Source organism: Methanooceanicella nereidis (assembly GCF_021023085.1).
Taxonomy (GTDB): Archaea; Halobacteriota; Methanocellia; order Methanocellales; family Methanocellaceae; genus Methanooceanicella; species Methanooceanicella nereidis.
The window spans coordinates 173,015-229,788 of the sequence record NZ_PGCK01000004.1 but is presented as its reverse complement, the minus strand read 5'-3'; the positions used below and the strand labels follow the sequence as shown (position 1 = coordinate 229,788).

General features: G+C 49.1%; 57 protein-coding genes (2 of these 57 running past the window's edge). 31 read left to right on the top strand and 26 right to left on the bottom strand.

Going from position 1 to position 56,774, the window contains the following annotated elements; all coding sequences use genetic code 11:
• The 5 genes in view from CUJ83_RS06785 to cca are tightly spaced (at most 44 nt apart) and all read left to right on the top strand, a layout consistent with a single transcriptional unit that may run on beyond the window.
• On the top strand, positions 1–361 hold the end of the coding sequence (locus CUJ83_RS06785) for a DUF362 domain-containing protein (RefSeq protein WP_230741532.1). The gene continues 611 nt to the left of window position 1, outside the view; 361 of the gene's 972 nt are visible here — the last part of the coding sequence; the start codon falls outside the window, past its left edge; its stop codon occupies positions 359–361.
• On the top strand, positions 361–1,710 hold the full coding sequence (locus CUJ83_RS06780; protein ID WP_230741531.1) for a 4Fe-4S binding protein: 1,350 nt from the start codon (positions 361–363) through the stop codon (positions 1,708–1,710). Before CUJ83_RS06785 ends, CUJ83_RS06780 begins: the two co-directional genes overlap by 1 nt.
• A gap of 2 nt (positions 1,711–1,712) precedes the next feature.
• On the top strand, positions 1,713–3,440 hold the full coding sequence (gene polX, locus CUJ83_RS06775; protein ID WP_230741530.1) for a DNA polymerase/3'-5' exonuclease PolX: 1,728 nt from the start codon (positions 1,713–1,715) through the stop codon (positions 3,438–3,440).
• A gap of 44 nt (positions 3,441–3,484) precedes the next feature.
• Entirely contained in the window at positions 3,485–4,024 is a 540-nt protein-coding gene (thpR, locus tag CUJ83_RS06770) for an RNA 2',3'-cyclic phosphodiesterase (protein WP_230741529.1), read from the top strand.
• Positions 4,021–5,349, top strand: a complete 1,329-nt coding sequence (cca, locus tag CUJ83_RS06765; protein ID WP_230741528.1) for a CCA tRNA nucleotidyltransferase — start codon at positions 4,021–4,023, stop codon at positions 5,347–5,349. Before thpR ends, cca begins: the two co-directional genes overlap by 4 nt.
• Here the strand turns inward: cca and CUJ83_RS06760 are convergent.
• A complete protein-coding gene (locus tag CUJ83_RS06760; protein ID WP_230741527.1) occupies positions 5,326–6,360 on the bottom strand; it encodes a histone deacetylase family protein in 1,035 nt (344 codons plus the stop codon). The two genes, cca and CUJ83_RS06760, sit on opposite strands and share 24 nt — an antisense overlap.
• Positions 6,361–6,690: 330 nt before the next feature.
• Between CUJ83_RS06760 and mreA the strand changes: the two genes are divergently transcribed.
• The 3 genes from mreA to CUJ83_RS06745 all read left to right on the top strand — a co-directional run bounded on the left by mreA (position 6,691) and on the right by CUJ83_RS06745 (position 9,393).
• Positions 6,691–7,074 carry an MreA family transcriptional regulator gene (gene mreA, locus CUJ83_RS06755; RefSeq protein ID WP_230741526.1) on the top strand — a complete coding sequence of 128 codons (384 nt, stop codon included), beginning with the start codon at positions 6,691–6,693 and terminating at the stop codon, positions 7,072–7,074.
• 350 nt (positions 7,075–7,424) lie between these two features.
• Positions 7,425–8,093, top strand: a complete 669-nt coding sequence (locus CUJ83_RS06750) for a hypothetical protein (protein WP_230741525.1) — start codon at positions 7,425–7,427, stop codon at positions 8,091–8,093.
• A gap of 64 nt (positions 8,094–8,157) precedes the next feature.
• Positions 8,158–9,393 (top strand): proteasome-activating nucleotidase, encoded by a 1,236-nt coding sequence (locus tag CUJ83_RS06745; RefSeq protein WP_230741524.1) that lies wholly within the window; start codon positions 8,158–8,160, stop codon positions 9,391–9,393.
• Positions 9,394–9,565: 172 nt separating this feature from the next.
• On the opposite strand, the gene CUJ83_RS06740 is transcribed toward CUJ83_RS06745, so the two are convergent.
• The 5 genes from CUJ83_RS06740 to CUJ83_RS06720 all read right to left on the bottom strand — a co-directional run bounded on the left by CUJ83_RS06740 (position 9,566) and on the right by CUJ83_RS06720 (position 14,380).
• The gene (locus CUJ83_RS06740; RefSeq protein ID WP_230741523.1) at positions 9,566–10,684 is read right to left on the bottom strand and encodes an ABC transporter permease; all 1,119 of its coding nucleotides are present in this window, start codon (positions 10,682–10,684) and stop codon (positions 9,566–9,568) included.
• Entirely contained in the window at positions 10,671–11,450 is a 780-nt protein-coding gene (locus tag CUJ83_RS06735) for an ABC transporter ATP-binding protein (RefSeq protein ID WP_230741522.1), read from the bottom strand. Before CUJ83_RS06735 ends, CUJ83_RS06740 begins: the two co-directional genes overlap by 14 nt.
• A gap of 10 nt (positions 11,451–11,460) precedes the next feature.
• On the bottom strand, positions 11,461–11,904 hold the full coding sequence (locus tag CUJ83_RS06730) for a YdhR family protein (protein ID WP_230741521.1): 444 nt from the start codon (positions 11,902–11,904) through the stop codon (positions 11,461–11,463).
• Between the two features lie 179 nt (positions 11,905–12,083).
• Positions 12,084–12,830 carry an MIP/aquaporin family protein gene (locus CUJ83_RS06725; protein WP_230741520.1) on the bottom strand — a complete coding sequence of 249 codons (747 nt, stop codon included), beginning with the start codon at positions 12,828–12,830 and terminating at the stop codon, positions 12,084–12,086.
• Between the two features lie 26 nt (positions 12,831–12,856).
• On the bottom strand, positions 12,857–14,380 hold the full coding sequence (locus tag CUJ83_RS06720; protein WP_230741519.1) for a DUF2193 domain-containing protein: 1,524 nt from the start codon (positions 14,378–14,380) through the stop codon (positions 12,857–12,859).
• Positions 14,381–14,629: 249 nt separating this feature from the next.
• On the opposite strand from CUJ83_RS06720, the gene CUJ83_RS06715 reads away from it, so the two are divergent.
• Positions 14,630–15,241 (top strand): TetR/AcrR family transcriptional regulator, encoded by a 612-nt coding sequence (locus CUJ83_RS06715; protein WP_230741518.1) that lies wholly within the window; start codon positions 14,630–14,632, stop codon positions 15,239–15,241.
• Between the two features lie 309 nt (positions 15,242–15,550).
• Here the strand turns inward: CUJ83_RS06715 and CUJ83_RS06710 are convergent, their stop codons facing one another.
• From CUJ83_RS06710 to CUJ83_RS06675, 8 genes are all read right to left on the bottom strand, one after another.
• Positions 15,551–16,354 carry a TrmB family transcriptional regulator gene (locus CUJ83_RS06710; protein WP_230741517.1) on the bottom strand — a complete coding sequence of 268 codons (804 nt, stop codon included), beginning with the start codon at positions 16,352–16,354 and terminating at the stop codon, positions 15,551–15,553.
• A 70-nt stretch (positions 16,355–16,424) separates the two neighbouring features.
• Positions 16,425–17,651 (bottom strand): ABC transporter permease, encoded by a 1,227-nt coding sequence (locus CUJ83_RS06705; RefSeq protein ID WP_230741516.1) that lies wholly within the window; start codon positions 17,649–17,651, stop codon positions 16,425–16,427.
• Entirely contained in the window at positions 17,648–18,631 is a 984-nt protein-coding gene (locus CUJ83_RS06700; protein ID WP_230741515.1) for a COG1361 family protein, read from the bottom strand. The genes CUJ83_RS06705 and CUJ83_RS06700 overlap by 4 nt, the downstream gene beginning before the upstream one ends.
• A 44-nt stretch (positions 18,632–18,675) precedes the next feature.
• The gene (locus tag CUJ83_RS06695; protein WP_230741514.1) at positions 18,676–19,359 is read right to left on the bottom strand and encodes an ABC transporter ATP-binding protein; all 684 of its coding nucleotides are present in this window, start codon (positions 19,357–19,359) and stop codon (positions 18,676–18,678) included.
• Between the two features lie 16 nt (positions 19,360–19,375).
• Positions 19,376–20,068, bottom strand: a complete 693-nt coding sequence (locus tag CUJ83_RS06690) for an RDD family protein (protein WP_230741513.1) — start codon at positions 20,066–20,068, stop codon at positions 19,376–19,378.
• Positions 20,055–20,414 carry a PadR family transcriptional regulator gene (locus tag CUJ83_RS06685; protein WP_230741512.1) on the bottom strand — a complete coding sequence of 120 codons (360 nt, stop codon included), beginning with the start codon at positions 20,412–20,414 and terminating at the stop codon, positions 20,055–20,057. Before CUJ83_RS06685 ends, CUJ83_RS06690 begins: the two co-directional genes overlap by 14 nt.
• 284 nt (positions 20,415–20,698) lie before the next feature.
• A complete protein-coding gene (locus CUJ83_RS06680; RefSeq protein WP_230741511.1) occupies positions 20,699–21,988 on the bottom strand; it encodes a preprotein translocase subunit SecD in 1,290 nt (429 codons plus the stop codon).
• Positions 21,981–22,943, bottom strand: coding sequence for a protein translocase subunit SecF (locus CUJ83_RS06675; RefSeq protein ID WP_230741510.1), 963 nt, complete (start codon positions 22,941–22,943; stop codon positions 21,981–21,983). Before CUJ83_RS06675 ends, CUJ83_RS06680 begins: the two co-directional genes overlap by 8 nt.
• A gap of 202 nt (positions 22,944–23,145) precedes the next feature.
• On the opposite strand from CUJ83_RS06675, the gene CUJ83_RS06670 reads away from it, so the two are divergent.
• The 6 genes from CUJ83_RS06670 (at position 23,146) to CUJ83_RS06645 (ending at position 28,249) form a co-directional block, all read left to right on the top strand.
• Positions 23,146–23,397: a DUF7123 family protein gene (locus CUJ83_RS06670; RefSeq protein ID WP_230741509.1), complete on the top strand. Its 252-nt coding sequence runs from the start codon at positions 23,146–23,148 to the stop codon at positions 23,395–23,397.
• Between the two features lie 239 nt (positions 23,398–23,636).
• A complete protein-coding gene (locus CUJ83_RS06665; protein ID WP_230741508.1) occupies positions 23,637–24,788 on the top strand; it encodes a DUF362 domain-containing protein in 1,152 nt (383 codons plus the stop codon).
• Between the two features lie 6 nt (positions 24,789–24,794).
• Positions 24,795–25,529, top strand: a complete 735-nt coding sequence (locus CUJ83_RS06660; RefSeq protein WP_230741507.1) for a diacylglycerol/polyprenol kinase family protein — start codon at positions 24,795–24,797, stop codon at positions 25,527–25,529.
• 13 nt (positions 25,530–25,542) lie between these two features.
• The gene (locus CUJ83_RS06655; RefSeq protein ID WP_230741506.1) at positions 25,543–26,112 is read left to right on the top strand and encodes a nucleoside/nucleotide kinase family protein; all 570 of its coding nucleotides are present in this window, start codon (positions 25,543–25,545) and stop codon (positions 26,110–26,112) included.
• 39 nt (positions 26,113–26,151) lie between these two features.
• Positions 26,152–26,964 carry a shikimate dehydrogenase gene (gene aroE, locus CUJ83_RS06650; RefSeq protein ID WP_230741505.1) on the top strand — a complete coding sequence of 271 codons (813 nt, stop codon included), beginning with the start codon at positions 26,152–26,154 and terminating at the stop codon, positions 26,962–26,964.
• On the top strand, positions 26,954–28,249 hold the full coding sequence (locus tag CUJ83_RS06645; RefSeq protein ID WP_230741504.1) for a prephenate dehydrogenase/arogenate dehydrogenase family protein: 1,296 nt from the start codon (positions 26,954–26,956) through the stop codon (positions 28,247–28,249). The genes aroE and CUJ83_RS06645 overlap by 11 nt, the downstream gene beginning before the upstream one ends.
• Before the next feature lie 345 nt (positions 28,250–28,594).
• Here the strand turns inward: CUJ83_RS06645 and CUJ83_RS06640 are convergent, their stop codons facing one another.
• Together CUJ83_RS06640 and CUJ83_RS06635 are read right to left on the bottom strand one after the other, a co-directional pair.
• Positions 28,595–28,879, bottom strand: a complete 285-nt coding sequence (locus tag CUJ83_RS06640; protein WP_369423890.1) for a chorismate mutase — start codon at positions 28,877–28,879, stop codon at positions 28,595–28,597.
• Between the two features lie 19 nt (positions 28,880–28,898).
• Positions 28,899–29,741 (bottom strand): shikimate kinase, encoded by an 843-nt coding sequence (locus CUJ83_RS06635; RefSeq protein ID WP_230741502.1) that lies wholly within the window; start codon positions 29,739–29,741, stop codon positions 28,899–28,901.
• Positions 29,742–29,918: 177 nt separating this feature from the next.
• On the opposite strand from CUJ83_RS06635, the gene CUJ83_RS06630 reads away from it, so the two are divergent.
• The 3 genes from CUJ83_RS06630 to CUJ83_RS06620 all read left to right on the top strand — a co-directional run bounded on the left by CUJ83_RS06630 (position 29,919) and on the right by CUJ83_RS06620 (position 32,706).
• A complete protein-coding gene (locus tag CUJ83_RS06630) occupies positions 29,919–30,932 on the top strand; it encodes a galactose-1-phosphate uridylyltransferase (protein ID WP_230741501.1) in 1,014 nt (337 codons plus the stop codon).
• 171 nt (positions 30,933–31,103) lie between these two features.
• Entirely contained in the window at positions 31,104–32,357 is a 1,254-nt protein-coding gene (locus CUJ83_RS06625; protein WP_230741500.1) for a glycosyltransferase family 4 protein, read from the top strand.
• A gap of 10 nt (positions 32,358–32,367) precedes the next feature.
• Positions 32,368–32,706: a hypothetical protein gene (locus tag CUJ83_RS06620; RefSeq protein WP_230741499.1), complete on the top strand. Its 339-nt coding sequence runs from the start codon at positions 32,368–32,370 to the stop codon at positions 32,704–32,706.
• Between the two features lie 267 nt (positions 32,707–32,973).
• Here the strand turns inward: CUJ83_RS06620 and CUJ83_RS06615 are convergent, their stop codons facing one another.
• Complete coding sequence (locus CUJ83_RS06615; protein WP_230741498.1) at positions 32,974–33,525, bottom strand: DJ-1/PfpI family protein; 552 nt, start codon at positions 33,523–33,525, stop codon at positions 32,974–32,976.
• Positions 33,526–33,629: 104 nt separating this feature from the next.
• On the opposite strand from CUJ83_RS06615, the gene CUJ83_RS06610 reads away from it, so the two are divergent.
• Positions 33,630–34,427 (top strand): sugar phosphate isomerase/epimerase family protein, encoded by a 798-nt coding sequence (locus CUJ83_RS06610; RefSeq protein ID WP_230741497.1) that lies wholly within the window; start codon positions 33,630–33,632, stop codon positions 34,425–34,427.
• A 117-nt stretch (positions 34,428–34,544) separates the two neighbouring features.
• Here the strand turns inward: CUJ83_RS06610 and CUJ83_RS06605 are convergent, their stop codons facing one another.
• A complete protein-coding gene (locus CUJ83_RS06605; protein WP_230741496.1) occupies positions 34,545–35,294 on the bottom strand; it encodes an MBL fold metallo-hydrolase in 750 nt (249 codons plus the stop codon).
• Between the two features lie 29 nt (positions 35,295–35,323).
• Positions 35,324–36,070, bottom strand: coding sequence for an RAD55 family ATPase (locus CUJ83_RS06600; RefSeq protein ID WP_230741495.1), 747 nt, complete (start codon positions 36,068–36,070; stop codon positions 35,324–35,326).
• Between the two features lie 247 nt (positions 36,071–36,317).
• Here CUJ83_RS06600 and CUJ83_RS06595 point away from each other — a divergent pair, with 247 nt between their 5' ends.
• Positions 36,318–36,878, top strand: coding sequence for a hypothetical protein (locus CUJ83_RS06595; protein WP_230741494.1), 561 nt, complete (start codon positions 36,318–36,320; stop codon positions 36,876–36,878).
• 2 nt (positions 36,879–36,880) lie between these two features.
• Positions 36,881–37,447 carry a DUF429 domain-containing protein gene (locus CUJ83_RS06590; RefSeq protein WP_230741567.1) on the top strand — a complete coding sequence of 189 codons (567 nt, stop codon included), beginning with the start codon at positions 36,881–36,883 and terminating at the stop codon, positions 37,445–37,447.
• A 171-nt stretch (positions 37,448–37,618) separates the two neighbouring features.
• Here the strand turns inward: CUJ83_RS06590 and CUJ83_RS06585 are convergent, their stop codons facing one another.
• The 3 genes from CUJ83_RS06585 to CUJ83_RS06575 all read right to left on the bottom strand — a co-directional run bounded on the left by CUJ83_RS06585 (position 37,619) and on the right by CUJ83_RS06575 (position 40,845).
• Complete coding sequence (locus CUJ83_RS06585; protein WP_230741493.1) at positions 37,619–38,062, bottom strand: tetratricopeptide repeat protein; 444 nt, start codon at positions 38,060–38,062, stop codon at positions 37,619–37,621.
• Positions 38,063–38,128: 66 nt separating this feature from the next.
• Positions 38,129–40,192, bottom strand: coding sequence for a ferrous iron transporter B (gene feoB, locus CUJ83_RS06580; protein ID WP_230741492.1), 2,064 nt, complete (start codon positions 40,190–40,192; stop codon positions 38,129–38,131).
• Positions 40,189–40,845 carry a metal-dependent transcriptional regulator gene (locus tag CUJ83_RS06575; protein ID WP_230741491.1) on the bottom strand — a complete coding sequence of 219 codons (657 nt, stop codon included), beginning with the start codon at positions 40,843–40,845 and terminating at the stop codon, positions 40,189–40,191. The genes feoB and CUJ83_RS06575 overlap by 4 nt, the downstream gene beginning before the upstream one ends.
• Positions 40,846–40,999: 154 nt before the next feature.
• On the opposite strand from CUJ83_RS06575, the gene CUJ83_RS06570 reads away from it, so the two are divergent.
• From CUJ83_RS06570 to CUJ83_RS06555, 4 genes are all read left to right on the top strand, one after another.
• Positions 41,000–41,722, top strand: a complete 723-nt coding sequence (locus CUJ83_RS06570; RefSeq protein ID WP_230741490.1) for a glycosyltransferase — start codon at positions 41,000–41,002, stop codon at positions 41,720–41,722.
• A gap of 220 nt (positions 41,723–41,942) precedes the next feature.
• Positions 41,943–42,434, top strand: coding sequence for a DUF4403 family protein (locus CUJ83_RS06565; protein ID WP_230741489.1), 492 nt, complete (start codon positions 41,943–41,945; stop codon positions 42,432–42,434).
• An 86-nt stretch (positions 42,435–42,520) separates the two neighbouring features.
• Positions 42,521–43,591 (top strand): 60S ribosomal export protein NMD3, encoded by a 1,071-nt coding sequence (locus tag CUJ83_RS06560; protein ID WP_230741488.1) that lies wholly within the window; start codon positions 42,521–42,523, stop codon positions 43,589–43,591.
• A complete protein-coding gene (locus CUJ83_RS06555) occupies positions 43,578–44,447 on the top strand; it encodes a class I SAM-dependent methyltransferase (RefSeq protein ID WP_230741487.1) in 870 nt (289 codons plus the stop codon). Before CUJ83_RS06560 ends, CUJ83_RS06555 begins: the two co-directional genes overlap by 14 nt.
• Here the strand turns inward: CUJ83_RS06555 and CUJ83_RS06550 are convergent.
• The 3 genes from CUJ83_RS06550 to CUJ83_RS06540 all read right to left on the bottom strand — a co-directional run bounded on the left by CUJ83_RS06550 (position 44,442) and on the right by CUJ83_RS06540 (position 47,738).
• Positions 44,442–45,545 carry a Vgb family protein gene (locus CUJ83_RS06550; RefSeq protein ID WP_230741486.1) on the bottom strand — a complete coding sequence of 368 codons (1,104 nt, stop codon included), beginning with the start codon at positions 45,543–45,545 and terminating at the stop codon, positions 44,442–44,444. The two genes, CUJ83_RS06555 and CUJ83_RS06550, sit on opposite strands and share 6 nt — an antisense overlap.
• Before the next feature lie 209 nt (positions 45,546–45,754).
• Complete coding sequence (locus CUJ83_RS06545) at positions 45,755–46,792, bottom strand: 6-phosphofructokinase (RefSeq protein ID WP_230741485.1); 1,038 nt, start codon at positions 46,790–46,792, stop codon at positions 45,755–45,757.
• A gap of 22 nt (positions 46,793–46,814) precedes the next feature.
• The gene (locus CUJ83_RS06540) at positions 46,815–47,738 is read right to left on the bottom strand and encodes a class II fructose-bisphosphate aldolase (protein ID WP_230741484.1); all 924 of its coding nucleotides are present in this window, start codon (positions 47,736–47,738) and stop codon (positions 46,815–46,817) included.
• Positions 47,739–48,243: 505 nt separating this feature from the next.
• Between CUJ83_RS06540 and carA the strand changes: the two genes are divergently transcribed.
• The 3 genes from carA (at position 48,244) to CUJ83_RS06525 (ending at position 52,991) form a co-directional block, all read left to right on the top strand.
• Complete coding sequence (gene carA / locus CUJ83_RS06535) at positions 48,244–49,317, top strand: glutamine-hydrolyzing carbamoyl-phosphate synthase small subunit (protein ID WP_230741483.1); 1,074 nt, start codon at positions 48,244–48,246, stop codon at positions 49,315–49,317.
• On the top strand, positions 49,310–52,558 hold the full coding sequence (gene carB, locus CUJ83_RS06530) for a carbamoyl-phosphate synthase large subunit (protein WP_230741482.1): 3,249 nt from the start codon (positions 49,310–49,312) through the stop codon (positions 52,556–52,558). Before carA ends, carB begins: the two co-directional genes overlap by 8 nt.
• Positions 52,559–52,817: 259 nt before the next feature.
• Positions 52,818–52,991, top strand: a complete 174-nt coding sequence (locus CUJ83_RS06525) for a hypothetical protein (RefSeq protein ID WP_230741481.1) — start codon at positions 52,818–52,820, stop codon at positions 52,989–52,991.
• 45 nt (positions 52,992–53,036) lie between these two features.
• On the opposite strand, the gene CUJ83_RS06520 is transcribed toward CUJ83_RS06525, so the two are convergent.
• Complete coding sequence (locus CUJ83_RS06520) at positions 53,037–53,915, bottom strand: DUF4097 family beta strand repeat-containing protein (protein WP_230741480.1); 879 nt, start codon at positions 53,913–53,915, stop codon at positions 53,037–53,039.
• Between the two features lie 1,152 nt (positions 53,916–55,067).
• On the opposite strand from CUJ83_RS06520, the gene CUJ83_RS06515 reads away from it, so the two are divergent.
• From CUJ83_RS06515 to CUJ83_RS06505, 3 genes are all read left to right on the top strand, one after another.
• Positions 55,068–56,252 (top strand): argininosuccinate synthase, encoded by a 1,185-nt coding sequence (locus CUJ83_RS06515; RefSeq protein ID WP_230741566.1) that lies wholly within the window; start codon positions 55,068–55,070, stop codon positions 56,250–56,252.
• Positions 56,253–56,362: 110 nt separating this feature from the next.
• Positions 56,363–56,533, top strand: a complete 171-nt coding sequence (locus CUJ83_RS06510; protein ID WP_230741479.1) for an HVO_2753 family zinc finger protein — start codon at positions 56,363–56,365, stop codon at positions 56,531–56,533.
• A gap of 4 nt (positions 56,534–56,537) precedes the next feature.
• Positions 56,538–56,774, top strand: partial view of an elongation factor 1-beta gene (locus tag CUJ83_RS06505; protein ID WP_230741478.1) — the 5' portion only. The gene runs 33 nt beyond the window's last position; only the first 237 of its 270 coding nucleotides appear in the window; the start codon lies at positions 56,538–56,540; its stop codon lies beyond the right edge, outside the window.

Sequence of the window (56,774 nt, the reverse complement as noted above, 5' to 3'; positions counted from 1 at the left end):
AAGCCACAACATGTCCACGATGACCGCGAGCATGAAAAATCTTATGGGAGTCATTTATGACCGTGGCGTGTTCCACTACGGCCTTGACGTTAACATTGCCGAGCTTGCCGGCTTCATACGCCCTGACCTTAACATAGCTGACGCCTACCGAGTAATGAAGACAGGCGGCCCTAGAGGCACAAGTTCAAGTATCATATCGTATCCTAATACTCTTATAGTGGGTAAAGACCCTGTTGCCGTCGACTCGTATTCCGCATCCCTTCTTGACCTGAAAGGCGGGGACATAGGCCATATCAAGGCCGCATACGATATGGGCCTGGGCGAGTATGACCTTAGCAAAGTGGACATCATAAGGGTGTGATGATCTTAAGACTATCAAGAATACCTTACCTGAGGACAGCCGTACAATTAGCGTTTTTCATAGCGGCGGTATATCTGTTCCTTAACCTTGACTATCCGGTCTCGATGCCCGTCGACAATATCTTCCTGTCATCAGACCCGCTCGTTGCGCTGACGTCTATCATCTTTTATCGCGGGGCGTGGATACCGGCCCTTCTGCCTGTGATAGCGCTCCTGGCCGGGAGCATGGTCCTTGGCAGAGTATTTTGCGGATGGATATGCCCGGTGGGCTTCCTGGTGGATGTGTCCGGCGCGTTCTCGGGCATATTTTCAAAGATCATCAAGAGGAGGCAGACCAGGGCCCGTTTCGGGTACCTCCAGTACGGGATACTGGCCGCTGTACTAATATCAGCTTTATTCACGCTTGAAGCGCTTTCGATACTTGATCCTTTCGTGATCCTCCAGAGATCCCTTCACATGATATGGTCATCAGCCGGGATACCGATCATAATATTGCTTTTACTGGCCGCTTCTATCGTCATAGCCCCCCGATTCTGGTGCAGGGCTATATGCCCCACAGGAGCGATAATAGGGGCGGCATCTTTGATCTCCCCGTTCGGGCTAAAGATCAACGAGGATTGTATAAAGTGCAAAAAATGCCACCGGGAATGCCCGACGGGAGCGATCTCCGGTGAGATGAAATGGGATGCGACGGCGTGCACAAAGTGCCTTGTGTGCGAGCGTGTCTGCCCGAAAGACGCGATAAGCTTCTCAGCGTCAGTCCCGTCGATCTCGAGCTTCTCGACGTCAAGGCGCTCCCTGCTGGCAGCCGGGGCCGCCCTCGGGCTGTTCGCCGTATCTAAAGGCGCTGTCGCCGCATCATCATCCGGGAAACCGATAATAAGGCCGCCGGGCTCGCTGGTCGAGTATAGCTTTAACGCAGCCTGCACAAGATGTGAGAGCTGCGCCAGAGTATGTCTCGGGAATGTCATAAGGCCGGCCGGGCTCGATGCGGGCATTGACAGGTATTATACCCCTGTGCTTGATTTCAGCACAGGCAAATGCGAAAGGTGCGGTGCCTGCGGTACTGTTTGCCCGACTGGCGCGATTATAAGTGTCCCGGAGGAAAAAATAAAGATAGGGACTGCTTCGGTCGATACGGAAAAATGCATCGCATGGAAGGATAATTTGAAGTGTCTGATATGCTCGGAGGTCTGCCCGGTGGACGCGATAAAAGGTGTTAAGAACCTGCGCCCGAGGGTGATACCCGAAGTATGTGTCGGGTGCGGGGCCTGTGAGCTTAATTGTCCCGTAGATGGCGTAAAAGCGATCACCGTCTCGAATGCCGGAGAGAGAAGACGTGAGGCTTGAGTATGGACAACGAACAGGTAGCATCTATGCTCCTGGATATTTCGAGGCTGCAGGAGCTCGAAGGCGAGGACAGCTACAAGATAAGGGCGTATAGAAAAGCCTCGCAGAGTATTGCCAGCCTGGACCGGGATATTAACGATCTTTACCGCGAGGGAAGGTTGCAGGAGATCCCGGGGGTGGGCAGGAGCATAGAGGGGCTTATAAATGAGCTTTTATCGACGGGGAGATGCCAGTTCTATGAAGACTTAAAAAAAGAAATCCCCCCGGAGCTTTATGATGTTATGAGCGTGCCGGGTATCGGCAGAAAAGCGGCGGTCAAGATACATAAGGTTCTGGGGGCCACGACTATCAGCGAGTTCAGAAAGGCTGCCCGGGAGCGCAGGATAAGAAATATCCGGGGGATGGGCGAAAAGATCGAAAAGAGGATCCTAGAATCTATAGATAGTTATCAGAAAATGCGCGAAGAGCTGCGTATCCCCATTTTCAGGGGACTGGCGGTCGCGTCCGAAATAGGAGGATACCTTAAGGATTGTGACGCTATAGAACGGCTGGAACTGGCGGGAAGCTTAAGGCGCAGGGCAACGATGGTCAGGGACGTCAACTTTTTAGCCGCTTCATCCGATCCAAAGGTCGTTATCGACCACTTTTGTAATATGCCTATCACCAGCATCGTCAAGGAGCGCGGCGCAAATTCCGCACGGATAATTACGATATACAGGGTAGAGGCTACGATAAATGTCGTCGACGGAGAGGACTGGGGCCTTCATATGGTCTTCGCCACCGGCTCAAAAGGCCATCTTCAGGCACTGACGGAACATGCGACAAAAAAGGGCATCGAACTGGACAATACCGGGTATATAAATGCAGTCACAGCACAAAGGATGCAGTTCCTGCAAGAAAAAGCGCTCTACGGCTCCTTAGAGCTGGAATACATCTCCCCGGAGCTGCGCGAAGGAAAAGGTGAGATAGAGGCGGCCCTGAATTATGGCCTTCCCGACCTGATCGAGCTATCCGACATTAAGGGTGACCTTCATGTGCATTCGGCATGGAGCGACGGCGCCAACAGCATTCAGGACATAGCGATGGCCGCCCGGGCGAGAGGCTATGAGTATGTCGCCATATGTGACCACTCGGTATCATTGACAGTAGCGAACGGCCTGAGCGCCGGGAGGCTCAGGGAACAGATGGCCGAGATAGACCGGCTTAACGATACTATGGAGGATTTCACGATACTAAAGGGCTGCGAGGTGGACATAAAGGCGGACGGGAGCCTTGACCTGCCTGACTCGGTACTTGAGGAGCTTGACATCGTCATAGGCTCCATACATGTTAGCCTTCGCCAGGAGCCGGAGGTCATCACTCAAAGAGTGCTGAAAGCGTTCGAGAACGAGTATCTGACAGTGCTCGCACATCCGACCTCCCGGATACTTGGCCGCAGAGGCCCGACCATGATAGACATCGATAGGGTGATAGAAGCAGCCATCGATCACGGGAAGGTTCTCGAGGTCAATTCATACCCTGACAGGCTCGATCTTAGCGATGAGAACGTTAAGAAAGCCATGGACGCAGGAGCCATGGTCTGCATCGATACGGACTCCCATTCGCTGACCGAGCTTGATTTCTTGGAATACGGTGTGGGGAATGCAAGAAGGGGATGGGCGCCAAAGTCAAGGGTATTGAACGCGATGCCGTGCAACAGGCTGCTCGAATTCCTCGAAATGCGAATATAATCCGATAAGTTTTTTTCGTATTGGCGCGACACAGGATATTAACTATGATCCGGACTTTTATTGCGGTCAACCTTGACGATAAGATCAGGGAAAAGATCGGAGAGCTAAAAGAAGAGCTCAGCATCAAGGGAATTAAGCCGGTAGAACCGGAGCTTGTGCACATCACGTTGAAATTCCTGGGGAACGTGGAAGAGTACAGAGTCGACGATATCGAGAAAGCTTTGAAAAAGGTAAGCGTCGCTCCTTTTCAGGCAAAGTTCAGCTCGCTCGGAAGCTTTCCCGGAACAAAGAACCCGCGCGTCATCTGGATAGGCGCTGAAGGCGATTTTGTGGAGCTTAACCGCCAGGTGGAGGATGCTATGGCCGAAATAGGGTTTGAGCGCGAGGGGCGCTTTGAGCCCCATGTCACCATAGCAAGGGTAAAGATGCCTTCGCTGGAAATAAAACAAAGGCTCCCGAAATTTTTCGAAAAGCATAAGGACTTTTACGCGGGAGACATGATGGTTGACAGCATATATCTTATGAAAAGCACTCTCAGCCCAAAAGGACCCCGGTATGATGTGGTAAAGGAGATACGCCTTTGAGCACTGAAGAGATACTCGGGGAGGCGCTTTCCGGCATCAAGCCCGACGAAGAGGATGCGGAGACACTCAGGGCGGTAGCAAGGGATATAATAAAAATACTGGATACCAACGCGAAAAATATGGGGCTTGACGTATATGCAGTACATGTCGGCTCCACAGCAAGGAACACATGGCTGAAAGGCACTAAGGACATCGACATATTCCTGATGTTCCCGCCGGAGACGCCCAGGGAAAAGCTCGAAGAGTACGGGCTGAAGCTTGCGAGGACGGTCTCGGACCATTGTGTGGAAAAGTATGCCGAGCATCCGTACATCAAGACGGTATTCGAAGGAGTAGATATTGACCTGGTCCCGTGTTACAGGGTCAGCGACTCTTCACGTATCCAGTCAGCCGTAGACAGGAGCCCTTTCCATAACCGTTACGTACAGTCGCATATCGGTGAGCTATGTGACGACGCACGCCTCTTAAAACAATTCACAAGGGGAGCGGGAGTATATGGCTCTGAACTGAAGACCCAGGGGTTTTCGGGGTATCTGTGTGAGCTTCTCGTCATATATTATGGCTCGTTCATGAACGTGATAAAGAGCGGCGCGAACTTAAGAAGAGGATATGTCATCGACGTAAATGACCATATGGACCACTTTGTAGAGCATCCGGAGCCTCTGATAGTGATCGATCCTGTTGACCCGAAGAGGAACGTGGCGGCGGCGCTCTCTGAGCAAAAGTTCTTCGAGTTCATAGACGCTTGCAGAAGGTTCCTCAAATCCCCTTCTATGGATATGTTCTTCCCTCCGGGAATAGAACCGATAGATGATGAAGAACTTAAGGAATTATTAAAGAAGAGGGGCACTCTTCTTGTTGCGGTCACTTTTGACTCTCCCGACATAGTAGAAGATACGCTGTACCCTCAGCTCAGAAGGGTTGAGGAATCTGTGGTCGGGCTGCTCGAGCGTCACGAGTTTAAGGTTTACAGGAGCGGCGCATGGTCGGATATGGATAAATGCGCCATAATCCTCGAGATGCTCGTATGGGAGCTTCCCGACATAGAGCGGCATATTGGCCCGCCGGTGGATGAAAAGGAACACTCTCTGAAATTCCTGGAAAAATATCCTGACGCATACATCCTGGGTTACAGGTACGTAGTGGACATACCGAGAAGGTATACAGGAGCCATAGACCTGATCAGGGCAAAACTGCTGACCTGCGGCCTTGGCAAGAACGTGGCCGGGTCTATCAGGGAGAAGTTCGACGTCGTGACCAATGAGGAAATACTGTGCCTCGGAGATGACCTGGGAAAATTTTTACGCGAGCTGATAAGGCCTTAAGCTTTTCCAGTAATTTTTTTGTACGTCGATGGCCTTATCTATATTATCCATAGCAGCCTTCGTGACCTTATTATCTATCTTCAGTCCCCCTCCTTTTCCGAGGAAGCCTAAAATTGATGCCTCCACCGAGGAGGGTAAGTGCTTAAGCGAATATCCGCCTTCAAGCATGGCTACTATACCGGCGTTAAACATGTCACTTATCTCTTTCACCTTTGATGCCATCATATGGAATCCGGCTTCTGTCATTTTCATGCTGCCAAGCGGATCATCATAATGGGTGTCGTAGCCGGCAGATACCATGATCAGGTCAGGCTTGAACTCTTTCGATACGGGGATCAGCAGCCTGTCAAACGCGGAAGCATAATCAGCATCGGTCGAACCTGGAGAGAACGGGACGTTCACGTTAAATCCTTCTCCGTCGCCAGCACCCACATCCGAATAATGGCCGGTCCCCGGGTAGAACGGGTACTGGTGGACTGAAAAATACAGCACGTCAGGATTGTCGTAAAACATATTCTCTGTGCCGTTCCCGTGATGGACGTCCCAGTCAACGATAAGCACTCTTTTATAGCCGGAGGATAATGCGTATGCCGTCCCTATGGCCACATTATTAAATATGCAAAAGCCCATCGCCCTGTCAGGCATGGCATGGTGGCCTGGCGGCCTGACAAGACCATAGCTTAATTTTCTTCCCCTTTTCGCCTCTCTCACGCCGTCAATCGCAGCGCCTGCAGCTTTAAGGGCTGCATTAAGCGAACCGGGGCTCATTATGGTATCGATGTCCAGCATCCCTTCTTTAAAATCAATAATATATTTAACATAATCAGGGTCGTGCACCAGCATGATCTCTTCTTCAGATGCTGAATGAGGATTAATAAAATCAATAATATCATTTAAAATATTATAATGTAAATCGCCCATCACACTCTCAAGTCTCTCTTTACTCTCAATGTGGTCACTGTAGCCGTGTTTCAAAAAATCCTCACTGAAGAAAAAACATGCGTTTTTCATGCCATTTCATTTTTAAATAAACAATAAAATAATATGAAATTTGCGCATTATTATATCAATCTTAGTTATCAAAACAATAAATTATATCGTTCTCCCTTCTGTGGTTTCACTTTTGAAAACGATTAATATATATCTAAAAACAGTAAAGCTTATATATAATCGGTTGGGTATTAAGTTCAGCACTTAGAAATTATATTCAAGTATAATTTTATAATCGTGCTTATAAGGGTAAAGTATATATAATAACGATTGTTTATTTATCAATCGTCAAAACATATATAAAAAAATTATTCTGATACAGAAATAATTTACGAATCGAGGTGGATATGGATGAAAAAACTTACAGTACCAGTACTTGATGAGAAAGATAAGGAATTCGTTGAAACTTTAGTCAATGTAGGTTTAAAGAGGAATGTCGCAAAAACCCTCGTTTACCTTGCAAACGTCGATGAGACCATCAGCCGCGACATAGAGCTCGGCGCAGACCTCAGGCAGCCTGAAGTCAGCATCGTCATGAGAGAGCTACGCGACCAGGGATGGATCGACGAGAGGGAGATCAAGAAAGAGGGTAAGGGCAGGCCGTTAAAGTGCTACAAGCTTTCGACCAGCATAACTGATATCATTTCCACGCTCGAAGAGCGCAAGAGGGTAGAGGCGCAGCTCCACCTCGAGAACATCCAGAAGCTCAGGTCATTAACTGACAAGTTAAAGTAAATTTCCACTTTAACTTTCTCACCTTTTTACGCCAGTTTTTAATTTATCTTTTCGACTTTTTTCCTTAATTATCGCAGTATGTCTTTTGTTTCTGATGGTTGAATTATTCTGATGTTATACGCTGTACGCGGATATAATGCATTTTCATCCCAAAGGCTCAAAGGGCTTCTCAAAGATCTCAAAGATTTTTTAAAAGTAACTTTTAGTCTTTGAGTTAATCTTTGAGCCTTTGGGATGAAAACGCATCATGTAAATATTTTGTATTAAATTAAAAGACAAATAGCACAGATTACTTTCATTTAGCTCTTAACACAGAGATTTATATCTATGCAAGCCCTAAACGTCTACCTATGAGCGAGAGCTTTCAGTTCGAGATAGACCCGTTGAAAATATCCGAAAGCTATCTCGGGGGAGTGCTTGTCGCTCTGGACGTATTATCTTTTTCAGAAGAGGAATATCCCGGCGAGCCTGAGGACCCGATATGTTTAATTGCCGCTGCTCATACTACCGGATTAAGCTCGATCAGTAAGGTCTACACGAAATTATTCGTCGCCAGCGACCCGTCAATATTCGAGGAAGGCCAGGTCATCAAGAACTTTTATACATACCTGGACATGTTCGAGGGCGGCACTCTCGTCACACATTACGGGTGCGGCAAGTCACTTGACGACGGGTTTGACATCCCGTATATGCTCTTAAGGGTGCGCGATAACCACCCGGAAGTTTACCCGGGGTTGAAGCGAGCGCTATTGAAATTCAGGGAGCACGACACATGCTCGTACGTTAAGAGCAAGATGAACCTGCCCTCTCCGGAGCTCGATTATGTCGAGAGCTTTTACGGGCTGATAAGAAAGCCTGACGCAGAGCTGAGCGGTGACGTAAGGTCTTGCATGGCGGCTTACTGGAAGGCCGGACAGGGTGACGTGCTTAAGCACGGGATAACCAATGTTTACAATTGTATACGTATCGCACAGTCACAGATCAAAAAAACTATTTGCTGTACAGATATTCCGCTATAAATCCGGTAATTAAATAATTTAACCAAAAAAGATTTTATACGATGCCACATTATCTGTGAATTGTATGTCGAAAACAGATTCTTCACCTGACTCTTTCCCCGAGCCAATGACTGAGAAGCTTCAGTCGGTCGAGAAGGAAAAACAGTCGGTCCAGGAGGAGCTTGAATTAGTAAAGCTTCAGTATGAGGAGCTGAAATCAAGGCTGCTGGAATCGACCATTATCAATAACAATAATCTGAAGGAGATCCAGAGACTTCAGCAGGAGAACGCTCACCTGCGCAGGACTCCTTTATTCATTGCGAGCGTTATCGAGATATCGGACGGCGGTACCGTGATCCTGAGGCAGCATGGCAATAACCAGGAAGTATTGACGAAACCGTCCGAGGAGATCCTGCAAAAGCTGGCTCTCGGCACCCGCGTAGCGGTGAACAACTCTCTTGCGATAGTAAAGATACTTGAGAAGCCTGCCGATGTCCGCGCCAGGGTCATGGAAGTCATAGAGGCCCCGAACGTGGATTATGCGGACATAGGCGGCCTTGACGAAGAGATACAGGAGATCATCGAGACAGTCGAGCTGCCTCTTACCGAGCCCGAACTGTTCGAGAGCGTCGGCATAGAGCCTCCAAAGGGCGTAATGCTGTACGGCCCTCCGGGAACCGGCAAGACGCTGCTCGCGAAGGCTGTCGCACGCCGCGCTAACGCGACGTTCATCAGGATGTCAGGCTCAGAGCTTGTTCATAAGTTCATCGGAGAAGGCGCACAGCTGGTCCGTGACCTGTTCCAGATGGCCCGCGACAAGGCACCCAGTATAATATTCATAGACGAGCTTGACGCAGTCGGCGGAAGAAGGACGCACGACGGCACCACCGGAAGCGCAGAGGTCAACAGGACCATGATGCAGCTTCTCGCCGAGCTTGACGGCTTCACCGACCGCGGCAACGTCCGTATCATGGCCGCGACCAACAGGATAGACATGCTTGACCCGGCCATACTGAGGCCTGGCAGGTTCGACCGTATCATTGAGGTCTCGCTGCCTGATGAGAAAGGCAGGGATTCGATCTTCAAGATACACACCAGGAAGATGACAATGGATGAAGACGTGAACCTTGAAGAGGTCGTCAAGCAGACCGAAGGCACCAGCGGTGCGGACATAAAGGCAATAGTCACAGAGGCCGGAATGTTCGCCATAAGGCGCCGCAGCAAGTCGGTCAGCATGGAAGACTTCAACAAGGCCATAGACAAGGTCATGCACAAAGAGACTTCGACAGAGCCTCCTGCACCGTCGACGGTATACGCGTAAATAAGATTGAGGGGGGTTTTCCCTCAATTATCTATTTTTAATTTATCTGATTTTTTTTGTGTTTCTGTGTTTTTATGAAATTAGTGTCTACCTGCCATCCGAAGGAAACAACGTAAAAACATCATTATAAAAATCTGGAAAATAAAAACCCGGAGGCCTATTCATCAGGCCTCTATTGTAACTGTTTATTCAGGCTCAGCGTCGACAGCACGACCACTACCAGGGCCATCACTATCAGTACGGCTATGTCCAGCCATACGTCTCCAAGACTGTAGCCTCTTACCATAATGTTCTGCAGCGCATCGTTCGCGTATGTCAGCGGCATGATGTAAGAGAACACCTGCAAGTATTCCGGCAGAGTCGATATCGGCCAGAACATGCCGTCAAGGAAAACCTGCGGTATGATGAACAGGGGAATGAACTGTACAGCCTGCAGCTCGTTCTTTGCGAAGGACGAGCATAGTATGCCCAGGTTCACACCGACTATGGTAAGTAATAGCTGCAGAGCGATGACAGAGTATACGTCCCCTGCTATCTTCACGTTCAGCACGAATATGGCGAACAGGAGTATTATTATCGACTGTATGAAGGCGAATACGCTAAAGCCCAGCATATATCCGAGAATGATCTCCGACCGGGTTATCGGCGATACCAGCAGCCTTTCAAACGTCCCGAAAGACCTTTCGCGAAGGAATGTCACTCCCGTGAACATGAACACGAAGAAGAACGCGATCAGCCCTAAAAGATACGGGGCGAACAGGTCCAGCATGCTGTATCCGTCCGCATACTTCACGGCAGAGTTGACGTTCACCTGAAGCCCTTCCTCGCCCTTCTGCGTCACTTTGGCTATGGTGCTTATCGTCGCGTTGTGAACTGACATGGAGATCGCCATCGACCTAGCCTGATCGACTCCCTCCGTCAGTATATCCATGTCCAGCTTTTTAGAGACCATCGTGTCAGATGTGAAATCCTTACTGAAAAACACGGCACCGTCGATCTCTTTGTCCTTTATGAGGCGGTCCGCGTCGGCTGCATCGACACTTACGACAGTGATGTTACTATAAGTTCTCAGCTCGTCCGCTATCATGGTAGACAGCTTGATGCCTCCCATGCCCTGGTCCTCGTCCACGATGCCCAGCACGATATCGCCTGTGACATCAGTGGCAAAGAAGTATCCCAGGAGAGCCATCACCAGCGACGGCACAATTATTATCAGCGCCATCGTCCTTCTGTCCCTGACGCACTGAGTGACGATCCTTACTGCCAGAGAGATTATCCTAAGCGCGTCCATGCTCTCCCTCCGAGAAATACAGGAATGATTTTTCAAGGTTATCGCATCTGGTGTATTCTTTCAATTCCGCGGGAGTGCCTTCGATGAGCTTCCTGCCGTCGCTTATGAACGCAAGCCTGTTGCAGTGTTCGGCCTCGTCCATGATATGGGTGGAGACTATCAGCGTAACTCCCTCGTCGTTAAGCTCATGGAAATACTTCCATAGCTCGCATCTCAGCTTCGGGTCGACGCCCACTGTGGGCTCGTCAAGGAATAGCAGCTTTGGCCTGTGCACCAGCACGCATGCCATTGACGCCCGCTTCCTCATCCCTCCGGAAAGAGTGGCGACGATGCTGTCCTGCCTGTCCTTAAGCCTTATTATGTCCAGCACCTCATCGATCCTGTCTTCCCTCTTCTTTCCTTTAAGTCCGTACAGCGAGGCGAAAAACCTGATATTTTCTCGGATGCTGAGGTCATTATAGAGCGCGTCCATCTGCGTCATGTACCCGATATGATAGTTATTGGCCCGGTCCGGCATGTTCCGCCCGAGCACTACGGCGGAGCCCGAAGTGGGCTTTAGCAGCCCGCACAGTATCCTTATCAGCGTTGTCTTACCAGCTCCGTTAGGGCCCAGAAGGCCGTAGTTCTCTCCGTACTCGATCTTCAGGTCGATGCCGTTCAGTGCCGTTATATTCCCGAATTTCATACTAAGTCCCGAACAATCTATGATGTACCCTTGATCATTTTTTGTATCCGATATTTTTGTTTTCAGCTCCTGCCTTAACATCTCTATCCCCTCACTTTGGAATGATCCTGTAGCTCACAGAACCGGGGGTCGACCTCCCCGTCATGAATCTCATTGCGAACGAGCCCGCATAATTCTCCGCATCCTTCACCGTGTCCCATTCATATATTCCCTGAAAGTCGCCCGTGCTCTCGTCCAGCGTCCATAGCTTCGACCTGAAACCGGGAAGCCCTAAAATGAAGAACATCGGTATCCAGGAAAACTTCTTATTTTGTTCAGGCTTCATGCCGGCGACATGGAACCTTACGATAAAGGTAGCTCCCGGAGATCGGGATCGGCTTTTTTCAGGGTCGACTATTACCTGCCTGAATATAGTGAACCTTACACCATCATCCATTACGACAGTATCGCCTATCCTTTCTTTTGGGAAATGCAGCCTTCCCTTTAATGCGTATATAAATGCTATTACGGCCGATACGAACGGGTTCAAGCTCATACTATCACTTTATATGATAACTTCTAAGACCATTAGTAGTTTTATAAAATACTACTAAATTCCCAAGGATAATAAAGTTTACTGTAAGCAGGGCTTAAAGAGTAAGTGATAGCTATTAAATAAAAAAATTTAAAAAATTAAAAAATCAAATGACCTGATCTTTCGATCATTACAGGCCATTATTTTGCGCTCGATCCTGCAATATAGTCATACAGGAACGCGGCGATCAACGCACCCAATATCGGTCCTATCGCATATATCGGGAATTGCCACCAGAGATCCTGTCCGCCAAGCAGGAAATCCGCAAGATAGGGCCCGAAAGTACGGGCAGGGTTAAGCGATCCGCCTGATATGTTACCTATTGCCACTATGCTGATAGCTACGGTCAAGCCTATGATAAGGCCCGCCCATCCTGCCGGAGCCCTTTTGTCTACTGCGACCCCGATCACGGCCAGCATCAGGAAGAACGTGCACACTGTCTCTGCGACAATAGCCTGCAGGTATGTGACCCCGTCAAACATGGCCGTAGCGCCAAGCCCGGTATCCAGCGACCTTGTGCCCCATATGAAGTACACGGTAAAAGATGCCAGTGCAGCACCTATAAGCTGGGCGACTATGTATGCTATGGCGTCATTGGTCGGGAATCTTTTCGTGGCCCAGAGCGCTATCGTTACGGCCGGGTTGATGTGAGTTCCCGAAATGTGGCCGAAAACATATGCCATCACAGCGATAGCAAGGCCAAAGGTCAGGCCTATTGCAAGCCAGGACGATATGTCAAAGCCTATATTGAAGGTATTTTCCAGCAGCGGTATCCAGCCATCCATTAACAGGGCGGCAGTGACGACGGCTCCCGTTCCCAGGAACACGAGCGTAAATGTGCCTATAAGCTCAGCTAGTGAGCGTTTTAAAAGACTAATTTCCCCCATAATATCACCAAAAATAACTTGAAGCCTCAAACGGCCTCTTTCCAGTTACAATATGCGCATTTGTAGTCGATATAATTTGCTGAACAAAACTTGCAAACCCTTGCGGGCGAGAAAGGCTGGTCCTTATGCAGCGCTATGATGTTCGTCATAAGTGTCGCAGTCACAGGCTCGCTGGTCAGCAGGCATGGGAAGTCCGAGAGCCTCATCAGCGCAGAGAATCTCACGGTGATCCCGCAGCCCGGGTAAGTGTACCTCTGCGGGTTCATGACCACCTCGTTCTTTTGGATAGGGCTCAGGTCTACAGGTATTCCCTGTATAGTGCAGCCCGAGCCCCTGGGCTCATGGTCAAGTATGCGCTCTCCTCTCTCGATCATGTCCATGAAGTCGACATTATGCAGCTCCGCCGCCGGGCTTCTTGTGGGGTTGGTCAGCACCAGGTTGTGGAATCTCTTGGTCAGGAGGTCGATGACCATCATGGTGGTGAACCCGTCCATCCACAATATCTTAGTCGCGGCTGCCGCCGTCGCCCCGGTGGCGACCGAGAGCACCGAGTACTCGTTCTTGAACTTGCCTTTAGCCCCTTTTAACGTGTTCTCCATTACTTTCGAGACCGCGTTTATGATCTCCATTACCATGTCATCTTTTGTCATGTTATACATGGACTGCGATATGTGATGTCCGATGTCGCCCACACAATAAGCCGGAACTGTCACGATGTTGCCATAGAAAACTCCTGCGTCCATGGCAGCTTTCACCGCCGGCTTCATCCTTTCCATGTATTGCTTCATGTACTTCCTGACGTCAAATGACGAGTGCCTTGCCTCGTCCATCAGTTTCCCCTGAGCTTCCATAGGGCTGTCATAGACCATCTTCAGCGTCTTTATCTCATCTTTGACCGCATTCGCGACGGTCTTGCCCTCCTCTATGGAGGACTGGAACTTCCCGCCGATGCCGTAGGATGTGTCCATTCCCCATGATTTTGCCGAAAGTATGGCTCTCTTATGCTCTACGGGAATATCGACCGTCTGGAGTATCCTGTTGACTACGTTGGCCGTGCTTCCCGGCACGAACGCGAAGTCAACGACGCATGTGGGGCCGTAAAATCCCCCGTACCTTCTGACAGATTCCCTTCCTATTAACGCCTCAGATTTTCCGATCGCATTAATGAAAACGTCTACTGACTTCCTGAATTTGGGGTCTTCCTCATAGAGGATCTCCAGAATGGCAGGTGTCTGGTAGTGCTCTATCATCGGGTCGTCCTCGGGCCTGATAGTCTTAGCCATGGACTTAAGGATCTCATAGTGGCTGTTCACCGACCGGACGTGGAGGTCGAAAACTTCCTTGCTCTGCACCCCCGCTGGCTTCATCTTATTGACAGCGTCTATGTATGGCTTTGCCTGTGATATCTCGAATTTTCCGCCCCTGTTGGCATTTATGGCTTTCAGGTCCGCGTTCTGGGCATTTATCGCCTCGTCCGCCATCTTGCTGTAGATGTCCTGGTCATTCACGGTTTTTTTAACCTTTTGCGTTTTTGCCTTCTGAGATGCCATGTACGATCACCTTCTCAAGCCCCGTCATCCCGCACTGAATATCCGACATTATTACATGCCCGCTCGCAGGTCAGGGGCTTTATAATTAAGCATATATTTTATAAAACATAAAATAGTTTTCCAGAGTAGTTAATAAAAAAACTACCATTATAGTACACTATTATACATTAATTTTATAATAATAATTATATATGATTATATGATATACGTTTAATTGATAATCTGTCAGTCACTATACAAAGGAGAAGCATGGGAAGGATATCTAAGGATCCTGAAGAAAGAAGGGAGGATTATATTAACGCCGCAGAGGAGCTATTCCTCGAAAAAGGGTATGAGAACACGTCGGCAAGTGACATAATCAAGAAAATCGGGCTGGCTCAGGGTACTTTTTACTATTATTTCCGATCGAAGGATGACATACTTGAAGCCGTAATATACAGGTATCTTGAACGATACGGGTCCGCCCTGAAAAACGTGGCGGATAATAATGACATCAACGCGATGGATAAGCTTCAGGAGATCATCCATCTTTCCTTCAATTTACGCAATAATGGCGATGCACTTGAAAAATATATTTTTGAAAGCAGTATTGCCAGACATGAAAAATTTGAAAGAAATTTTAATGCCCTTATCATACCTTTGCTGGCGAAAGTGGTGGAGCAAGGCATGAAAGAAGGGCTTTTTGAGGTAGATTTTCCCATGGAGACGGCAGAAATGCTGGTAGTGATGCTATATTACTCATTCTATTCGGCAAAGCGCTCTAAAGACTGGGAAGAGCGCTACAGGAAAATGTGGGTGGCTGAGAACCTGATCAAAAAGGCCTTGAACGCCAGAAAATGCAGCCTTAGCCTTATGAATTAAGACGTATACTTAAGCCGATTTTTTTTATTATCAGGCCCTTTTATAGTATCCTTCCGACATACTGTCATTGACACATTATCAGTCACAAATTTTTACCGACACAGTGTCACTGATGTGTTGTCAGTCATACTTTTTCACTGACATACTGTCATTGACATATTATCATATCATGTAAAAGTTTATCCCCGGAAATCATCCCGGGAAGGAAGCTATCGTTTAAAAAATCGGCAAGCTGTATAATGTTTGATTGACCATGCTCTCTACTGTATCCGGTCTCGAAAAATAGCGTCGGGCATATTCCAAAGAATCTTATTTCGGGTATATGATGGGAGTTCGGTCAAGCAATGCCTGGAATACAAGGCTGATGAGCCCGATGATGAAGGGGTTCCTTGACGTTATCCCCGACCTCACTGTAGCGGGCATAGGCGGAATGTAGATGAACTCTTCGCTATCGATCAGTATCATTAAAAATTTCTTGTAATTTTCCATGGGTATCGGCAGATTTGAAATATACTTCGCAAAGGGCGCCAGGTCTGTCAGGTCGATGTCGACGGCATTATAGACTTTCGCATGTTTCAGGCCGTACTTTTCCGGGATGGTCATATCCTCCCTGAATACGATAACGTCCGCCGGGATGTCCTTATCCCTTAATAGTTCCAGATAGTGAAGGTGAGTGTCAGGGAGGATCGCTTTCACCGACATATTCGCTTTAGTGAAGAGCTCTTCTATGCTGTGCTCGATGCTTTCGTCGCCATAAAGTGTCCAGAGCACGTCAGGCGTTTCCGTCTGTACGCTCATCCTCTCGAGCTCTTCCAGCTCTTCCAGGGCCGTCTCTTCCGCATTTTTATGTATCTCCATCATATGCTTAAGAGCTATCTTCGGCGGGGTCGCCCTGTATATGGCCGGCTTGACGTTAACTACCTGAACCAGCCCTTTATCCATAAGCGTCTTAAGGCTCTGGTATACGCTCGGCTTGGGGGCGTCAAGGTACTCGTATACCTGCTTGACCTCGGTCCTGTCGAATAATACGAGGGCAGAGTACACTTTAGCCTCATATTCGGTCAGTCCCAGGGTTTTAAGAGACTCTATAAGACTGGTCGATAGGTTATTCATGGTAGTTCATTAATACACTACCATTAATGTGAAATATACTTTTCTTAAAAATAAGTGAGGGAGCCCGGACCTATTCGGTCCTGAGCGCCTCTATCGGATCTAGTTTAGATGCCTGGTTCGCAGGGTATACGCCCGCTATCGTGGTCGTAAAGAGCCCGAAAGCGATGCCTAAGAGGATGTTCTGCGCGGAAGCGTCCATGGGCAGCTGGGCGAGCGATCCGACTATGCCGGCCACAAGGACCGCTATCCCGACGCCTATCAGGCCGCTGATGAACCCGAGGAGTGCCGACTCGGTCAGGAATATCAGCCTGACGTCAGTCGTGGTCGCGCCGACAGCCTTCATAAGGCCTATCTCCTTCACACGCTCCTTAACTGTGAGCATCATGACGTTCATGATGCCTATGCCGCCTACGAGAAGCGATACGGCGCCGATGCCTGCCAGAGTGTATTTTATAAGGTCAAAGATCTGGTTTATTGCACTGGCGAACATTTTTTGCGTCAGCACTGTATAGCCTTCGTTCCTGTGGAACTTCTTCAGCGTCTCACTGACCCTGTCGCCAACCTCTGTGGCAGTCTCTACGCTGTCTGCCTGCACCCATATTTCGGTGTAGGTATCCTGGTCGCTGAACCCTTTGATGCCCTCGGTGGTCATGTAGATATAGCTGTTCGGGTCGCCAGTGAGTATGGAGCCGTTCATCTCTTTCAATACTCCGGCTACAGTATACGTCTGCGACTCGCCTGTATAGAAGTTAGATATCGTGATGTATGATCCCGGCCGTATGACCTTGCCGAATGTGCCGTTAGCCACTTTGCTTCCAAGGATGACGGAATTTTTATCCGATGGCGACAGGAACCTGCCCTTATCGACACTCTCGGCCATCTTGTCCTCGTACTGCGGTATTATTCCCTGTACGGTCACTCTTCGGCTGTCCGCTCCATAGGTCACGTTACCGCTAACGGATATCTTGGGCTGTACTTCCTTGACACCTTCCGTTGTTCGGAGCAGGTTAACGTCCCTATCCGTAAACTTTGCGGGCGGCTTCGGCTTCTCGGCCATAGTCACCGAGAAGCTCATGGTTCCCTGCTGGACGCTCGTGTCGATAGGCAGGATGAACATCGTGTCGAGCTGAAGATCGCCGAACTGGTCGCTTACTCCGCTGTACAGGCCGTCGCCTAAGGTAAGCATTACCACTATCGCCATGACACCTATGATGATGCCCAGGCTGGACATCATCGTCTTGAACTTGTTGCTCGCGAAATCCGCGAACGCATAGCCCAGTATGTCCAGCGCTTTCACTTCTTCGCCCTCTTACCCCTCATAAAGAAGTATACAAGACCTAATAATACGGCAGCGACGCCCACGAACCCGAGCACGTATAACAGTGTCTGGTCATTCGCGTTTGAGGCGCTGCTCTGCGTATCTACTGAGTCTGCGTATACTGTCATCGGCTCTGACTCGTGCCAGTTGTTACCGTTCTTGTATACTACCTTGAACTGCGGGTTTCCGTTGTAGGAGGAGTTCTTGCTTGACACGTCGAACTGCACGGTGTACATCTCGCCGGCGCCAATATCCCCGATAATGTACTCCTGGACAGGCTTGAACGCGAACTCGTCACCCACAGGGACAACGCTCACAGACTTGATACCATTAGACCTGAGGTTGAACACGTCGAACACCACGCTCTTCTTGACCGTGGTGAAAGCCTTCGGAGACTCGCTCAAAACCATCTTGACACCCGAATTATCCACCTCGACACGGACCGGATAATTCAAGAACACTGCCTCATCGCCCGTAGTGACCTTGAACTTGAGGTAATATACGCCGTCCTGTGCATTGCTGTCGGCTCTGACGAGGAAGGTGAACTTTGCCATGTCGCCGGCCCCCAGGTAGCCTACGTTCTCGAAAGACTGCGAGACTACGCGAACCGGTCCGTCGGAGGATAGCGTTACCTTGTCAAGGCGTATGGATTCCGGTAGCTCCGAGCTTGTGGTCGTCGTCGTCTGGGTATGCGACGGCGTCGTTAAACCATTGGAAGTTCCGGGACCATAATTATACGTATCCGTGGTGGTCTTAGTCTCACCCGCTGTCGTGATCTTCAATGAATTTGTTATCGTCACGGTAATTTCTCCGGTATCTCCCGCCATAAGAGTTCCAGGATTTATCGCCGGATCGCCTAATACTACTAGCGTAGGCTTGACCGAACCCGCGAATGCGGGGACTGATAATAAAACTGCTAATAATACAAAGATGCTTAAACACTTTAAACTGAACTTCATTATTATTTCTCCCTCATTTTAATTATTATGATATTGATGTGATCTCAGTTCCTTTCGTCTCCTATTACCTCTCCGTCCTTAAGCCTCACTATCCTTTTACTGAACGAGGCTACGTCGGGATCGTGCGTGACCATTACGACGGTCCTGCCTTTCTTGTTGAGATCGATGAAAAGCTGCATGATCTCCTCACCTGTCTTGGTGTCAAGGTTGCCGGTGGGCTCATCCGCCAGCAATATTGCAGGATCGTTCACCAGGGCGCGGGCGATAGCCACACGCTGCCTCTGGCCGCCTGACAGCTCACTGGGGCGATGGGTCATACGATCGCCGAGGCCGACCTCCTTCAATATTTTGGTCGCGACATTCGTTCTCTCGTTCCTGTCCTTGTTCTGGAATATCATGGGCAGTTCCACGTTCTTGAGCGCCGTCATCCTTGAGACAAGGTTAAAGGACTGGAATATGAACCCGATCTCCTTACCCCTCAACAGTGACAGCTCGACGTCGTTCAAACCGTTAATGACCTTACTATTGATCGCTATCTCGCCGGAGCTGGGCCTGTCCAGTAAACCGATCAGGTTCATGAGCGTGCTTTTACCGCTTCCTGAAGGTCCCATGATGCTCACGAACTCTCCTCTTTCGATGTTCAGGTCAACACCCTTCAACACCTCAAGCTCATGCCTGCCCATAAGATATGATTTCCGGACATTGCTTATCGATACTACGGATTCCATCTTTGATGATCTCCATTCATTGTTTTTTATTCGTATGGATCACTATCGTGCCTGCGACTTTATCGAACCCTCTCTGTTTTTCTTTCCCGAACAGGACTAACAGGAGGATCGCGTCGATCACGAGCAAGCCATTGATGATCTTTGGTATGTTCCTGAGGATGGACTCTTTATAGCCTATCTTCGTGCCATCCTCTCTGAGTACCCTCAGGTTCATGAAATACTTGCCAGGCGTGGTGCCGAAGCTGCCTTCTATGACCATGAAGTACACGATACTGAACGTCAGCGCACCTATGCCCTGTACATAGTTGAAGAAAGTCTCCAGCGCAGGGCTATAACCCCTGACGAACCATGACATCATCACGATAGGTATGATGAGGGCCGCGAGGCATATGCCGTAGATGATCACGTCGATTATATATGCTACAGTCCTTGATCCGAACCCGGCCCTTTTGAAAGCGTCGACGTAGCTTTTCATGTATTCGGAGGCGACTTCATCCGGGTCTTCGGACTCGGCGAAAACGGCTTCAACATCCTCCCGCTCGATCCTGTTCGAACCTCTGGATTCGGCTCTTCCTGCGGAGGCATCGTAAAAGTGAGATAAGAGCTCTTTTTGTATCTCCTTCTTATCGTTTTCATGGACATCGATATTATTCACTATCTTGGAAACACGTTTTTCCAGCAGCCTTCGCGTATCATCACTTATTTCCATCTTCAAGCCCCCATACCTTGTTCATTGCGAGAACGTACTTTTTCCACTCCTTTATCATCTCTTGAAGAAGCTCTTCTCCCTTCGGGGTTATCTTATAGTATTTCCTGGGGGGGAGCCCTTCTTCGGTCTCCTTCCAGTAACTGTTTACCAGGCCATCGCTTTCCATTGAATGAAGCGCGGGGTATGCGTTACTCTCTTTCAGCACTATGACGCCGCTTGTACGCTTCTCAAGCTCTGATATCAGCTCGTAGCCGTACCTGTCCCCCGTTCTCAGGAGAGCCAGCAATGAGAGTTTCGTGCTCCCTTTCTTTAGCTCTTTTAGCCACTTATCGATGTCTTCCCGCATGATACCTCGAAATTTTATACACATATACTGTATATGTACATATGCATCATAGGTACATTAATTTTACATACTATATATAACTTTGCAATTGGTCAAAACTTAATGACAATGGATGGCCCGGGAACCTATATTATTTATTTATAACAATATGTTATTTATTTTTAACATTTTGTTATTACTAGATAACATTTTCTATAATACTATTTTGGTCAAAAGGCGATCATCAATTAATACGTCAGAACAGATATACTCTAAAATAAAAATTGAAAAAAGTAGGGATCACCCTACCTGTTCAATATCTCGCTTATTATGCGACCGTACGCAGGCCTGGTTATCAGGATGCCTATGAGAACGCCTAATATCGTAGTTATGGCGAAGCCTTTCAGTGAGCCGAATCCCATGTACCAGAGCGGTATCATGGCGATCACTATAGTGGCCGCCGCCGAGACTATGATCTTGAACGCCTGAGACATGCGCTGAAGTATCTTTTTCGTCGTCGGGCTCTTGCCTGTGGTCATCACTTCATCGGTAATGATGATAAGCTGGTCCACGCCGGTACCGATAACGGCTATTATACCCGCTACCGATGGAAGGTCTATCTCCCAGTTAATGAAAGAGGCCACTCCGAGCAATATGAATATCTCGAACAGCGAGGTCAGGAACATCGGCAGTATTATCCTCGGCTCCTGGTACCTGTAGTACATTATCGCGCCTATGGCGATCTGTGCCAGTATGGCGGCGATGATCACAACTGTCTTGAACATCTCTCCCTGCTCGGCAGGCACCTGTCCGGAGCTTATGACCTGGACGTTCACGGGCAACGAGCCGCTGCTCATATGCACGTACACCTCTTTACCCTGCGCGTATCCTTCCTCACCCGTTCCCGTGGAGGCTATCATGATATCCACTGGCTCCTTCAACAGGTGCTGGGCCAGATCAGACGATATGGGCGCCCTGTGGAACTCACGGTCGTCCAGCAGCATGATCACCTGATGTCCTTCCGGATCTCCCAGGATGTCATATTTTACGGCCGCCTGCTGGAACTTTAACGCTCCTTCCTTGGAAAGCCTGAATGAGACTCCCCACTGCCCGAGGCCGCCGTCCTGCGAGGTCGGAGGGGATACTCCGGCGATGTCATCGCCATACAGGATGTGCTCAGTCTCGTTGCCGTGAGACTGTATCCTCAGCTCGAAACGTCCGGGTGTGCCCACTATCGACATTGCCTCGTCGTACGAGAGGCCTGCGAAATCGATGAGCATGTACGCGTTACCCTGGTCGTCCCTTACTGTATTGATAGGAACGTCCTTCAGGCCGTAGGCGTTGATCTTATTCCCCATTATCTCTTTTGTGAGGTCAAGGGTCTCGTCGGAGATAGTATCGTTGCTGATCAGCTTTAGCTTGATCCAGGAACCTCCCTCGAAGTCAAGGCCGAACTTGAGATTAGAAGTGAACTGCCCGTTCGTGAAGCCCGGAGCCAGGAATATCGCCGACGCCAGGAGGCATATTATAAGGGCTATAACCCTGTAGTCTGTGAATATACGGGACCACATGCCCGATTCTTTCTTGTTAGCCATATTTTGCCTTCGCCTCCGGAGTATCCATGTACCATCTTAAAAGACCCGTGTTAAGGAACCATGTGTTCATGATGTCGGCTATCAGCCCGAACATCATCACAATGGCAATGCTGGACAGCACGGGTATCGGCGACAGCCCTACCACGAAAGAGTACTTTGAGACTATGTACAGCATCAGGAAAGCCGCGATGGCTGAAAATGTCATGGTCAGACCGGTAGCCCTGCATGATGCTATCTTCTTATCGATATATTTTCTCTCGCCCAGTATTTTCGTAGTAAGAAGTATGTCCGTGTCCACGGAGTAACCTATAAGCATTAACAGCGCGGCGAATGTGCCGAACGTAAGCTCAATGCCGAAAATGTTCATCAGCGCAGCAGCGATCATGATGTCAGAGAACGCTGACAGGACCACGGCCACGGATGGCACAAAATTCCTGAATATGATGAATACCGTTATTGCCATTCCGAGAAATGCCACAAGTATCGCTATAACTGCCTGGCTCTGGTTGGCCTGGCTGAAGACGCTTCCCGTATACTCGATCATCGCACCTTCATAGTTCTTGTTTACGTACTCTGCAAGCTCTTCCTGCTTTCGATCGTCCATGGTGCTGAACCTGAGCGTCTTCTCACCTCCCGAGCCCTGAGCGATGAGCTTTATCGGATAATTTGAGAACTCCTCCTGCAATTGCTGGTCTGTCTTATCCGTATGTATCGTGACCATAGAGCCGCCTTTGAAATCCAGGCCCAGATGTACTGGCGCGGATTCAGTGAGCTGGGTATATCCTACAATCAATATCGCGAATAATAATACCACTAGCGGGATGGTTATGGCCTGTTTGACCGGAAGCTCTGGGAATTTAAGCTTCGAAAATAATCCTCCGTTTTTCCCAGGGTCTTTTTTACCCTCCGGAGTTTTTATAGGGGTCTTACCCTTTTTTGAGTCGTCGACCTTCATCCAAATCATTAATAATTTATACTTTTGCGGCTAAAAAGTTTTTGCAGCAAGCACATTTAAAATAATCCCTGTAATATATATAACGCGAGTAACGATAATTAAAAAAATTCAAACATAAAGTCAAAAAATTTCTCTGAGAATCGAAGGTTATATATACTTAGTGGAATATAATATGTTCTAAAGAGGGGAATGAAACAACACTATGTTAAAGAAACTACAACTTCAGGAAAAGTATAACCACAGCCAGGAAGTTATAATCGAATACCTGAAAAACGGTATCAAGGAAGGCAAACAGTTCTTCAAGTCCAAGTATATCGCGAGGGACCTGGGAATGAGCCCGAAAGAAGTGGGCACGAACATGAAGATCCTTTCCGATGAGTGCCAGGACCTGAAGATCGAGAAGTGGAGCTATTCAAAGAGCACCACCTGGCGTGTCGAAGCACAGTCAGCATAACTGTTTTTGGTCTTTTCTTTATTAAGACCTTTATTTTGTAATAATTTTATTTTCTGGATGGTCTTTTTTGGATCTCTTTGCTTTATTTTGCTTGTTTTGTCTTTTTTAATGCTTATTATATAAAAATGAATCATCAATTAAGCCCTTTTATGATTTTATCATAACCGAAGACTAAATAAACTCTCTACGCCTTTAAATTAACTTGAATAGTCAGCGAAGCCTAAAAACAGGTATTTTGAATGACACTTGTATCTCTGGTAAAGGACAGCGACACGTCCAAGGCTGTAAAGGATGCGGTCGAGCTAGTGGGCGGCATTGATGTAAAGGGCACTGTCCTTATAAAACCCAACCTTAGCTGCGCAAAGCCGTCCGGGAGCGGCCTTGTCACGAACGTCGAGGTCGTAAAAGCGATAGTCAAGATCGTCGCAGACCAGGGAGCGAAGCCGGTAGTAGGCGACCTCCCAATCCTGGGATGGGACCCGAAAAAGGTCTTTGATGCTACCGGGATAAGGGCCATAGAGGATGCCGGCGGAGAGTTACTGGACTGGAGCGACGACCACGTAGAGATCAAGCTACCTAACGCTAAAGTCCTGAAAAAGACCAGCCTTGCGCGTCCTGCCATACAGGCGGATGCCATTATTAACGTCCCCGTGCTAAAACATCACTTTTTTACCCACATATCGGGCAGCATGAAAAACCTTTTCGGGCTTGTCGAGCCAAATGTCAGGCCGAGGGTGCATGTGCTCGGGCTTGACGAGCCTCTAGTGGACCTTTATGAGTTCCTGAAGCCAAAGATCGTGCTCAATATAATGGACGCGACATATATCGCCCAGTCCGTCAGGCCTTCAGGGCCATACTACGGCCCCACCGAGGCCGAATCCGTGTCAAACCCGAACGTCGTGATGGTGAGCAGGGATGCCGTGGCACTTGACTCTATCGCAGCAGGCGTGGTCAGGATAAACCCGAACGACATAGAGATGGTCCGTATCGCTTTTGAGAGAGGGCTCGGCGATAGCGACATCAAGATGGTGGGTAACGCCAGAGGGTCTAACCTTAAGATCAAAAAGTCACTTATAGGCAAGCTTCTGCCATACATGGCCGATATGTGGACCAGCGAGTCCTTGAACAGCGTGGCGCATCCGCTCGCAAAGCGCATATACGGAAAAGAGGTCGTCTCGCTGAAAGAAGCGCGCAGGGAGATGGAAAATGCCGGCCCGTCGGATATCATAGTCGCGGGCGAGTGTAAAAAATGCGGGCTTTGCGTGAACGCCTGTCCCGCGAAAAACATAGCTCTTGACGGTGATCGTCCTGTATTCGGCGATAATTGCATTAAGTGTTTCATATGTGTCGAGATATGCCCGGGTGGTGCGCTCGCTATCATAAGGAAGTGACGTATCATGCTGGGATTATCGTTGAACGACATCGGGGCCACCATCGCAATATATGCTTACATAGTCATCGTTTTCCTCATAGTTGAAAAATTATGGAAGGGCGACAAGGCGGTAGGCCGTAAGATACTTCACATAAGCATGGGCAACATTGTCTTCGTCCTGTGGATTTTCGACCACTTGTGGGCCGGGGTGCTTCTCGCAGGGTCTTTCGTATTATTCTCTCTATTGATAACGCAGCGCATGCAGCTATACTTCTTGAGCAAGCTCACGCTGAACACGAGTAACGGGAGGCTCTTTCAAAAGACCTACCGTAAAATCATAACCAAGCTCTCGCTGATATCGGCGTCGGATGCCGGCAATGAGTTCGGCCTCGTGTACTATTGCCTGTCCTATACCATACTCGCATTCCTTTTCTTCAACGATCCTGTCGTAGTGGCAGTGGGCATGCTGCCTTTAGCATACGGCGACGGCCTCGGCGCGGTCATCGGAAGAAAATACGGCAAACACAAGTATAAGATCATAGACAAGAAAAGTATAGAAGGCTCGATGGCCGTGTTCGCCGGCACCGCGCTGGCCGTCATGGCAGGCATGATATTCTACGGCATTCCGGCGGCAGATGCCGTATGGAAAGCGTGCCTGGTGGGAGTCGTAATAACCTTTGTAGAGGCAATAGCGCCCAAAGGCCTGGACAATCTCGCGATACCGTTCAGCGCCGCAGCATTGTTCTATTTCGTTCTTTAGTTCTGGTGAGGTCATGAGGTTCATAGTTATAGACGGTCTTGACGGTTCGGGGAAAGATACACAGGCATACCGCCTCAAAGATCATCTCTCCAATAACGGAAGCGAAGTCGTCCTGAGGATACACCCGTCACAGGACAACTTTTTCGGGAAGTTTTCCAAGAAATCCCTGACCAGGGGCGGCAAATTTGACCGCATGCTTGCGACGCTCTTTTACGGCTTTGATGTCATAAGGTCTATCCTGCTTTACTGCAGGGGGGACCGCACCGTTATCTTTGTCAGGTATACGATGGCGTGCGCATACCTGCCGAAGGCGATAATAAGGCCTGTCTACAAGATTGTGAAGACGATACTTCCGCATTCAGAAGAGATGTTCTTCCTTGACGTGTCGCCGGAAGAGGCGTTAAGGAGGGTGCACAGCCGCGGAGGCGAGTTAGAGATGTTCGAGACTTTGCCTCACATGGAGAAGGTACGGTCAAGGGCGATGATGATAGTCGACGACTGGAAAGTTGTGGACGGGAACCCTGCGCCGGACAAAGTATTCGAGAATATCGTCAACAGCCTTAAAATTAAAAGGACGGGCTGATGGCTAAATATATCAAGTTCAAAACTAATTTTTATTACGATGAAAAAGGTCTTTGGCGTCATCGGCGACCCCATATCCCACAGCCTATCGCCTGTGATGCATAACGCTGCATTTGATCATTTAGAGATGGACTGCGCCTATCATGCGTTCCAGGTAAAAGGCGAGCACCTGAGAGAGGCTATCGTCGGTGCCAGGTATCTTGGCTTCGGCGGGCTGAACGTGACCATACCTCATAAGGAGGAGGTTTTGAAAATAGTCGAGGGCGGCAAGATGGCGTCGGACATTGGCGCGGCCAACACGATAGATTTCAGGCGCATGAAGGCGTTCAATACGGACGGCCCGGGGGCTCTTGATTCGCTGCAGGACAACGGCATAGATGTCTCGGGAAAGGATGTTCTGGTGTTAGGCGCGGGCGGCGCGGCCAGAGCTATCGTGTACATTATGGCGATAAGCGGGGCCCGCGTGACCGTTTTAAACCGCACGGAAGATAAGAGCCTTGCGCTGGCTTCCCATATGAGCATGTTCGGCAACGTCACCGGAAAAGGGCTGGGAGAAATACCCACAGACGTCAGCGCTTCAGATGTGATCATCAATACGACCTCCGTAGGAATGTATCCTGACGTCGACGGCACGCTCGTTACGTCAGATATGCTCGATAGCTCGCAGGTCGTTTTCGATCTTGTATACAAACCACTGGAGACACGGCTGTTAAAGGAGGCAAGGATGGCCGGCGCGAAGACAATAGACGGTATAACGATGCTGGTGCGCCAGGGCGCGAGGTCTTTTGAGATATGGAACGACGTCAGGCCGCCTGTAGACGTGATGGAGAGGAGCGTCAGGGATGTCCTATAAAGTGCTTATCATAGGGGGCGCCGGAGGCATGGGCCGATGGTGCGCGAAACTCTTTAAAAGGATGGATTTTGACGTCTCGATCAGCTCGAGACGTGATGTGGCCGATGTAGCAAAGTCTCTCGGCGTAGGCGTTTCTTCGGGGATGAAAGCCGGCGATTTTGATATTGTCGTGCTTTCAGTGCCCATAGATACCATCGATAGCATTTCGGCAGATATAGCGCCTTTTATGAAGCCAGGCTCACTCCTGATGGATCTCTCATCGTTAAAAAAAGAGCCGATGGAGTCCATGACCGGCCATACTTCCCCCGAGGTCGAAGTTCTGGGGGCACATCCGCTATTCGGTCCCGAGATAGACGACATGACCGGATACACAATAGTGCTTGTGCCTTCCGAGCGATGTAAAAAATGGTTCCCGATAATTCACGATACGTTCGAGAAGGCCGGAGCGAACATTGAGGTGACTACGGCCGATGACCATGACCAGAAAATGGCTATCGTCCAGGGCCTCACACATTTCGTGTACATAGCTCTCGGAAGGGCGTATGAGCGGATCGGCATCAACATGAAGACGCTGGACGGGTTCGCCACTCCTGTATATCGTATAACAAAGGACTTTACGGGAAGAGTTCTTTCACAGGACCCGAGAATGTACGCTCTGATCCAGTCGGGCAAGGACGTAGTGCAGGCGAGGAGCGAGTTCATCATAGCCTGCTCCGAGCTGGAATCAGACATCATGAAAGGGGACATCGACGAGTTCGTCCGTACGCTGGAGTCGGCTACTAAACACTACGGCGATACCGCAGTCGCCAGGAAAAGGACCCAGCGCATCATTGAGAGATCGCGCGAAGAAGAGCGATTCATCAGAAATAGCGTCGGCACGGAACAGGCATTCGCCATTGAAGGGGAAAAAGCCCCTGTGTACGGCATCATAAAAGAAGCCTCCGGAGATCGATTCGTGCTTGACACGCCGTCAAGGCTGCTGGACCTGAGCTACGATGAAGTGACTCTGTTGAGCGGAGAAGAACTAAAAGATGCCAAAGCGAAGACAGCCCCCAGGATAAGCCGGTACGTTACCGTGAAACTGGCACGGGGTGCTAATGCTAAGATGCTAAAGTGGGTGCTTAAACGTATAGACGGCGTCGCGGAGGTCAGGGACGAAAAGAGCGAGGCTACCGACACTCCCGATATATACCGTTTTACTCTAGAGGTCTATTCGGATGACAGCGAAAAGACTCTCAAGAACGTGCTCGATACGATATGGGGCCTGGGATATGAGGTTAAGTAAAACCGGATAATGCTCTCACGTCTTTTTTACTTACCACGAAGGGCTCGAAGGTACACTAATTTGTTAACCACTAAGCGCACGAAGGCGACTAAGGTCACAAAATTTTTTTTATATATGATAATCTTCTAAAAAAGTCCTTAGTGTTCCTTGTTCGCCTTCGTGCGCTTAGTGGTTGGAAACCGTGTCCTTTATCGCCTTTGTGCGCTTTGTGGTTGACAGTTTGTGTTCCCTAGTTGCCTTTGTGCGCTTAGTGGTAAAAAATTAATGATAACTTAAAACTTATCGTTTTTAAGGCAATTGCTGTTTTCCTTCTATAATAAAAGTAAAGTTATGTCCTTCGGGGTACTAAGGCAGGTTTCCCTCTCCGGACATCTCATGCTGTCTCTCTATGCTCATTCTTATGATCATCTTGAATATCTCTTTGATCGCCCCTGTGTCGATATTAAGCTCGTTGGCCTTTTCCATTGCCCTTTTAATCACTACCTCGTTCTGCTTGTCGTCGTTGATCTCAAGGCCCTGCTTCTTCTTTTCTTCCAGGATCAGCCTGGCCAGATCCATGCGTTTTGCGAGGAGGTCAATGATCTCCTCGTCGATCTTTCTCACATCGTCTCTTCTCTTTTCCAGCGTCATTTTTATACCCCATTCTTGATCATTCAAATGTAAATGCACCCTTATTGTTCACAGCCGTCACGATGATACTGCCCGGGTAAGCGGACCAGGCAGATCTTAGCCTGTCAGTCTCTTCCCCGGAAGTGAGGGCCACGATCGACGGACCGGTCCCCGAAAGGCTTACTCCTTTTATTCCAAGCTCAAGCGCATCGAACACCGGACCGGAATCGAAACCAAGCGCCTGGGAATACAGCAGGCCGTTCAGCGTCATAGCCTTCCGGTAATATCCCTCTAAGGCAAGGTCAAAAGCGATGCCCACCCAGGGAGCTATGAGCCTGGAGCGTCTTATGTCCGTGTCTGCGGAGAAAGCCTTTTTGTCCGGGACGTATATGACGACGTCCGAGTTGATCTCCTCTCTTTTTAAAAGCTCCATTTCCCTGTTATCCGTCATCACGACGCCCCCGAACATCGACGCGCAGGCATCGTCGAACGCCCCGGTGATCGATACGCCCGTATCAAGCGCAGCCCTGACGCCGAGCTTCACGGCCTCAAGCGGGTCCATATCCCTTCTTATCGCCCTGAGGGTCGCCAGTACGGTGGCGTTGGCGGCGGCGCTGGAGGATTTCAGGCCGCTTGCCAGAGGGACCTCGCTGGATGTCACTATTTTTGCGCCCGAATCTATATCGAACTTTTCGAGGACGATCTCGCACGCTCTTTCTATAAGCCTCGTATCTCCTCCCCCGGCTATCTCTCCTTCTATGAGGTCGCCCTTTATTTCCACTGTAGCCTCAGTCTTCAGCTCGATACCAAAAGCGCTGCCTTTCCAGTTCGCTATGGCGTTTATCACGGTACCCGCACCGAACGCTATCGCATGGCCTTCCATTCTTTTACACCTTTACAATATTGTATCAATATTAGTATGCTATATGATAGCACATCACATATATAATTTTTATTTCAACTTTATTAATCTTTACGTTCCCGGAACTATTATAGTTATATCCGGATATACTCCCGGGAATTAAAAAAATATATTTTAACATATAGCTAAAATGTAATCATGAATAAAATACGGCGGGACTATTTTACCGATCACCGGGTGATAATCGCCACTGAAAGGGCCAAGAGGCCGACGGATTTTATTAAGGAAAAGCCGTCCGCCGCCAATAAAATAAAATGTCCGGCATGCGGGAAAACGGTGTCAGATGAAGGTAACGCCTGCCAGGCCTGCGCTTTTTGCGCCGGTAACGAGCACCTTACACCACCGGGTAAGACTATATATTACTCATCGACTGTCGGGATATGCCAGGATGCGGATATTGATGGAAAGCCAAGAAGGAGCGACTGGCTGGTGAGAGTGATACCTAACCTTTATCCTGCCGTAAAACCCGAGGACCCTGAGTCAGGACAGTATGAGGAAATGGTGGCGTCAGGAGTGCATGAGGTGATAGTAGAATCGCCCGAACATGGGCGTCAGCCTCAATTTATGTCCGACGATGAGATAAAATTGCTTTTTCAGGCTTACAGCGATAGGTTCATTGAAGTCTCGCGCCTGCCGTTCGTCAGGTATGTATCGATCTTCAGGAACCACGGCAAGGATGCCGGCGCATCCCTGTCACACCCTCATTCGCAGCTTATTACGTTACCGGTAGTGCCGGGAATGATCAGGGACCAGTTCGACAAGGACTATACAAAGATCATGGTAAAAGAGGAAAACTCGCCGAGGCTTGTGCTTACGACCGAACATACCCTCGCATTTGCGCCATATGCGTCAAGCTTTCCATATGAAATATGGGTGTTCCCCAGGAAGCCTCGAAAGAACATATCGGAATTGACCGTGGAGGAAAGGGATGACTTCGCCATCGCCATGAGGGATGTGCTGTCAAGGCTATACAGGCTGTTGTCCGACCCTCCGTATAATTACTGTTTTATGCAGTCGGTCTCGGAGGATATGCACATGCATATACGCATCTGTCCAAAGCTCGGCATGCTCGCCGGCTTCGAGCTGAATACGGGCATGAACATAAACTCGGTGCCCCCGGAGGACGCAGCCAGGTCTCTCCGTGAGATTTGACGAAGGTCACCGCTCATTTAAAAGCCATGTCAAAATAATGAGGCTATTTTCATTTTTATCCGATGGATCACCACGGCAATAAAAGTGAATAATTATATCATGATGCCGCCGCATCGAACATATTTTTTGCAATATATTTTATATAATCAGTATTATATTATAACTTAGTTTATGAAAATCGGTTTTTTTGTCTGGGAATACCCTCCAAGGATAATCGGGGGGCTCGGCGTATACGCGCAATATATAACGAAATATATGGTTAACATGGGCCATGAAGTATCCGTATTTACCACGAACACAGGGTCACTGAAGACAAGCGAGGTCATAGACGGGGTGGAGGTCAACAGGCCCCTCGGGATCGACGCTTCCAGCGTCTTGCGCATATTCGTCGGTAACGATCTTCAGTCATGGGGAGACGGGCTGAGGTTCTTCAGTTCCATATTCGTCAACGATATCATGTGCACTAACAAATTCGTTAACGAACAGATACGCAGGAAAAAAAAGACGTTCGACATGATCTGCGTACATGACTGGCTCGGGGGCATGGCCGGCTCCATGATAAAGAGCGAACTCAACCTGCCGCTTGTATTCCATGTACACTCCATAGAGACGAGGCGCAGCAAGGGACAGGGCAGTAAAGTGGTCAACGACATAGAGTATCATCTGGCGTCCGTCGCGGACCGTGTGATCACAGTCAGCTATGCGATGAAGGAAGACCTGGAAAACCACGGGTGGCCGGGCGAAAAGATATTCGTAGTATGGAACGGCATAGATCCGGATATCTACGACCCTTCAAAAATAGACGACGTGGAAAAAGCCGCGTTGAGATTAAGGTACGGCATAGCCGACGATGAAAAAATGATGCTTTTTGTGGGAAGGCTCAACTGGGTCAAAGGCATTATGAACCTGGTCCAGGCGATGCCTTCGATAATCGAGACTTACCCGAAGGTCAAGCTCGTCATACTGGGCACGGGGGACGAAGAGTATGACATACGCAGCCTTGTGAAGAGGCTGGGCATCGAGGATAACGTGATATGCAGGTATGAATTTGTCCCGGAGCATGAGCGCATTGTCCATTATGCCGCATCCGACCTTTGCGTGTTCCCTTCAGTCTATGAGCCTTTCGGGATCGTCAGCCTTGAGGCCATGGCCATGGAAAAGCCCATAGTCGTAGGCGCGAGCGGGGTCTCAGGGTTCAGGGAACAGGTAATTAGCTCAGGGCCAGGCAAGACCGGAATACACGTGAACGGGAAGGATCCTGTTGACATAGCCTGGGGTGTCAAGCAGGTTTTAATTGACGATGAGGAGGCAATGGCCTGGGGCCGGAACGCCCGAGACCGTGTTTTAAAATACTTTACCTGGGAAAAGGCTACCAGAGAGACACTACAGATATACGAAGGACTTGTGAACTCTTATAAATACTAAAGGGATCGATATGCGGGAGAGCCAGATCACGGTCAGGAAAATGTCCGGAAAAGTAAATCCGGGTGCAGTATCGAAAGAACACTATGATAAAGTTAAGCTCGAATCGATCGCGAGCATGCTATTTAAGCCTGAGGATAAAAATCCTTATATCTTTAACGGAAAGCCTTTAAAGGACTTTCAGGACTTGAAGGACTATCTTGTGGCGTTTACCGAAAGAGAGGCCATATGGGTCGCCTCATGGATCGAATACCTGGGCGACGAAGAGACCGCGTCCCGCATACGGCGAAAACCAAAAAATTTTAAAAATATCATATATGACCGGTATAACGAGCTATCGCCTCACATATGATAAGTATCCCGTCCCATACGTCATTCACATCTTTGATAAAGTCCATCACAAGGGACACAAAGGGGCACAAGGGTACCAAAGGACTTTTTTAAGAAGGTTAGCTTATTTAAAAAAAAATTGTGGACCTTTTTCGCCTTTGTGTGCTTTGTGGTAAAAAATAGATAAAATAAGATTATGAATTAACCGGTCACTCCCCTATGCGTTAAACGCCCGCACAAATTTAATCCGGTCTTTAACCGGAGATCCTTATCAAAAACCGCGACCGGATCACCCGACCGATACGATACGAGGCCTTACAAGGCTCAGTACTGCCTGTGCGAACTCCTTTGCATTCTCAGGGCCCTGGGCAGTCACGATATTATCGCTCACCACGACCCCCTGGTTGACATAAGTCACGCCGTTCCTGTTCAGTATGCTTATAGCGTCCTCTGTAGGGAACACTGTCCCTCTTTTACCTTTGAGTATCCCTGCCTGTGCCAGTATGGCACCCGACAGACAAATAGCTCCTATGATCTTACCTTTCTTATGCGCGTCCCTGACCTTTTCCAGCAATGCCTCATTGTCCCATAGGTACCTGGGAGAACCGCTGCCGCCAGCTATGACTAGAGCATCAAGGTCGTCGACCACTATATCCTCGATCTTCGTGTCAGGGTGCACCGTACCGCCCAGCATACCGGTTATCGTCTTTGTCGTGTTGCTGGCGATAGACACGAACGCCCCCGCATCAGAAAAGACGTTCTCCGGCACGAACAGCTCCTCATCCCTGAAATTTCTCTCCGCTGCCACAAGCTGGATCTTCAGATTACCTAGATTAGCCATAAAGATCCTCCAATTCATATTTTATTTTGATGTATATTATAATCAACCCCGATATCGCTGGTATATGGGTAAAAATTAATACTTTCAAATAAAGACAATTCATCATGTACCTTGGAACCCTTGCCGACCCCCGGGGCGATGTCATTCAGGAGATCCATTATGCGGACAATGTCAAATTCGACTTTGTCGAGATAAGCGTTGAAGGACCAAAATATACGCTCGAGAACCTCGAGCCAAAGGTCCCGGAGATAAACCGGCTCAAAAACGAGCTAGGCCTGTTCTTTACCTGCCATACCCCGTGGGGATGGAATATCGGCAACCCTTATGAAAAGATCAGGGGTGCTACCGTGGGCGAGGTCATGAAAGTGATAGACTTTGCGGAAAGCATTGAGGCGCGTCTTGTCACGGTACACATGCATACCAGGTTCGGGCTGTACGATAAAAAAGAGATAATTAAGAACATGGCAGGCTCCCTGAGCATATTATGCGACCGCGCGGAGAAGTCGGGCATCGCCATCACGGTCGAGAACGTGGACCAGGGCGTTGACGACATGAAGGCTTTATTTGAGCTGGAGCCAAGGGCTAAGTTCCATCTCGATATCGGGCATGCAAATCTTTTATGTAAAGACGGGTCGAACATTTATGCTTTCATTGAGACGTTCAAGGACCGGCTGTACCATGTCCACGCCCATGACAACAAGGGTGGCCACAATGTCGACGGTGACCTGCATCTTGCTCTCGGCATGGGCAACATAGACTGGCCAAAGGTCGTAGGCTCTTTAAAGGATGCCGGGTATAAAGAGACGGTTACCTTCGAAGTTTTCACAAGGAACCGACAATATCTGGAAACAAGCAGGGACATCTTTAAGACCTTAATGGGCGGATGGGCTGAGCAAGACTAGATATGATAGATTTGACATTTCGTTAATGATTCATAAAACGCCTAAATTTTTTTACGCCAAAAAACCAGAAATTATGAGGCCGAACATATCCGGTTGTGCCGGGGATATCTCTGTGCCTTATATCTCTATTTCCATATCATCATATGACACGATCAGGCCGTCGAACTCTTTTATCATGCGGTCATAGACCTCTTTCCTGTTCTCCAGCTCAGGGTACCTGTTCGCGTCGAAATGCACGAGCGCCATTTTTTTGACGTTAGCTTTTTTCGCGACATTTACAGCGTCGACAGGGTTCAAGTGAGGCCAGTGGTCGCTATGCTGGCCGAAACGAAAAGAGCATTCGGTGATAAGCAGGTCGGCGTCCTTTGCCAACTCTATCAGGTTATCACATATTCCGGTATCAGTGCAATAGGCGACTATCTTCCCTTCTATGTTGAACCGATATCCGAGGCATCTTGACGAGTGAAGGAGAAACCTGAAATCCTCCAGGAACGGGACATCATGCCTGTTTTCCGGCAGCTCGTTTATACTGACGGGATAAGGCATATCTGATAGGGGCACGCTGAAGGGATCGTTCATCAAATAATTCAATATGCTCCTTGTGCCTTCCTGCCCGTATATCTTGAGCCCCTTGCTTAACCTTGACTTATTAAGGGTATGCAAACCCTCGACATGGTCAAGATGAAAATGGCTAAGAAAAAGAAAAGTCTGGCGGGCGTCTTCCCTCGGTATATGCCTGTTCAGCTTATGAATGCCGTTTCCCGCGTCCAGGACTATGAACTTATCTCCGGCCTCTATCAATGTGCATAAGGTATTACCGGTCTTGGTGTCGTACCAGCCGTTGGTACCCAGGAAAACGACTCTCATTGCCCTCTGCTATGTCCGCCTGTCTGTGTTCATCTCTTTTTTATCTCTTCCAGGGTCGCGGTCTCATCTTCAACGTTAAAGAAGTACTTACGCGCCGAGAACTTAGAGTCCCTGAGCTTCTTGATCTGTATCATGTCGCGCGGCTCCCCGTCCACTTCGACCTTACATACCCATATGACGCCGTCCACAATATGTTCAAGGGCCTTTACAAGCTCCGGCCTGTGGGCGCCCATGTGTATCGTGTACATCGAGGTTATGCCGTAGTTTTTCTGCGTCGCCATCTGGTGGTGTATGTAGTTGAGCACGGCCCTCTCGGAATCGTTGGCCAGGAACAGCGTTGTGAGCGAGTCCACGATCCCGCGCATGTTATTGTACGGTTCTACGGCTGCGGTTGCCGCCTTTACGACGTCGTTCACTTCCTTCAGGTTAGTGAGGTCGTGGCATACATATTTCCACTTCGACGTGAACTCTCCCCATCCGAACGCGTCCGTAAAGCCGTCTATGATTATGAACTGGCCGTTCGACATAAGCTCCTCCGGCTCAAGCCCAAAAGCGTTCATCGAGTTGACTATCGCATGAGGCGGATGTTCCATGTTAAAGATATAACAATACTCATCGTTCAACAGCCCTTCGGCGACGAACTTACTCTGCAGGATATGTGACTTAGCACCCGTATCCTCCTCCAGGAGGATCAACGATCCTCTCGGTATGCCTCCATCCAGAGCACTGTCGATGTCAGGTATGCCGAATTTCGCGCGGTTCTTGATTTCTGACATATTGTTCCCCTATCTTCACTGTAATTATTAACTCAGGGCTCTTCCGTTTTATAATCATTTCGTAAGCCCGGAGATTCTGTGATGGTACTATTCTATGCGCTGACCGGTTATCATTTTTATGCTACGGAAGATTTGTTCGATCGAACAAATCATAAGTATTATCGCAGGCTATAAAACATAATATTTATATCTTGAAGATGACTCTTGCTATACAAATCATGGCCAATCATAAATTGTGGGGTTTTATATGAGAAAATTATCCGGCATCATGATACCGCTCATCCTGCTGGCCGCGACGATATCGATCGGCGGCTGTATATGCTCAAGTGATATTTTACCGTTCGGCGGGGTGGAGCCTGCTCCGACACTGGCGCCAGCGCCCACGATAGCTCCGACCCCGACCCCGATGCCTACCGCTATTCCTTCGCCGATAATCATAACCAAGCAGCAGAGCGATGACGTAAAGGTCATTCCGCTCCCCGATTATAAGGGATTTAGCTGGGACAAGACCTTGAACGGACAGAGTGAGAACGTGACGGTCATTGTCGCTAACGACGGCATAGAGACGGCTAAGAACGTGATAGTCATCCTCAAGGTCGTGGATGCCCAGAGGAGCGATACCCTTGTCATACATGAGGAAAAGATCGGCGACCTTGGACGAGGGGAACGCAAATGGATATCCATCCGCACCCCTGTACATAGCGGCGCTTCGTCAGTATACGTGGAAGCAAGGATCGAGTGGGGAGAATACCGGGAGTTCTATAACCCGGACATTTATATAAGAAAAACATATTCCGTATACACTTGACCGTGCTCATGAACACATATGCAGGGATAGACCTGGCTTCCTTTCCAAAGAACCAGACAGGCGTCTGTATTTACAGGGACGGAAGGTTTGAATGCAGGACACTCTACGATGACGCGTCCATCTTTACTTTTATTATAAGTGCCGCTCCTAAAGTCGTCGCCATAGACGCTCCGCTGACACTTCCGGCAGGGCGCTGCTGTTTTAATGATGACTGCTGCGGCACGCGAAAGATAAGGGAATGTGACCGCAGGCTCATATCTATGGGATATCGAGTGTTCCCGCCGGGCTTCTCTTTTATGAAACAGCTGACGTTAAGGGGTAAAGCTCTCAGGGAAAAGCTTGAGGCGTCGGGGACTAAGGTCATTGAAGTTCATCCGCGCACGAGCATGCGTATCCTCGGGATCGATGCCTCGAAAGAGTTCGGTAAGGCGGCTTCTACACAGCATGAGATAGATGCCTGCGCTTCCGCGCTAACGGCAAAGCTGTATGACGAAGGAAAATGCGTTCAGGTAGGCGACTCCGAGGGCATGATCGTGATCCCGGAAAAGAAAGACGTAATAGAAAAATAGTATATAAAGGAAAATTTGCATTCTGGATTTTATATTAACTCGTTGAGCTGTAAAAATGTATTACCGGCGAACCTAATTGCTCAATATGGTTAGCATCCCAAAAACACAGAGGATTTTTAAAAATAAAATTTTGTGCCTTACCAGCGTCTCTAAAATTTTATAACGCCCGGTTCAGACTGGCTTATCCAGGTACCTTGCCCTCTGTTTTACCGCAGTATCGCGTTTGAACCTTGTCAGTTCATCGTCGGGCTTTAGCTTCAGCACATGGTCATATTCTCTTATCGCATCCGTGAACTTCATTTTACGCTCGTAGATGTCGCCCAGCAGGAGATGTGCCTCTATGATGTTCGGGTTGTTCGCCAGCACGGTCTCGAAATGTTTTTTGGCATCGTCCAGCCGGCCCTTATTGTAAAGGTCTATGGCTTTTATATACTCCGGGTCGTCGATCTCTTTCTCATTATGCTCGTCCATCTGAAGCCCAAGGGCCACTTTATGGTCAAGGCTGCATTCCCCCACGTCCGGAAGGCGGCACTCAGCATGTGACGGTATTACAATGACGGGTGATACGTTCGGGGAGTTGACATTTACCTCTTTTTCTTTTTTCTTATCGGTCATGAATGCTCACATATAATAATATATTAATATTATTCATTAAATTTTTGTACCGATAAAAAATAATGCTCAGATCAACGCCTGTACCACTGGCACAAGGTTGGCTATGATACCGCTGACCAGCAAAGCCAGTATCACTGTGAACAGCGTGATAATGGCAGTGTCCTTTAATCCGAGCACTCTGTTGAGCATTGCCATCGTAGCGATACATGGCATGTATATCGTCGTAAAGACCGCGAAAACGTACATCTGAAGTCCGGTCATGACAGTATCGAAAGATGCGGTCCCGGCCATGACGGCGAGAGTTTCGAGAGCCATCTCTTTTCTCAGGACCCCGAATATCAGCGCTGTAGACGTATACTCGGGCAGGCCGAGCCATGTTCTCGTCAGAGGCGAAAGCAGGCCGTTCACGATCTCAAGGATGCCCGCATACTGTAACACTCCCAGCACTGCGCTTCCGGCTATCAGCAGCGGGAAGGCCACGTATATGAACTCTTTCATCTGGATCCATGTCTTGTTGACGACATCATTGATACCAGGGGCTCTCAGGGGAACCATCTCCAGCACGAACCCCGTTTCCTCACCTTTGACAACTCTTCCGAGTATGAACCCGATGGCGACGATTATCGCCAGGAGGAGCAGGTATATCGAGAACGCTGCCCATATCGACACGAAACTTGCCACAAGGCCCAGTATCACTATGCTTCTGGCAGAGCACGGGACCATGCATATCAGCGTGGAGGTGATTATTCTCTCACGATGCGTCTGAAGGGACTTTGTTGACATGATGGCTGGTACGCTGCAGCCGAAACCCAGTATGAGCGGTATCATCGCCCTGCCGTGAAGCCTGAACTTATGCATGATCTCATCGAGCAGGAACGCTGCCCTGGTAAGATACCCCGAGTTCTCCAGTATTGACATAAGCACGTAAAACGTCATGATGTACGGGAACACTATACCGAGGCCTGCCTGTATGCCTATCAGGGTATACTCCACCACGATCTGGATGAACGGGTAAGGCTCAAGGGTCGCCTTTACCGGCGCCAGGATGAGCTTATCAAAATTATCGACTATCAGTTCCTCTAAAAATCCGCCGACATAAAACACAGTCAAGAGCATCGAGAGTATCACTGCGGCAAGTATCAGAAAACCCGATACGTTATTCATTAGCAGATCGTCGATCTTCTCAGCTATGTTCTTACGGACGTCGGGGCTGTAACGCATGACGCTTTTTGATATGAGCCCTGCGTCTCCGTATCGGTTGCTCGCCATTATCTCCGCTATGGGCGAATCATGCGTCCTTTCTATCTCATTTCTCATTATCGCGGCGGACGTCCTCAGTTCTTCCGGGTACTCTTGAAGGGTTTCCCCGGGTAAGTTATACTCCCCCAACAGATCCCTGGCTGAAGTTATCCGCCCCTCATGGCCTCTCCACGGCCCTCCCCGTCCTTTTCCCCTGCCGCCCCGAAGTTTTAACATGTGGCGTGAATGTCTCACCGGCGCTTCTTCGTCGCCCCGGGATAAAAGCGCGATCGTGTCAAATCTTGTCAGCGACCTGTCCATGGCCAGGAGGGTATGGATATATGACTCGATATGGCGGTCATATCTTACGTGGCGGTGATCTTTTGAGCTTTGGGGATGGGCGAAAACATGCATCAGCTCTTCAAGGCCTGTTCCTTTGTATGCGGAGGTAGGTATTACAGGCACACCTAAAAGCCTTGACAGGCCTTCGACATCTATCTCTATGCCTGAAGCGTTCGCTTCGTCGATCATGTTAAGGCAAACTACGACGGGAATATCGAGCTCAAGCAGCTCAAGCGTCAGGTAGAGGTTTCTTTCCAGGCGTGTAGAATCTATGACGTTCAGGATGACATCGGGCTTTTCGTCATTTAAGAAATTAATGACGGTCTTTTCTTCCGGGTTCATGGTGTCGATGGAGTACACGCCGGGAAGATCGGACATATCCAGGGTGATCTCATCATGTTTGACACGTCCCCGGGCGACTTCGATAGTCGTGCCCGGATAATTCGATATGATGACCCCTATGCCAGTCAGTTTCGAGAACAGCGTGCTTTTACCGACACTGGGGTTGCCTATAAGAGCTACTTTTAATGGTCTATCGTTCAGTGTCATGCCGTGGCCTTAATAACGAATATCTTTTCTGCTATGTCCCTGCCAATGGCTATCTCCGTCCCTTTTATCCTCACAAGCAGGCCGTTGGCCGGTATCCTCTTTCTGATACATATGCTTACATCGGGCAGGAATCCCAGCGACATAAGGTGCTGTCCGATATTGTTCTCATCGATCCTGACCACCTTTATGACGGCCATTTCGCCCTCTTTCAGGTCCGTGAGCGGTATCGAACCATTGTCCTTCTCGCAGCATTCTCCCATTGTTATCGGGTTCTCGTCAGGGCAGAACCTGGGATGGCCGAGGTATTCGCAGAGCTTCTCGGTCGTCGCATCGGATATTGCATGCTCCATTTCACATGCTTCCCTGTGAGCCCTGTCAGCATCCACGCCTAAATTATCCACTAAAAACTTTTCCAGGAGCTGATGCTTACGCGCGATGTTAATTCCTTTTTCCATGCCTTTTTCTGTCAGCGAGGCTCCGGAATAAGGCTCATAATCGACGTATCCCTCTTCCTGCAGCTTCAACAGCATCTCTGTAACGCTTGGAGGCTTTATCTTCAATATGTCGGCTATATCCTTTGTCTTGGCTTTCTTGCCGTCTCTGGTCAGGTATAAGATGGTCTCCAGGTACTCTTCAACGACATTTTTTTTCATAGGTATCAGAACTTTGAACTTAAAATAATTAGGTAAACCTAATACTGACACTATATTTAGGTATACCTAATTATAAAAACTTTATGGTAAGACGATGATAAAGGTATATGATTTAAATATGTTTAAGTCCTATACCGCCATGGAGGCAGGCGATATGGATTTTTCGATTATAGTCCCTGCTCTTAACGAGGAAAAAAGGATCAGGAGATGCCTTGATTCGATAAAGGCACAAAAAACCGGGCATACCTATGAGCTTATCGTGTCCGATTCCGGCAGCACGGACAGCACGGTGGCCATATCAAGAGAGTATACCGATAAGATAGTAGTATGTAATGAAAGGGGTACAGCCAGGGCCAGGAACGAGGGGTCAAAACTGGCATCAGGTAATATCCTCATATTCATCGATTCCGATACCGAGCTATTGCAGGATTACCTGAACGTGATATACGACGCTTTTTCCGACGACCGGGTCATAGCGATGTCATGTGCCTTCAAGTTCACCAATAGAAGCCCAAAGCTGCGGTTCGCAGAATATGTGACCAATACGTATTATGTGACCAGAAGCATTTTTCGGGGCACTACATTGCCGGGGTTCAACCTGTGCGTCAGGCGCGAGGTATTCGAAAAGCTTGGCGGGTTCAGGATATGTCACCTTGAGGACCTTGACATGAGCATAAAGCTAAGGAAGATCGGCAGGACCAAATACCTGTCCCGGCGAAAGGTGATAACGTCATCAAGAAGGCTCGAACAGGACGGCATCTACGGGACTTTAAAATACTATACGGATCTTTTTGAGAGGACACAGAACAAGCGTCTGGGGTTCCACATCGTTAAGCTGTCTGATAACAAATATGACGATTACATCCACAGGGAATGACCCGTGCCACCGGACTATTAATAAGGTTTTTTGCTGGTTAAGGGCTAAATCTTCCAGAGAAACTAATATGTATATGAAGTAATATACATTAAACCTTTAAAAATCAAATGTTTTCTTTAAAACCACTTAGGTTAAATATTTGCAAGTTCTTACCTTTTACTTACAATTCCGGGAGTTAAACTATATCCCGTAATTATAAAAAATATTGAGGCTGGGGAATATGGATTCCAATTGTAGTGTCGATGCACCGAAGAGCACGATGAACTATAGGTTTATATACAACGATGAGCTCCTTGAGTTCCTGTCAACGCAGATACTTCTGGGGGCGAGACCGGGTGCCGCATACCAGGCAGCACTGCCTGAGATCAAGAAAATGTTGTTTGATTTTGACATATATATGGTATCGTTCCTTTCAGATGAGGATGTCGGAAAGCTTGAAAAAGAGATAAAGGGCAAAGATTTCGACGGTAAAACGATCACCGATAAGAAGCTGAACACAAAGCTTATGGCTATAAGGGATAATGCCAGGACCTTCGTTAATATCGCTTCGAAATATAATTCGGTCTGCGCGTACGTGAACAACGTTCTCTGCTCGGGTGACAGGGCGCAGGATATGGAGCCACTTATGAGCGCGTTTACGGACGACGAGAGCGAGTACCGGCTAAAGCAGGTAGGGTCTGCGACGTGTAAAAAGTTTTTGAGCCTTTTTTAATTTTATATGCGCCAAAATACTTCGCTATTTTTTGGCGCATCACTAACGTATTTGTATGATGGATACTTTTTAGGGTTTGAATAGCGATGACATCAGGATTATTCTGCCCGAAATGCGGCAAGGAAACGGAAGCTGAAGGGCTGTGTACTGCCTGTTTCCGTGAAGAGCACGTGTTATTTGAGGTACCGCAGGTACTCGAGGTCAAGATCTGCGCCAAGTGCCCTTCGTACAAAGTGGGCGAGCAGTGGATAGACACTAAGCTCGAAACATATGAAGACCTCGTAAAAAAGGCTACTATCAAGATAGTCGATCTCGCCGTCAAGATGAATAAGGAGGCGGAGAGCCCCCGGATAAAGATATTCCCGGAGTTCATTAATCCCAATGTTCTGAGAGTACGGGTACAGGCAGAAGCCTATGTCCTTGGCAGGCATATGAGCGATGAAAAAGAGGTAGAGGTCCGGGTGAGGAAAGAGACCTGCGACATTTGCTCGAGGATCGCCGGAGGCTACTACGAGGGGATCATTCAGGTAAGGGCGCAAAACAGGTTCCCGACAAAGAAAGAGATGGGTAAGGCCTTAAAAATAATATACGACGTCGTAAAGAAAGCGGAGAAGGCAGGCGACAGGCTGGCTTTCGTCACCGACGAGTTCGACCTTCCCGAAGGCGTGGACGTATATATGGGCTCGGTAAACTGCTCGAGGCAGGCCTCAAGGGCGATAGTCGACGATTTCGGAGGCACGGTCCTGGAATCCCCGAAGCTTGTGGGAGCCAAGGACGGTAAAGACCTTTACAGGGTAACGTTCGCGGTGAGGATCCCGGAGATCGTGGCCGGCGACATCGTGAATATGCATGGAAAGGTCGTCCTGGTCGAAAAAGTCGGAAAGCGCATATCGGGGACCGAACTGTCCAGCGGGCATTCCACATCGGCGCCCGAGGATGTAAAGCTGGAAAAACTGTCGAACAGGTCAGAGGCGATGAGCACGGTGCTGGTATCGGAAGAGGGCAACTCCGTACAGATACTTGACCCTGTGACGTATGAGCCCATGACGATCAAAAAGCCTATATTCCTCACACGGTCTCCCGGCGACGAGATATGGGTAGTAAAAATAAACAACGACGTGTTCCTGCTTCCCGGAGGAAACCGTGGGAAAGAATAATGCCAAGATGTATAACGAAAACAGGGGGAGGCCGATACCCTCCAGCCCTCTCGTAACTCTTTTATCCGGCTCGCTTACTCCCGAAGAGCTAAATACCGTCCCCCGCGGGTGGCAGATCATAGGCGAGGTCATACTTGTCCATATCCCCCCCGAACTCCAGAAAAAAAAGAAACTTATAGCGGAGGCCCTGCTGGAGCTATATCCCAGGTGCAAGACGGTCGTCGAGACGAAGCGTATCGCCGGAGAGTATCGCGAGCCTGTCATCGAGATAATGGCAGGGGACGGCACGGAGACCTACCATAAAGAGAACTACGTCGTCTTTAAGCTTGACGTTGCCAGGATAATGTACTCGCAGGGCAACTTTTACGAGCGGAGGAGAATGAGCACCGTCGGCAAAGACGAATATGTCGTCGATATGTTCGCAGGCATCGGGTATTTCACGATGCCCATGGCGGTCCACGCAAAGCCCCGTAAGATAAGGGCTATCGAGATCAATCCGGCATCCTACCATTACCTTTGCGAGAACGCGAGGCTGAACCGGGTGGATGGCATCGTGGAGCCGGTGCACGGGGATTGCAGGGAGAACACTCCGGAGGGAGAGGCCGACAGGGTGATAATGGGCTACGTCGGAACGACGCAAGAGTTCCTTCCGTGGGGTATCAAGGCACTGAAACCCGGCGGTATCCTGCATTATCATGAGACGACGCCTGAAAAGCTGATGTTCGACCGTCCCATCGGCTATATCAGGGACGAGTCGGAGCGCCAGGGCCGCAGCATCGAGGTCCTGGAAACTATTAAAGTAAAAAAATACTCTCCAGGCGTCTGGCACGTGGTCGTGGACGCAAAGATCTTATGACCTTTTTCTCAATGCGACCAGTAAAGCCAACAAAGCAGCGACAAATTCGAACCCGGGAGTTACGGTCGGGCTAACCGTGGGCGAAGGGCTGGGCTCAGGCGTTACGGTCGGTAATGGCACCAGATCAGAAAGGCCGTATTCAGGGCTCGCATGAAGCTTTGCCAGGACTTTGCTGCCGCTTTCTATGAACCATATGATGCCTTTCCCGTCATACTCTATCAGCGTCGGGTAGCTATTTTCCGTGCTGAGCTCAAGCACGGCGAAGCGCTGTATGTCCGGGAAGAATTTTATGAGCCTGGAATTCTCGACGTCAGTTAACCACACATGGTCGTTACCGTCCACAGTCAATCGATTTATCACAGGTTTTTTGCCGATCGCCGGCATATCGTATTCCGCGAATTGTTCGGTCGACGTATCGAACATACCGAGCCTGTCGGGCCCGCTTTCCGAGAACCACAGTCTTCTTTTGGAATCGAGTGCCATGCTTGTCGGGTATGGGTCCTCTGCCGGTATGTCATATTCGGCCACTCCATTGTACGCCTTGAGATATGCGCCTACCTTTCCCGCGCTATACTCTATGAACCATATGTTGCTCTCGTTATCCGCCTGCAGTTCGAACAGGTCAGAGCTTCTTTTGCTCACCCAGTGATCGACTAGGAACTTAGAGGATATGTCCAGCCTTCCCAGCTCGTCCTTACATGCGATCCAGAGAAAGCCGTTCAAATAAACGACGTCAGTAGGCTTGATGTCCACCGGGAAATTGTATGTGTAAAAACGCTCGTCGGGGATAGAGAACCGGCCCACTCGATTTCCGTCCCGGTCAGCGTACCATACCGAGCCCGCATCGTCGGCATAAAGCCCTGTTATCCTCGTATTATCCGCTGGCGGCATCATATATCCGTTAAAAGATCTTTGCACGGGGTCGAACCTGAACAGGCACGGCATAGAGCTATCCGCGAACCACACGTTTCCCTGCGCGTCGACTGTCATGGCGTCTACGGCAGTGACGTTTTCGGGTAACTGATACCTCTCTATCGAGTAAAGGTCAGGTGACCCCGCCGCAGGAATGTTGTTCTCCTCAGCCGAAGCTACCGGCATGAGCAGGAATGACGTCAGTATTATTATAATGATTAAGATATCGAGTCTCCTGTAGTTACAGGGCATAATATTTTGATTGACCTTAAATCATATAAATATTCACTTATATTGCCACGAACTAAAATCGCATGACTTCATTGAGTTTTTTACCGGCGAAAAGGGCAGTCACTTTTTAAAAAATCATAATTCGGGTTAGCGGAAATACCGCATTACCCGAAGAACGTCTTTGTGACATTGTAATACTTTTCGGGGACGGTCTTGAGTTCCTTTACCGCCTCTTCGATGGGCACGGCCTCGATGTTCTCTCCCCTGAGGCTTGCCATCATCGCGAACTGGCCTGACTTCACCATTTCTGCGGCCTTGTACCCGAGCCTCGTTCCAAGGACACGGTCATATGCCATGGGTGTGCCGCCTCTCTGGGTATGGCCCAGCACGACGTGCCTTGTCTCATATCTGGTGCGCTTCTCGATCTCCTTCGCCAGCGCCTCGGCAACTCCGCCGAGCTTTACATGCCCGAAAGCGTCAGTCTCCCTGGATGCGGCCTCGACGTCGAAGTCCGAGAATAACGCGCCCTCGGCCACGGCTATGATGGCATAGTTCTCGCCGCGTCCCCTTCTTTCGCGCAGCATGTTACAGCAGTCCTCGACGCTGCCTTTGACCTCTGGCGTGAATATCCAGTGCGCGCTTCCCGCCATTCCCGCGTCGACGGTCATCCACCCGGCATGCCTTCCCATGATCTCGCAGACTATGACACGGTCATGGCTGCAGGCAGTCGTATGAAGCCTGTCGATAGCGTCCGAAGCTATCTGGACCGCGGTCTGGTATCCGAAAGTATAGTCCGTGGCGCCCAGGTCATTGTCGATAGTCTTTGGCACGCCCACGCAGTTCAATCCCATCTTCGTGAGCTTGTTAGCGACGCCGAGAGTATCCTCTCCGCCCACGGCGACAAGGCAATCGATACCCATCTTCTTTGCGTTCTCGAGCACTTTTTCCGGGCCGCCCTCTACCTTGAACGGGTTCGTCCTTGACGTCTTCAAAATCGTGCCGCCCATGGGCAGGATGTTCTCCACGTCCTTTATCTCGAGCGGTGACGCGTCAGCATTTAGCATGCCTTTCCATCCGTACTTCACTCCGAGCACGTCCCATCCGTACTCCTTCGCCTTATATACGACGGCGCGGATGACGGCGTTCAGTCCGGGGCAGTCGCCTCCGCCCGTTAAAATGCCTATCTTTTTTATCTCGGCCATGATCATCACTTCTCAGCTTATCTTATGCCTTCCCCGAGCTTTCGAAGAGCCTCATCTTGCCTATGGCGACCTCTCTCATGGCGTCCTCTGCGGGGCCGAGGATCTTTCTCGGGTCAAACTCGTCCGGCTTTTCAGCAAGGACCTCTCTTATCGCGGCTGTCATCGCCAGCCTTATGTCAGTGTCAATATTGATCTTCGCGACGCCCAGGCCTATGGCTTTCTGGATAGAGTCGTTCGGAACTCCGGCTGCACCGGGCAGCTTAGCCCCGTACTTTGCCGCCCTGTCAAGGACTTCCTTCGGGACTCCCGAAGCTCCGTGAAGCACTATCGGTATGTTCACGAGCTTTTGTATCTTATCGAGCCTCTCGAAATCAAGGTTGGCCTCGCCTTTGAACTTAAACGCTCCATGGGATGTGCCTATGGCCACTGCGAGAGCGTCCACTCCCGTCTGCTCCACGAACATTTTCGCCTCGTCCGGGTTGGTGAATATCGCATCTCTCTCCGATACTGACACGTGACCTTCGACGCCTGCCAGCCTTCCCAGTTCCGCCTCGACCGATACACCTGCTGCGTGCGCGAACTCAACGATCTTCTTCGTCATCGCTATGTTCTCTTCCAGGGGCAGCTTGGAGCCGTCATACATTACCGACGACCAGCCGTTGCGTATGCACTTCACGCAGTCATCGAAGCTTGTGCCGTGGTCAAGGTGAAGCACGACGGGAACTTTCGCGTTCTTTGCCGCACAGCACGCTATCTCATAAATATAGTCTATCCCCGCATATTTTATCGCGCTCGGGGATACTGCCAGTATCACAGGAGACCTCTCCGCCTTGGCCGCACCTGCAATGGCCTTGGTGATCTCCAGGTTATTGATGTTGAACGCTCCTACGGCGTATTTCTCAGCCTTGGCTTTGTCCAGGACTTCTTTTAAAGTAGCAAAAGTCATAATCTCGACTCCATTTGATAATGCGTTCTATTTGATGTTTATCTAATTTCATACTCTTTCTTTTGGGACGTCCGGGAAATTGACAGAAAATTCGCGGCGTCCTCGTCTATATTCAATATAATCGGGCCATGATATTTATGGTTATTCAATATAGGCTTAAGAAAAAATCGCTTAATTACCATTTATAAGCGAATAATATGCAAGGACCACATGATATTCGTGTTCCCATAAAAGACCAGTAGCACTTATTTAGCGGTATAAAACCTGTTTATCTCCAATTATGGGGTTAAATCCCATAATAACAGGAACATATAGGCATTTTCAAAATAAGGGCCATATTAGACTCCATTTTGTAAAATTTTCGGGTAATATCAATCCTATTGTAAAATAATCAGAAAATTTTTATAGAATTCTCCTAAACTCCTTATAAACAATTTCATTTTTTATTTTTTAACGGTTATCGTAAAATATATAACTAAAATGCTGTTATGTAGCAAAGGTATAAATGAAGGCAGTATTAGGATTGGAAGACGGGACCTATGTAGTAGGAGAGGGCTTCGGAAAGGAGGGCGTGACGTACGGTGAACTTGTTTTCGCGACACCGTATACGGGCTATGAAGAGGCCTTAACCGATCCGTCCTACAAGGGTCAGATCTTGTTATTTACGTATCCGCTCATAGGCAACTATGGAGTCAACGAGGCTAATTTTCAATCGAATGGCATCAAGGCGGAAGGCCTGGTCATTCGTGAAAGATGCGATAAGCCATCACATTATCTATCTCAAAAAACGCTTGAAGAATTCCTGGTAGACCAGAACACTTCCGGCATCTCGGATGTGGACACCCGTATGCTGACAATAAAGACGAGAAGGCACGGGACCATGCGCGCGGCCCTGATAGTCGGAAGCGACGACGGCGACAAGGCATGCGAGCTGGCGCGGAACCAGAAACCGAACCCCGGGCTCGTAGAGCAGGTGACCTGTAAGGAGCCGTATATGATAAAAGGCCGCGGCCCCAGGGTCGTCGTAATGGACTTCGGTGTAAAGCGCCAGATAATCCAGAACCTCGTAAAGAGGGACCTGGACGTCGCGGTAGTGCCGGCGAACACATCATGCGAAAAAATAATGGAATACGACCCGGACGCAATACTGCTTTCAAACGGGCCGGGAGACCCGCAGGACGCGAAGAACGGCATAGAGGTGACCAAAAAACTTTCCGGGCAGCTGCCAATATTCGGGATATGCCTGGGACACCAGATAGCGTCCCTCGCGCTCGGGGCGAACACATATAAGCTGAAATTCGGGCACAGAGGCGCTAACCAGCCCGTGATAGACCTCGAGACGAAAAAGGTGTATATCACAAGCCAGAACCACGGCTATGCGGTAGACCCGGAGACCATTGACGGCACCGGGATGGAGATCATACAGGTAAACGCTAACGACGGCACCGTCGAGGCTATGAAACACGACGAGCTTAAGTTATGGAGCGTGCAATACCACCCGGAGGCAAGCCCCGGGCCGCGCGACTCTAACTGGTTCTTCGATACGCTCGTTAAAAAGATAGGTGATTGGAATGCCTAAGAGACCCGACATAAAGAAAGTACTGCTGATCGGATCAGGCCCGATCCTCATCGGCCAGGCGGCCGAGTTCGATTTCTCAGGAAGCCAGGCTTGCCGCTCGCTCAGGGAAGAAGGAATCGAGGTAGTCCTCGTGAACTCTAACCCGGCGACCATCATGACCGACCCCGAAATGGCGGACTCGGTATACATAGAGCCTATCACACCCCAGGTAGTCGCCCAGATCATAGAGAAAGAGAGGCCGGACGGCATCATAGCAGGCCTCGGAGGCCAGACGGGCCTTAACATCACCAGCGAACTTGCGGAAATGGGCGTCCTGGAAAAGTATGGCGTTAAATTACTGGGCACTCCGCTTAAGGCGATATACGATACGGAGGACAGGGACAGGTTCAAGCATGCAATGGAATCCATCGGCGAAAAGGTGCCCAGATCCTACGCTTGCCATACCGTGGAAGAAGCCCTTAAGGTGGTCGACGTGCTCGGGCTACCGCTCATAATAAGGTCAGCGTTCACGCTGGGCGGTACGGGGAGCGGCGTTGCCCATACGATAGAAGAGCTCAAGGAGATCGCCGAGCTCGGCATCAAGCGCTCAAGGATAAAGCAGATACTCGTGGAGGAAAGCATCCTCGGATGGAAGGAGTTCGAGTATGAGGTCATGAGGGACTCTTACGATACCTGTATCACTATCTGTAACATGGAGAACTTCGACCCGATGGGCATCCATACGGGCGAGTCGATAGTGGTGACCCCGTCACAGACGCTGTCGGACGTAGACCACCAGACATTGAGGTCCGCAGCCATCAAGATCATACGTTCGCTCGGAATAGAGGGCGGATGCAACATACAGTTCGCATGGCGCAACAGCGAATACCGTATAGTTGAGGTCAACCCGAGAGTATCGAGGTCATCTGCGCTTGCGAGCAAGGCTACCGGCTATCCGATAGCCAGGATCGCCGCGAAGATAGCCATAGGCATGTCCCTTGATGAGATCCAGAATAAGGTCACGATGGAGACGCCGGCCTCGTTCGAGCCGACCATAGACTATATCGTGGCCAAGATCCCGAGATGGCCCTTCGATAAATTCAAGACCGCTGACAGGCACCTTGGAACGTCGATGAAATCGACCGGGGAGGTCATGGCGATAGGCAGGACGTTCGAGGAGGCTATCCAGAAAGCCCTTAATTCACTGGACATCAGCGAGTTCTGGGGATACGGGGACTGGTCAAAGGACGAGATGACCGACCTGCTGAAACGCCCCACCAACGAAAGGCTTTTCGTCATCTATAAGGCTCTCTTCACCGGGGCTTTCTCCGTTGGGGAGATAGCAGATCTTACTAACGTTGATCCGTGGTTCATCAATAAGATCCAGAACATCGTGGACATGGCAAAACAGCTCAAGTCCGGCGAATTGAATAAGGATACTCTCCTGAAGGCAAAGCGCATGGGCTTCACGGACGAGTGGATAGCAGAGCTTCGCGGGACGACCCCGGAAGAGATAGGCGATACCCGCCGTAAGATGGGCATCATCCCCACATATAAGATGGTGGATACGTGCGCTGCGGAGTTCGAAGCAAAGACGCCTTATTATTATTCTACTTATGAGCAGGAATGCGAGCTGGTCCCTTCGGATAAGAAAAAGGTCCTGATCATAGGCGCAGGCCCGATAAGGATAGGCCAGGGCATAGAGTTCGACTACTGTACTGTGCATGCCGTCCAGGCGCTAAGGGAGTCTGGAATAGAGGCCCACATCATTAACAATAACCCGGAGACCGTATCAACCGACTTTGATACGTCGGACAAGCTCTTCTTCGAGCCTATAACTCTAGAACACGTGATGAACATCATAGAGAAGGAGCGCCCATACGGCGTGATGGTCCAGTTCGGAGGCCAGACATCCGTAAACCTCGCGATACCCCTCCAGATGGAGCTTAACCGCCGCAAGGACATCGATACCGTCATCATAGGCACGAGCCCGGACGACATGAACATCGCCGAGGACAGGGATCTCTGGAGCAAGATGATGAAAGACATGGGTATCCTTCAGCCTGAAAGCGGCATCGCATATTCGCTCGATGAGGCAAAGGTTTGCGCAAACCGTATCGGATATCCGATCCTGGTAAGACCTTCATACGTGCTCGGAGGCAGGGCGATGGAGATCGTCTACGATGACGCCGACCTTGAAAGGTATATGACCGAGGCGGTAAAGGTAAGCAGAAAGCACCCCGTGCTGATAGATGACTTCCTGGAAAGTGCGGTAGAGATAGATGTCGACGCGGTGAGCGACGGGAAGAACGTGCTCATAGGCGCCGTAATGGAACACATAGAGGAGGCCGGCATTCACTCGGGCGACTCCGCATGCGTAATACCGCCGCAATCGTTATCGAAAGAGATACAGGATAGCGTCAGGGAGATAGTGAAAAAGATAGCCATATCGCTGCGTGTCATAGGATGTATGAACATACAGATGGCATATAAGGACGGCAAGGTGTTCGTTCTTGAGGCGAACCCGAGGTCATCTCGCACGATACCGTTCGTCAGCAAGGCTACAGGACTGCCTCTCGCAAAGATAGCAGCAAAGGCGATCATAGGATGCTCGCTAACTGACATGGGCTACACTGAAGAGCCCAAGCCGAAACATGTATCCGTTAAAGAAGTCGTGCTGCCCTTCGATAAGCTGCCCGGCGCCGACCCGATACTCGGCCCCGAGATGAAGTCCACAGGCGAGGTCATGGGCATCGATAAAGACTTCGGAAGGGCGTTCTTCAAGGCACAGGTCTCAGCGTTCAACACGCTGCCGCAGGAAGGTAAAGTTTTCATCTCGGTCAGGGATGCGGACAAGCCGGAAATGGTGAAGATAGCCCGCATACTGAGAGATAACGGGCTCGAGCTTCTGGGTACCCACGGCACCAAAGAGTATCTGGAGCTACACGGAATACCCGTGACGAAGCTTAATAAGGTACACGAGGGCGGCCTGAACGTCCTGGATCTTATCAGGCAGGGCAAAGTAAACCTTATCATCAACACGCCGACATCAAAGCTTGCCAGGAAGGACGGGTCCCGCATAAGGCGCTCGGCAGTGGATTATGAGATACCGTATGCTACGACCATACAGGCCGCGAGGGCCTCAGCGCTGGCGATCAACGCTATGGGCAAGAGCAAGATATCCATAAAATCCCTGAACGAATATCTCGGCATCGAAAATAAGGTGAAAGTAGCCCCGGTAACGGACTCTTCGAAAAACTGATCTTACCTGATGCGGCCGGGATGATACCGGCCATCAAATTTTTATTATCGTCTTCTTTTTCTAATATCCACTCTCTCGATGGATCCAATATCTATGCAGGCTCTATGCACATTTTCAAAATTAAAGTGCCATAAACCGCGGAAAAAACTAAAAAATCCTATCCTTACCGTTAATTTTTCAATTAAACAGGAAAAGATATGTACTCAAAGCGACAATTTAGTCTGTTAACAAAAGAATAAACGCTAAGGATGCTTACATAATGAACTTAATGAGAATACCGCTCGCGACAGTCATATTCATAGGCTCGATATTTCTACTGACTACTTATTTCAATGAAGCCGACAGTGTATTCGGGACAATAGGGGCATTCTTTTGTATAATAGGCCTTGTTTTCTCGTTCATGCTATATTCTAACCTGAATATAGTAAAATAGACATATACTATTTTAAAAAATTTAAAAAAATCGGTCCGGATATGATCAGTACATTATCCTGATATTGCCATTCGAAGTCCTGAGATATATTTCGAGACCGGTAGTGAACCCTTCAGTGTATCCTATGATATGGCTGTCCCTGTTGAACGTGACCGTCAATGGCATCTCATGATCTATATAGCCGTTCGAAGTATCCGCATCGATAGAGAAACTGGCGTTCTCCGGCATCCTTATGCTTATGCGGCCGTTAGAAGTGGTCGCTTCAAGGCGGCCCAAGGACTGCTTTGTGTCTATGTCAATAGCGCCGTTCGAGGTCTTAAAGTCCGCATCACCCGAATCATATTTTGCGTTGATGGCCCCGTTACTGGTGCTGACATCCAGTATGCCATAGCTGCCGCCCAGGATGTCGACTGCTCCATTGCTCGTTCCCGCTACAAGACTGCTTCCGTTAAACTCCCCGACAGTAATTCGGCCGTTAGAGGTCATCAGGTTTAGTTCGTACATGGCGTTTTCCGGCATATAAACGTAAACATCTGCACCGTACCTTCCTGTGAGGCCTGTGAAATCTTTGTTCACTTCGACATTAAGGTTCAGGGTGTCGTTCGTACCGGTGAATCGTATGTCCGAATCGATCTCGTCGAGACGGCCTTCAGGGGCCCTGATCTTGACCTTTACGTCGATGTTGCTTCCGTTGGTCTCCATCAGCTCCACATTACCGTTAAACGTGTACACGTCGATCGTCACATTATCCGCTACTGCATGGCTGCCCGCATCCTCTCTATAGTCCGTGGGGCCCTCCCAGCCATACTGGGGCCCTGGTATAGTACTTATCAGGCCGCAGAAAGCACATGCGCCTGACAGCACGACCAATACAAATAACAGGGCAATGATGCCCAGGGCCGCGAGTATCACTTTATCTATCATAATGATCTCTCCGTAAAGTCTCCAGGAACAGTCTATAAACCGCTCCGCCTGCCAGCAAAGCAAGCATATGTAACTTAGATGCTTACCGCCGTATAAAACTTTTTATTAAAAACCATCGATAAAAATCCCGAAAGGATAATCGTTAGAAAAGCCGGCGTTCATGTAAAATGTTAAAAACGGTCTATAAAAATACTGCTGATATTGGCTTTTCCATTGCAGGTGGTTCGTATGTGTGTATGGTCGTTTTTCGCTAAGTCCGTTTTTGGGATTTGGGAGGTATAATATGGTAATCGGACTTGATCGTGAGTGTATTGCGTGTAGACGCTTGCATTACCCGGGAGGAGGGATTTACGCCGGATGTCGCGGACGATAAAAAGCGACTTCCTGACGAGCCAGCATCATGAGTTCCGTAAAAGTAGGGATCTTCCACCTACAATCTTGGAGCCAATACCATGAAGTTTACGTATTTGGGGGCGTGCTTAGCGTATTAGACTGTTACGCGTTTTGCATCGGCCCTGATACGTCTTTTACCTTATGGCATATTTACTTTGTCCCTTTATTGCGGTATATTTGGTACGGACATTACTTGTTCCCGTTTTTAGGAGGTTTTTTGGTTTGAGTCTTGGTTTATGGAGTTCTGAAATGATTCAGTTTTTATGTACCCATGCGAACATGGATGGACCAGTAATAGAGTAATTAGTATATATAATTTTCCTTAAAACACGACTTTTAACGTAATATTTTTTAAAATTTTTCAGGATTCTAATTTTATATTAATATTATCCGTGAAAATTCAGTATACTTATCGAAATCAACATATACTACTACTAAAAATTATCCGTACGTAATAATGTCTCATTATGGGGCATTATTTAAAAATACGTATTTATTTGTGCTATTTTTTTATGCGCACGTTTATAATCGGATATTATTTTTGACCCTTTCTTATCTAATTATGATCGTATGGTCATGTACATTAAGACCAAAGCTGGAAATGGATGTATGGCCAGTCTTTACCTGAGAAAGATCTTTATTATCTTTTTTATGACCTGCGATCTTTTAACATTAACAAGCGTGTCATGAATGCTCTCGTTATATTCATCTATCCAAACCTTTATCTTCTTTTACAATATTTACGCTGTAGTGACGCCTATGGTGAAAAAAGCCGTATTAGCATATTCCGGAGGGCTTGACACCTCCGTTTGCATCCCGATACTCAAGGAGAATTATGGGTTCGACGAGGTCATCACCGTGACCGTCGATGTAGGACAGCCGAAGGAAGACATACAGACAGCCACAAAAAAGGCGAAGCTCATCTCGGACAAGCATTACACCATCGACGCGAAGGATGAGTTCGTCAACGATTACATATTCCCGATGATAAAAGCGAACGCCATGTACGAGGGCTACGTTATCGGTACCTCCATGGCAAGGCCTCTTATCGCCAAGAAGTGCGTAGAGGTCGCGATAAAGGAAAAAGCCAGCGCTTTCGCCCACGGATGTACTGGAAAAGGCAACGACCAGCTCCGTTTCGAGGCTATCTTCAGGACGACCGACCTGCCGGTAGTGGCCCCGATGAGAGAGATGAACCTGACACGCGAGTGGGAGATCGAATACGCCAAACAGCACAATATCCCCGTGGCGGCCACAAAGTCCAAGCCATGGAGCGTGGACGAGAACATCTGGTCAAGGAGCATAGAAGGCGGAAAGCTTGAGGACCCGTCCTATATCCCGCCCGAGGACATCTACGAGTGGACAACAGACCCTACAAAGGCCCCGGACAAGCCCGAGATCGTGGAGATCGGCTTTGAGAAAGGCGTGCCAGTATCGCTGAACGGTAAAAAGATGAAGGGCGTGAAGCTCATCACCGAGCTTCAAAAGATCGCGGGCAAGCACGGCGTCGGCCGCACTGACATGATGGAGGACCGCGTGCTCGGGCTCAAGGCAAGGGAGAACTATGAGCACCCCGCAGCAACCGTATTACTAACAGCGCACAGGGACCTTGAGAAGTTCTGCCTCACACGCGCCGAGCTGAAGTTCAAGGAAACGGTGGACTCCGCCTGGGCCGAGCTCGGATATATGGGACTCGTGGACGAGCCTCTGTTCGACGACCTTAACGCTTTCATAGACAGGACGCAGGAGCGCGTCAACGGTAAAGTCAAGGTAAAGCTCTATAAGGGTAGCTGCATTGTAGTCGGCCGTGAATCACCGACAGCTATGTACAGCGAAGAGCTCGTGTCCTTCGATGGAAAGACGCTCGACCAGAAGGACGCCGAAGGATACTGTAAGTTCCACGGCTTCCAGGCAAGGCTTTACAAAAAATTAATAAACAAGTAGTTCAATCACGAGTTCGGATATTTAAGGACAATGCTTATAATAGAGTTTGAGGTATTATACGCAAGTCACATTAAAGTCAAAATAATATCGTTACAAAAGGAGAGACAAAGATGACATCAAATGAAGTAGAATATTGCGTCTCATGCAATGTACGCCTGAGCGGCGAAGGCGCAGTCTCGTTCAAGTGCCCCAGCTGCGGAGCAGATATGGGCAGGTGCGGCAAGTGCAGGCAACAGTCTAACGCTTACGTTTGCAAGAAGTGTGGTTTCCAGGGGCCGTGATCTCATGGGAAGCGTCGCAGCCAAAATGAGGATAATGCCCGACAGCGCAGACCGCGACCTTGCCGGCATGCAGGAGAAGCTCAAGGCAGCTCTTCCCGCAGGCGCCGAACTCCAGGGCTTTGAGCTTAAGCCCATAGCATTCGGCTTAAAGGCGATAATGGCGACCGTGCTCGTAGGCGATGACGTCGGCGGGACCGAGGCAGTCGAAGAGACCTGGTCCAAAGTCGAGGGCGTCGAGAGC

Excerpts from the sequence above, each read along its gene's own strand:
- CUJ83_RS06730 (WP_230741521.1), bottom strand. The coding sequence starts at position 11,904 with ATGAGCTTGAACCCGTTCGTATCGGCCGTAATAGCATTTATATACGCA.
- CUJ83_RS06545 (WP_230741485.1), bottom strand. The coding sequence starts at position 46,792 with ATGGCCGAGATAAAAAAGATAGGCATTTTAACGGGCGGAGGCGACTGC.
- CUJ83_RS06520 (WP_230741480.1), bottom strand. The coding sequence starts at position 53,915 with ATGATAGATAAAGTGATACTCGCGGCCCTGGGCATCATTGCCCTGTTA.
- CUJ83_RS06670 (WP_230741509.1), top strand. The coding sequence starts at position 23,146 with ATGTTAAAGAAACTACAACTTCAGGAAAAGTATAACCACAGCCAGGAA.
- CUJ83_RS06570 (WP_230741490.1), top strand. The coding sequence starts at position 41,000 with ATGGATTTTTCGATTATAGTCCCTGCTCTTAACGAGGAAAAAAGGATC.
- polX (WP_230741530.1), top strand. The coding sequence starts at position 1,713 with ATGGACAACGAACAGGTAGCATCTATGCTCCTGGATATTTCGAGGCTG.
- CUJ83_RS06700 (WP_230741515.1), bottom strand. The coding sequence starts at position 18,631 with ATGAAGTTCAGTTTAAAGTGTTTAAGCATCTTTGTATTATTAGCAGTT.
- CUJ83_RS06725 (WP_230741520.1), bottom strand. The coding sequence starts at position 12,830 with ATGGGGGAAATTAGTCTTTTAAAACGCTCACTAGCTGAGCTTATAGGC.
- CUJ83_RS06585 (WP_230741493.1), bottom strand. The coding sequence starts at position 38,062 with ATGACCGATAAGAAAAAAGAAAAAGAGGTAAATGTCAACTCCCCGAAC.
- CUJ83_RS06515 (WP_230741566.1), top strand. The coding sequence starts at position 55,068 with ATGGTGAAAAAAGCCGTATTAGCATATTCCGGAGGGCTTGACACCTCC.
- aroE (WP_230741505.1), top strand. The coding sequence starts at position 26,152 with ATGAAAAAGGTCTTTGGCGTCATCGGCGACCCCATATCCCACAGCCTA.
- mreA (WP_230741526.1), top strand. The coding sequence starts at position 6,691 with ATGAAAAAACTTACAGTACCAGTACTTGATGAGAAAGATAAGGAATTC.
- carB (WP_230741482.1), top strand. The coding sequence starts at position 49,310 with ATGCCTAAGAGACCCGACATAAAGAAAGTACTGCTGATCGGATCAGGC.
- carA (WP_230741483.1), top strand. The coding sequence starts at position 48,244 with ATGAAGGCAGTATTAGGATTGGAAGACGGGACCTATGTAGTAGGAGAG.
- CUJ83_RS06710 (WP_230741517.1), bottom strand. The coding sequence starts at position 16,354 with ATGAATAACCTATCGACCAGTCTTATAGAGTCTCTTAAAACCCTGGGA.
- CUJ83_RS06735 (WP_230741522.1), bottom strand. The coding sequence starts at position 11,450 with ATGTTAAGGCAGGAGCTGAAAACAAAAATATCGGATACAAAAAATGAT.
- CUJ83_RS06780 (WP_230741531.1), top strand. The coding sequence starts at position 361 with ATGATCTTAAGACTATCAAGAATACCTTACCTGAGGACAGCCGTACAA.
- CUJ83_RS06655 (WP_230741506.1), top strand. The coding sequence starts at position 25,543 with ATGAGGTTCATAGTTATAGACGGTCTTGACGGTTCGGGGAAAGATACA.
- CUJ83_RS06575 (WP_230741491.1), bottom strand. The coding sequence starts at position 40,845 with ATGAAAAAAAATGTCGTTGAAGAGTACCTGGAGACCATCTTATACCTG.
- CUJ83_RS06660 (WP_230741507.1), top strand. The coding sequence starts at position 24,795 with ATGCTGGGATTATCGTTGAACGACATCGGGGCCACCATCGCAATATAT.
- CUJ83_RS06630 (WP_230741501.1), top strand. The coding sequence starts at position 29,919 with ATGAATAAAATACGGCGGGACTATTTTACCGATCACCGGGTGATAATC.
- CUJ83_RS06625 (WP_230741500.1), top strand. The coding sequence starts at position 31,104 with ATGAAAATCGGTTTTTTTGTCTGGGAATACCCTCCAAGGATAATCGGG.
- CUJ83_RS06550 (WP_230741486.1), bottom strand. The coding sequence starts at position 45,545 with ATGCCGGTAGCTTCGGCTGAGGAGAACAACATTCCTGCGGCGGGGTCA.
- CUJ83_RS06690 (WP_230741513.1), bottom strand. The coding sequence starts at position 20,068 with ATGGAAATAAGTGATGATACGCGAAGGCTGCTGGAAAAACGTGTTTCC.
- CUJ83_RS06605 (WP_230741496.1), bottom strand. The coding sequence starts at position 35,294 with ATGAGAGTCGTTTTCCTGGGTACCAACGGCTGGTACGACACCAAGACC.
- CUJ83_RS06565 (WP_230741489.1), top strand. The coding sequence starts at position 41,943 with ATGGATTCCAATTGTAGTGTCGATGCACCGAAGAGCACGATGAACTAT.
- CUJ83_RS06675 (WP_230741510.1), bottom strand. The coding sequence starts at position 22,943 with ATGAAGGTCGACGACTCAAAAAAGGGTAAGACCCCTATAAAAACTCCG.
- CUJ83_RS06715 (WP_230741518.1), top strand. The coding sequence starts at position 14,630 with ATGGGAAGGATATCTAAGGATCCTGAAGAAAGAAGGGAGGATTATATT.
- CUJ83_RS06635 (WP_230741502.1), bottom strand. The coding sequence starts at position 29,741 with ATGGAAGGCCATGCGATAGCGTTCGGTGCGGGTACCGTGATAAACGCC.
- CUJ83_RS06510 (WP_230741479.1), top strand. The coding sequence starts at position 56,363 with ATGACATCAAATGAAGTAGAATATTGCGTCTCATGCAATGTACGCCTG.
- CUJ83_RS06745 (WP_230741524.1), top strand. The coding sequence starts at position 8,158 with ATGTCGAAAACAGATTCTTCACCTGACTCTTTCCCCGAGCCAATGACT.
- CUJ83_RS06645 (WP_230741504.1), top strand. The coding sequence starts at position 26,954 with ATGTCCTATAAAGTGCTTATCATAGGGGGCGCCGGAGGCATGGGCCGA.
- CUJ83_RS06685 (WP_230741512.1), bottom strand. The coding sequence starts at position 20,414 with ATGCGGGAAGACATCGATAAGTGGCTAAAAGAGCTAAAGAAAGGGAGC.
- CUJ83_RS06720 (WP_230741519.1), bottom strand. The coding sequence starts at position 14,380 with ATGGCATCTCAGAAGGCAAAAACGCAAAAGGTTAAAAAAACCGTGAAT.
- CUJ83_RS06665 (WP_230741508.1), top strand. The coding sequence starts at position 23,637 with ATGACACTTGTATCTCTGGTAAAGGACAGCGACACGTCCAAGGCTGTA.
- CUJ83_RS06600 (WP_230741495.1), bottom strand. The coding sequence starts at position 36,070 with ATGTCAGAAATCAAGAACCGCGCGAAATTCGGCATACCTGACATCGAC.
- CUJ83_RS06740 (WP_230741523.1), bottom strand. The coding sequence starts at position 10,684 with ATGGACGCGCTTAGGATAATCTCTCTGGCAGTAAGGATCGTCACTCAG.
- feoB (WP_230741492.1), bottom strand. The coding sequence starts at position 40,192 with ATGACACTGAACGATAGACCATTAAAAGTAGCTCTTATAGGCAACCCC.
- thpR (WP_230741529.1), top strand. The coding sequence starts at position 3,485 with ATGATCCGGACTTTTATTGCGGTCAACCTTGACGATAAGATCAGGGAA.
- CUJ83_RS06610 (WP_230741497.1), top strand. The coding sequence starts at position 33,630 with ATGTACCTTGGAACCCTTGCCGACCCCCGGGGCGATGTCATTCAGGAG.
- CUJ83_RS06750 (WP_230741525.1), top strand. The coding sequence starts at position 7,425 with ATGAGCGAGAGCTTTCAGTTCGAGATAGACCCGTTGAAAATATCCGAA.
- CUJ83_RS06525 (WP_230741481.1), top strand. The coding sequence starts at position 52,818 with ATGAACTTAATGAGAATACCGCTCGCGACAGTCATATTCATAGGCTCG.
- CUJ83_RS06640 (WP_369423890.1), bottom strand. The coding sequence starts at position 28,879 with ATGACGCTGGAAAAGAGAAGAGACGATGTGAGAAAGATCGACGAGGAG.
- CUJ83_RS06540 (WP_230741484.1), bottom strand. The coding sequence starts at position 47,738 with ATGACTTTTGCTACTTTAAAAGAAGTCCTGGACAAAGCCAAGGCTGAG.
- CUJ83_RS06760 (WP_230741527.1), bottom strand. The coding sequence starts at position 6,360 with ATGAAAAACGCATGTTTTTTCTTCAGTGAGGATTTTTTGAAACACGGC.
- CUJ83_RS06680 (WP_230741511.1), bottom strand. The coding sequence starts at position 21,988 with ATGGCTAACAAGAAAGAATCGGGCATGTGGTCCCGTATATTCACAGAC.
- CUJ83_RS06560 (WP_230741488.1), top strand. The coding sequence starts at position 42,521 with ATGACATCAGGATTATTCTGCCCGAAATGCGGCAAGGAAACGGAAGCT.
- CUJ83_RS06615 (WP_230741498.1), bottom strand. The coding sequence starts at position 33,525 with ATGGCTAATCTAGGTAATCTGAAGATCCAGCTTGTGGCAGCGGAGAGA.
- CUJ83_RS06695 (WP_230741514.1), bottom strand. The coding sequence starts at position 19,359 with ATGGAATCCGTAGTATCGATAAGCAATGTCCGGAAATCATATCTTATG.
- CUJ83_RS06620 (WP_230741499.1), top strand. The coding sequence starts at position 32,368 with ATGCGGGAGAGCCAGATCACGGTCAGGAAAATGTCCGGAAAAGTAAAT.
- CUJ83_RS06595 (WP_230741494.1), top strand. The coding sequence starts at position 36,318 with ATGAGAAAATTATCCGGCATCATGATACCGCTCATCCTGCTGGCCGCG.